The 56838-nt window shown below is 74.3% G+C and carries 50 protein-coding genes and 2 pseudogenes (1 of these 52 only partly in view); 34 read left to right on the top strand and 18 right to left on the bottom strand.

Annotated features, from left to right (window positions below; genetic code table 11):
- From ABT015_RS26505 to ABT015_RS26495, 3 genes are all read left to right on the top strand, one after another.
- On the top strand, window positions 1–163 hold the final stretch of the coding sequence (locus tag ABT015_RS26505; RefSeq protein WP_350883239.1) for a DUF6153 family protein. It extends 248 nt beyond the left edge of the window; only the last 163 of its 411 coding nucleotides appear in the window; its start codon lies off the left edge, out of view; its stop codon occupies window positions 161–163.
- A gap of 98 nt (window positions 164–261) precedes the next feature.
- Window positions 262–1857 carry a multicopper oxidase family protein gene (locus ABT015_RS26500; protein WP_350883237.1) on the top strand — a complete coding sequence of 532 codons (1596 nt, stop codon included), beginning with the start codon at window positions 262–264 and terminating at the stop codon, window positions 1855–1857.
- A gap of 248 nt (window positions 1858–2105) precedes the next feature.
- Window positions 2106–4109, top strand: a complete 2004-nt coding sequence (locus tag ABT015_RS26495; protein WP_350883235.1) for an APC family permease — start codon at window positions 2106–2108, stop codon at window positions 4107–4109.
- A gap of 75 nt (window positions 4110–4184) precedes the next feature.
- Here the strand turns inward: ABT015_RS26495 and ABT015_RS26490 are convergent, their stop codons facing one another.
- Window positions 4185–4844, bottom strand: coding sequence for a transglycosylase family protein (locus tag ABT015_RS26490; protein WP_350883233.1), 660 nt, complete (start codon window positions 4842–4844; stop codon window positions 4185–4187).
- 243 nt (window positions 4845–5087) lie between these two features.
- Here ABT015_RS26490 and ABT015_RS26485 point away from each other — a divergent pair, with 243 nt between their 5' ends.
- Window positions 5088–5939, top strand: coding sequence for an S-methyl-5'-thioadenosine phosphorylase (locus tag ABT015_RS26485; protein ID WP_350883231.1), 852 nt, complete (start codon window positions 5088–5090; stop codon window positions 5937–5939).
- On the opposite strand, the gene ABT015_RS26480 is transcribed toward ABT015_RS26485, so the two are convergent.
- Complete coding sequence (locus ABT015_RS26480) at window positions 5914–6336, bottom strand: hypothetical protein (RefSeq protein WP_350883229.1); 423 nt, start codon at window positions 6334–6336, stop codon at window positions 5914–5916. The two genes, ABT015_RS26485 and ABT015_RS26480, sit on opposite strands and share 26 nt — an antisense overlap.
- Complete coding sequence (locus tag ABT015_RS26475) at window positions 6336–7439, bottom strand: molybdopterin-dependent oxidoreductase (RefSeq protein ID WP_350883227.1); 1104 nt, start codon at window positions 7437–7439, stop codon at window positions 6336–6338. The genes ABT015_RS26480 and ABT015_RS26475 overlap by 1 nt, the downstream gene beginning before the upstream one ends.
- Before the next feature lie 113 nt (window positions 7440–7552).
- On the opposite strand from ABT015_RS26475, the gene ABT015_RS26470 reads away from it, so the two are divergent.
- Window positions 7553–8968 (top strand): glycosyltransferase 87 family protein, encoded by a 1416-nt coding sequence (locus ABT015_RS26470; RefSeq protein WP_350883225.1) that lies wholly within the window; start codon window positions 7553–7555, stop codon window positions 8966–8968.
- On the opposite strand, the gene ABT015_RS26465 is transcribed toward ABT015_RS26470, so the two are convergent.
- The 3 genes and pseudogenes from ABT015_RS26465 to ABT015_RS26455 all read right to left on the bottom strand — a co-directional run bounded on the left by ABT015_RS26465 (window position 8889) and on the right by ABT015_RS26455 (window position 12480).
- Window positions 8889–11303, bottom strand: coding sequence for a HelD family protein (locus ABT015_RS26465; RefSeq protein WP_350883222.1), 2415 nt, complete (start codon window positions 11301–11303; stop codon window positions 8889–8891). The genes ABT015_RS26470 and ABT015_RS26465 overlap by 80 nt on opposite strands.
- Window positions 11304–11393: 90 nt before the next feature.
- Window positions 11394–11639: pseudogene (locus ABT015_RS26460) on the bottom strand (glycosyltransferase); the annotation flags it as partial.
- Between the two features lie 376 nt (window positions 11640–12015).
- On the bottom strand, window positions 12016–12480 hold the full coding sequence (locus ABT015_RS26455) for a hypothetical protein (RefSeq protein ID WP_350883220.1): 465 nt from the start codon (window positions 12478–12480) through the stop codon (window positions 12016–12018).
- Between the two features lie 254 nt (window positions 12481–12734).
- On the opposite strand from ABT015_RS26455, the gene ABT015_RS26450 reads away from it, so the two are divergent.
- From ABT015_RS26450 to ABT015_RS26435, 4 genes are all read left to right on the top strand, one after another.
- Window positions 12735–13457, top strand: a complete 723-nt coding sequence (locus ABT015_RS26450; RefSeq protein WP_350883308.1) for a molybdopterin-dependent oxidoreductase — start codon at window positions 12735–12737, stop codon at window positions 13455–13457.
- Window positions 13441–14049, top strand: a complete 609-nt coding sequence (locus ABT015_RS26445; protein WP_350883218.1) for a cytochrome b/b6 domain-containing protein — start codon at window positions 13441–13443, stop codon at window positions 14047–14049. Before ABT015_RS26450 ends, ABT015_RS26445 begins: the two co-directional genes overlap by 17 nt.
- Before the next feature lie 329 nt (window positions 14050–14378).
- Complete coding sequence (locus ABT015_RS26440; RefSeq protein WP_350883216.1) at window positions 14379–15842, top strand: amidase; 1464 nt, start codon at window positions 14379–14381, stop codon at window positions 15840–15842.
- On the top strand, window positions 15839–17113 hold the full coding sequence (locus ABT015_RS26435) for an MFS transporter (protein WP_350883214.1): 1275 nt from the start codon (window positions 15839–15841) through the stop codon (window positions 17111–17113). Before ABT015_RS26440 ends, ABT015_RS26435 begins: the two co-directional genes overlap by 4 nt.
- A 132-nt stretch (window positions 17114–17245) precedes the next feature.
- On the opposite strand, the gene ABT015_RS26430 is transcribed toward ABT015_RS26435, so the two are convergent.
- The 3 genes and pseudogenes from ABT015_RS26430 to ABT015_RS26420 form a co-directional block, all read right to left on the bottom strand.
- Window positions 17246–17902 (bottom strand): class I SAM-dependent methyltransferase, encoded by a 657-nt coding sequence (locus ABT015_RS26430; RefSeq protein WP_350883212.1) that lies wholly within the window; start codon window positions 17900–17902, stop codon window positions 17246–17248.
- Window positions 17899–18426, bottom strand: coding sequence for a TIGR04282 family arsenosugar biosynthesis glycosyltransferase (locus tag ABT015_RS26425; protein WP_350883306.1), 528 nt, complete (start codon window positions 18424–18426; stop codon window positions 17899–17901). The genes ABT015_RS26430 and ABT015_RS26425 overlap by 4 nt, the downstream gene beginning before the upstream one ends.
- A gap of 99 nt (window positions 18427–18525) precedes the next feature.
- A pseudogene (locus ABT015_RS26420) lies at window positions 18526–19239 on the bottom strand (glycosyltransferase family 2 protein); the annotation flags it as partial.
- Between the two features lie 254 nt (window positions 19240–19493).
- Here ABT015_RS26420 and ABT015_RS26415 point away from each other — a divergent pair.
- Together ABT015_RS26415 and ABT015_RS26410 are read left to right on the top strand one after the other, a co-directional pair.
- On the top strand, window positions 19494–20291 hold the full coding sequence (locus tag ABT015_RS26415; protein WP_350883304.1) for a response regulator transcription factor: 798 nt from the start codon (window positions 19494–19496) through the stop codon (window positions 20289–20291).
- Window positions 20288–21460, top strand: coding sequence for a sensor histidine kinase (locus tag ABT015_RS26410; protein ID WP_350883210.1), 1173 nt, complete (start codon window positions 20288–20290; stop codon window positions 21458–21460). Before ABT015_RS26415 ends, ABT015_RS26410 begins: the two co-directional genes overlap by 4 nt.
- Window positions 21461–21526: 66 nt before the next feature.
- Here ABT015_RS26410 and ABT015_RS26405 read toward each other — a convergent pair whose 3' ends face one another.
- Both ABT015_RS26405 and ABT015_RS26400 read right to left on the bottom strand, forming a co-directional pair.
- Entirely contained in the window at window positions 21527–23068 is a 1542-nt protein-coding gene (locus ABT015_RS26405; RefSeq protein ID WP_350883208.1) for an AMP-binding protein, read from the bottom strand.
- A gap of 39 nt (window positions 23069–23107) precedes the next feature.
- Window positions 23108–24226: an NAD-dependent epimerase/dehydratase family protein gene (locus ABT015_RS26400; RefSeq protein ID WP_350883206.1), complete on the bottom strand. Its 1119-nt coding sequence runs from the start codon at window positions 24224–24226 to the stop codon at window positions 23108–23110.
- A 253-nt stretch (window positions 24227–24479) separates the two neighbouring features.
- Here ABT015_RS26400 and ABT015_RS26395 point away from each other — a divergent pair, with 253 nt between their 5' ends.
- The 4 genes from ABT015_RS26395 to ABT015_RS26380 all read left to right on the top strand — a co-directional run bounded on the left by ABT015_RS26395 (window position 24480) and on the right by ABT015_RS26380 (window position 28110).
- On the top strand, window positions 24480–26114 hold the full coding sequence (locus ABT015_RS26395) for a purple acid phosphatase family protein (RefSeq protein WP_350883204.1): 1635 nt from the start codon (window positions 24480–24482) through the stop codon (window positions 26112–26114).
- Window positions 26115–26434: 320 nt separating this feature from the next.
- The gene (locus tag ABT015_RS26390; protein WP_350883202.1) at window positions 26435–26902 is read left to right on the top strand and encodes a hypothetical protein; all 468 of its coding nucleotides are present in this window, start codon (window positions 26435–26437) and stop codon (window positions 26900–26902) included.
- Entirely contained in the window at window positions 26902–27339 is a 438-nt protein-coding gene (locus tag ABT015_RS26385; protein ID WP_350883200.1) for a cupredoxin domain-containing protein, read from the top strand. The genes ABT015_RS26390 and ABT015_RS26385 overlap by 1 nt, the downstream gene beginning before the upstream one ends.
- A gap of 141 nt (window positions 27340–27480) precedes the next feature.
- Window positions 27481–28110, top strand: coding sequence for a hypothetical protein (locus ABT015_RS26380; RefSeq protein ID WP_350883198.1), 630 nt, complete (start codon window positions 27481–27483; stop codon window positions 28108–28110).
- Between the two features lie 11 nt (window positions 28111–28121).
- On the opposite strand, the gene ABT015_RS26375 is transcribed toward ABT015_RS26380, so the two are convergent.
- Window positions 28122–28574, bottom strand: coding sequence for a hypothetical protein (locus ABT015_RS26375; RefSeq protein WP_350883196.1), 453 nt, complete (start codon window positions 28572–28574; stop codon window positions 28122–28124).
- Between the two features lie 505 nt (window positions 28575–29079).
- Here ABT015_RS26375 and ABT015_RS26370 point away from each other — a divergent pair.
- The 4 genes from ABT015_RS26370 to ABT015_RS26355 all read left to right on the top strand — a co-directional run bounded on the left by ABT015_RS26370 (window position 29080) and on the right by ABT015_RS26355 (window position 35459).
- On the top strand, window positions 29080–29979 hold the full coding sequence (locus tag ABT015_RS26370; protein WP_350883194.1) for an FAD binding domain-containing protein: 900 nt from the start codon (window positions 29080–29082) through the stop codon (window positions 29977–29979).
- Window positions 29976–32711: a molybdopterin-dependent oxidoreductase gene (locus tag ABT015_RS26365; protein ID WP_350883192.1), complete on the top strand. Its 2736-nt coding sequence runs from the start codon at window positions 29976–29978 to the stop codon at window positions 32709–32711. The genes ABT015_RS26370 and ABT015_RS26365 overlap by 4 nt, the downstream gene beginning before the upstream one ends.
- Window positions 32712–32771: 60 nt before the next feature.
- Entirely contained in the window at window positions 32772–33959 is a 1188-nt protein-coding gene (locus ABT015_RS26360) for an alpha/beta hydrolase (RefSeq protein ID WP_350883190.1), read from the top strand.
- Between the two features lie 156 nt (window positions 33960–34115).
- Entirely contained in the window at window positions 34116–35459 is a 1344-nt protein-coding gene (locus ABT015_RS26355; protein WP_350883188.1) for an ABC transporter ATP-binding protein, read from the top strand.
- A 36-nt stretch (window positions 35460–35495) separates the two neighbouring features.
- Here the strand turns inward: ABT015_RS26355 and ABT015_RS26350 are convergent, their stop codons facing one another.
- Both ABT015_RS26350 and kdpB read right to left on the bottom strand, forming a co-directional pair.
- Complete coding sequence (locus ABT015_RS26350; RefSeq protein WP_350883186.1) at window positions 35496–35984, bottom strand: universal stress protein; 489 nt, start codon at window positions 35982–35984, stop codon at window positions 35496–35498.
- Window positions 35985–36153: 169 nt separating this feature from the next.
- On the bottom strand, window positions 36154–38412 hold the full coding sequence (kdpB, locus tag ABT015_RS26345) for a potassium-transporting ATPase subunit KdpB (protein ID WP_350883184.1): 2259 nt from the start codon (window positions 38410–38412) through the stop codon (window positions 36154–36156).
- A 379-nt stretch (window positions 38413–38791) separates the two neighbouring features.
- Here kdpB and ABT015_RS26340 point away from each other — a divergent pair, with 379 nt between their 5' ends.
- From ABT015_RS26340 to ABT015_RS26330, 3 genes are all read left to right on the top strand, one after another.
- Window positions 38792–38995 (top strand): hypothetical protein, encoded by a 204-nt coding sequence (locus tag ABT015_RS26340; RefSeq protein WP_350883182.1) that lies wholly within the window; start codon window positions 38792–38794, stop codon window positions 38993–38995.
- Between the two features lie 50 nt (window positions 38996–39045).
- Window positions 39046–40437 (top strand): diaminopimelate decarboxylase, encoded by a 1392-nt coding sequence (gene lysA, locus ABT015_RS26335; protein WP_350883180.1) that lies wholly within the window; start codon window positions 39046–39048, stop codon window positions 40435–40437.
- 257 nt (window positions 40438–40694) lie between these two features.
- Window positions 40695–41291, top strand: coding sequence for an isochorismatase family protein (locus ABT015_RS26330; RefSeq protein ID WP_350883178.1), 597 nt, complete (start codon window positions 40695–40697; stop codon window positions 41289–41291).
- A gap of 46 nt (window positions 41292–41337) precedes the next feature.
- On the opposite strand, the gene ABT015_RS26325 is transcribed toward ABT015_RS26330, so the two are convergent.
- Window positions 41338–41547 (bottom strand): DUF397 domain-containing protein, encoded by a 210-nt coding sequence (locus ABT015_RS26325; protein ID WP_350883176.1) that lies wholly within the window; start codon window positions 41545–41547, stop codon window positions 41338–41340.
- A complete protein-coding gene (locus ABT015_RS26320; RefSeq protein WP_350883174.1) occupies window positions 41534–42421 on the bottom strand; it encodes a helix-turn-helix domain-containing protein in 888 nt (295 codons plus the stop codon). Before ABT015_RS26320 ends, ABT015_RS26325 begins: the two co-directional genes overlap by 14 nt.
- 274 nt (window positions 42422–42695) lie before the next feature.
- Between ABT015_RS26320 and ABT015_RS26315 the strand changes: the two genes are divergently transcribed.
- The 9 genes from ABT015_RS26315 (at window position 42696) to ABT015_RS26275 (ending at window position 51475) form a co-directional block, all read left to right on the top strand.
- The gene (locus ABT015_RS26315) at window positions 42696–42845 is read left to right on the top strand and encodes a hypothetical protein (protein ID WP_350883172.1); all 150 of its coding nucleotides are present in this window, start codon (window positions 42696–42698) and stop codon (window positions 42843–42845) included.
- Between the two features lie 20 nt (window positions 42846–42865).
- A complete protein-coding gene (locus ABT015_RS26310; RefSeq protein ID WP_350883170.1) occupies window positions 42866–43120 on the top strand; it encodes a hypothetical protein in 255 nt (84 codons plus the stop codon).
- Window positions 43121–43301: 181 nt separating this feature from the next.
- Window positions 43302–44036, top strand: a complete 735-nt coding sequence (locus ABT015_RS26305; RefSeq protein ID WP_350883168.1) for a hypothetical protein — start codon at window positions 43302–43304, stop codon at window positions 44034–44036.
- 20 nt (window positions 44037–44056) lie between these two features.
- A complete protein-coding gene (locus tag ABT015_RS26300; protein ID WP_350883166.1) occupies window positions 44057–45283 on the top strand; it encodes a radical SAM protein in 1227 nt (408 codons plus the stop codon).
- 220 nt (window positions 45284–45503) lie between these two features.
- Window positions 45504–46847 (top strand): ABC transporter substrate-binding protein, encoded by a 1344-nt coding sequence (locus ABT015_RS26295; RefSeq protein WP_350883163.1) that lies wholly within the window; start codon window positions 45504–45506, stop codon window positions 46845–46847.
- On the top strand, window positions 46844–47764 hold the full coding sequence (locus ABT015_RS26290; RefSeq protein ID WP_350883161.1) for a carbohydrate ABC transporter permease: 921 nt from the start codon (window positions 46844–46846) through the stop codon (window positions 47762–47764). The genes ABT015_RS26295 and ABT015_RS26290 overlap by 4 nt, the downstream gene beginning before the upstream one ends.
- Window positions 47765–47835: 71 nt before the next feature.
- The gene (locus tag ABT015_RS26285) at window positions 47836–48666 is read left to right on the top strand and encodes a carbohydrate ABC transporter permease (protein WP_350883159.1); all 831 of its coding nucleotides are present in this window, start codon (window positions 47836–47838) and stop codon (window positions 48664–48666) included.
- 2 nt (window positions 48667–48668) lie between these two features.
- Window positions 48669–50390, top strand: a complete 1722-nt coding sequence (locus ABT015_RS26280; RefSeq protein ID WP_350883157.1) for a glycoside hydrolase family 36 protein — start codon at window positions 48669–48671, stop codon at window positions 50388–50390.
- Window positions 50391–50434: 44 nt separating this feature from the next.
- The gene (locus tag ABT015_RS26275) at window positions 50435–51475 is read left to right on the top strand and encodes a LacI family DNA-binding transcriptional regulator (protein WP_350883155.1); all 1041 of its coding nucleotides are present in this window, start codon (window positions 50435–50437) and stop codon (window positions 51473–51475) included.
- An 8-nt stretch (window positions 51476–51483) separates the two neighbouring features.
- Here ABT015_RS26275 and ABT015_RS26270 read toward each other — a convergent pair whose 3' ends face one another.
- Window positions 51484–52308, bottom strand: a complete 825-nt coding sequence (locus tag ABT015_RS26270) for a DeoR/GlpR family DNA-binding transcription regulator (RefSeq protein WP_350883152.1) — start codon at window positions 52306–52308, stop codon at window positions 51484–51486.
- 168 nt (window positions 52309–52476) lie between these two features.
- Between ABT015_RS26270 and galT the strand changes: the two genes are divergently transcribed.
- Window positions 52477–53577, top strand: coding sequence for a galactose-1-phosphate uridylyltransferase (gene galT / locus ABT015_RS26265; protein ID WP_350883150.1), 1101 nt, complete (start codon window positions 52477–52479; stop codon window positions 53575–53577).
- Window positions 53574–54752: a galactokinase gene (galK, locus tag ABT015_RS26260; RefSeq protein WP_350883147.1), complete on the top strand. Its 1179-nt coding sequence runs from the start codon at window positions 53574–53576 to the stop codon at window positions 54750–54752. Before galT ends, galK begins: the two co-directional genes overlap by 4 nt.
- Window positions 54753–54847: 95 nt before the next feature.
- On the opposite strand, the gene ABT015_RS26255 is transcribed toward galK, so the two are convergent.
- Window positions 54848–55753, bottom strand: a complete 906-nt coding sequence (locus ABT015_RS26255; protein WP_350883145.1) for an NADPH-dependent F420 reductase — start codon at window positions 55751–55753, stop codon at window positions 54848–54850.
- A 4-nt stretch (window positions 55754–55757) separates the two neighbouring features.
- On the opposite strand from ABT015_RS26255, the gene ABT015_RS26250 reads away from it, so the two are divergent.
- Window positions 55758–56597 (top strand): helix-turn-helix domain-containing protein, encoded by an 840-nt coding sequence (locus ABT015_RS26250; protein WP_350883143.1) that lies wholly within the window; start codon window positions 55758–55760, stop codon window positions 56595–56597.
- Window positions 56598–56838: the final 241 nt, after the last annotated feature.

Here is a 56838-nt window from a genome sequence, read left to right as displayed (position 1 = left end):
CGCCGGATGGACGTTGCTGCTCCTTGTCGCAGGCCCCCTGCTGCGGCACAGCGGTGACGCCGCCGCCGAGGTGAGGGCCCGGCTGCTGCGGGCCGTTCGCGCGTTGCCGCCGCCCGGGGGCGGCCGGATCCTCCTCGCCCGGTTGTCGGTGCTGCGTCAGTAGGCGTACGCCGGCCGCCCCGTGGCCGCGCTCCGGCGCGGGCGGGACGGCCGTCGCGACGTCCTGCTCACCCACACCCACCGCACGAGGTGCACTCCGTCATGCGCACACCCACCCGTCGTACCGTGCTCGGCGCGGCGCTCGCCGCCGCCGGCACCGGTCTGCTCGCCGCCTGTTCCGCCGATCCGATGAAGGGCATGGACCACGGGGGCGCCGCCCCCACCACCCCGGGCGGCTTCGTCGCGCCGGGCGGCCCCGAGGTCGCCGCCGCCGAGGCGCGGCGCGGGCCCGGGCCGGAGCGCAAGGTCGCGCTCACCGCCACCGAGACGACGCTCGACCTGGGCGGCCGTACCGTCCGCAGCTGGGCGTACGGTGACCGCCTGCCCGGCCAGGAGGTGCGCGCCACGGTCGGCGAGACGCTCGCCGTCAGTCTCGCCAACCACCTGCCGCAGCCCACCTCGTTGCACTGGCACGGCCTCGCGCTGCGCAACGACATGGACGGCGTGCCCGGGCTCACCCAGGACGCGGTGCGGGCGGGCGCCGGCTTCGAGTACCGCTTCGCGCTCGCCCACCCGGGGACGTACTGGTTCCACCCGCACTCCGGCGTCCAGCAGGACCGCGGCCTGTACGCGCCGCTGATCATCGAGGACCCGAGGGAGCCGCTGCGCTACGACAAGGAGTGGGTCGTCGTCCTGGACGACTGGGTGGACGGGGTCGACGGCAGCACCCCGGACGCCGTGCTCGCCGAACTCGCCCGGGGCATGGGCGGGATGGACCACGCGGGGATGGACCACCCGGCGACGGGCGGCCACGACATGGCAGCCATGGGCGGCACCCCGAGTGCCGCACCGGACCCCGCCGCCACCGGCCCGTCCCGGATGCTGATGGGTGCCCGCAGCGCGCTGCTCGGCGGCGACGCGGGCGACGTCGGCTACCCGTTCCACCTGGCCAACGGCCGGCTCGCCACCGCGCCCGAGACCTTCACCGCCAAGCCCGGCGACCGGGTCCGGATCCGGCTGATCAACGCGGGCGGCGACACCGCCTACCGGGTCGCGCTGGGCGGCCACGAGCTGACCGTCACCCACACCGACGGCTTCCCGGTCGAGCAGGCCACCACCCAGGCGCTGCTGCTCGGCATGGGCGAGCGCTACGACGTGCTGGTGACCGTCCAGGACGGCGTGTTCCCGCTGACCGCGCTCGCCGAGGGCAAGAACGCCTCCGCACTCGCCCTGCTGCGCAGCGGCGGCGGCGCCGCGCCGGACGCCTCGGTGCGCCCGGCGGAGCTGGACGGCAGGCTGCTCGGCGCGGCCCGGCTCAAGGCCGACCCGAGCGTGCGACTGCCCGCCAGGGCGCCGGACCGGACGGTGCGGCTGGAGCTCACCGGCGGCATGGCGAAGGCCGACTGGGCGTTCAACGGCCGCCGGTACGACCCGGCGCAGCGCCACCCGGTGGCGGCGGGGGAGCGGGTGCGGCTGGAGTTCCGCAACACCACGAGCATGTGGCACCCCGTCCACCTGCACGGCCACACCTTCGCGCTGCCCGGTGACGGGCCCCGCAAGGACACCGCGGTCGTGCTGCCGGGCGCGACGCTCGCCGTCGACTTCGACGCCGACAACCCGGGCCTGTGGATGGTGCACTGCCACAACGTCTACCACGCGGAGACGGGCATGATGACCGTCCTCGGTTACCGGGCCTGACCTTCGCGGCACGCGGCGTCGGGGCGGGGGAACGGCCCTGCCCCGGCGCCGTCCTGCCGTCGCTCGGAGCCCCGTCGCGGGCGCACTGTCACCGGCCGCACCACCGGCCGCACCACCCGCCGCGACCTGCGGAGCAATGACGTTTTCTTAACGCGGGGCGATGACGCGTCCTTAACGCCGGTCGCATAGCCTGTCGCACTGCCGTCGCCCGACGGCGCTTTTACGGGGTCTTTAACAAGAGGTGCAAGGTGGTTTCGTCGGGTTCGACGGAGGCGGCGACGGCGGAGCCGTCGTCGGCGCGAATACGGTTGCGGGGCTGGCTGCTGGAGGGCGTGTCGGCGGACGGGCCGGCCACGGGGGAGGCCGGTCAGGACGGTTCGCAGGGCGGCGCGCAGGCGGGGGACTCCGGCGCGCACAAGGGCCAGCGCTGGTGGCGGGTGATGTGCCTGACCGGCCTGGACTACTTCTCCACGCTCGGCTACCAGCCGGGCATCGCCGCCCTGGCCGCGGGGGTGCTGTCGCCGATCGCGACGATCGTGCTGGTGGTCGTCACCCTGCTGGGCGCGCTGCCGGTCTACCGGCGGGTCGCGCAGGAGAGCCCGCGGGGTGAGGGCTCGATCGCGATGCTGGAGCGGCTGCTGTCGTTCTGGAAGGGCAAGCTGTTCGTCCTGGCGCTGCTCGGTTTCGCGGCGACGGACTTCCTCATCACGATCACCCTGTCGGCCGCCGACGCGAGCGCGCACCTGGTGGAGAACCCGCACCTGACCGGCGTCCTCGGCGGCAAGCAGGTGCTGATCACGCTGATCCTGGTCGCGCTGCTCGGCGCGGTGTTCCTGAAGGGCTTCAGCGAGGCGATCGGCCTGGCGGTGGCCCTGGTCGGGGTCTACCTGGCGCTGAACGTGGTCGTGGTGGCCGTCGGCATCTGGAAGATCATCGAGGCGCCGCACGTGGTCACGGACTGGACCACTGCGCTGACCGCCCAGCACGGCAACCCGGTGATCATGGTGGGTGTGGCGCTGGTGGTCTTCCCGAAGCTGGCGCTCGGCCTGTCCGGCTTCGAGACCGGCGTCGCCGTGATGCCGCACATCGAGGGGGACCCGGACGACACCGAGGAGAAGCCCACCGGCCGGATCCGCGGCACCCGCAAGCTGCTCACCACGGCCGCCGTGATCATGAGCTGCTTCCTGATCACCACCAGCTTCATCACCACCCTGCTGATCCCGGCCGACCAGTTCAAGCCCGGCGGCGACGCGAACGGCCGCGCCCTCGCCTACCTGGCCCACGAGTACCTGGGCGGCACCTTCGGCAGCGTCTACGACCTGTCCACCATCGCCATCCTCTGGTTCGCCGGCGCCTCCGCCATGGCGGGCATGCTCAACCTGCTGCCGCGCTACCTGCCCCGCTACGGCATGGCCCCGCACTGGGCCCGCGCGGTGCGGCCGATGGTGATCGTGCTGACCCTGATCGGCTTCCTGGTCACCTGGCTGTTCGACGCCAACGTGGACGCCCAGGGCGGCGCGTACGCGACCGGCGTGCTGGTGCTGATCAGTTCGGCGGCCATCGCCGTCACCATCGCCGCGCACAAGGCGAAGCAGCGGGGCTGGACCACCGCCTTCGCGATCATCGCGGCGATCTTCCTGTACACCACCGTGCTGAACTGCATGGAGCGGCCGGACGGTCTGAAGATCGGCGCCTGCTTCATCGCCGGCATCATCCTGGTGTCGCTGCTCTCCCGGCTGCGCCGCGCCTTCGAGCTGCGCGTCACCGATGTGGTGCTGGACGACGTGGCGGAACGTTTCGTCAGGGACTACGCGCACCGCCCGCTGCGGCTGATCGCCAACGAGCCGACCCACCGCGACGTCGCCGAGTACCGCGACAAGATCCGCCAGATCCGCGCCGACAACGACATCCCCGGTGAGGACGACCTGGTCTTCGTCGAGGTGACCGTCCGGGACGCCTCCGACTTCGAGACCGTGCTGACCGTGCGCGGCGAGGTGCTGCACGGCCGCTACCGGGTGCTGACGCTGGAGAGCTCCAGCATCCCGAACGCGATCGCCGCGTTGGCCCTCACCATCCGGGACCGCACCGGGCAGCAGCCGCACCTCTACTTCGAGTGGACCGAGGGCAACCCCTTCGCCCAGTTCCTGCGGTTCTTCCTGTTCGGCCAGGGCGAGGTGGCCCCGGTCACCCGCGAGGTGCTGCGCGAGGCCGAGCCCGACCGCAGCCGCCGCCCGCGCGTCCACGTCGGCTGACGCTCCGCCGCACCACGTCGTCGGCCCGCCCGGTCGCACAGGACCGGGCGGGCCGACGGTTTTCCGGGGGCCGGGTCAGGACGGCAGGCGCAGCACCGTGCCCGGCAGGATCAAGTCCGGGTCGTCGCCGATGGCGGCGCGGTTGAGCGCGTAGAGGGCGGGCCAGCCGCCGGGCACGCGCAGGGTCTCGGCGACGTCGCCCAGGGTGTCGCCCTCGCGGACCGTCCACCCGCCGTCGCCGGCCTCGACGCCGGCCCGGTCGCTGCTGCTGTCAGCGGAGGGCGCGGGCGAGGGTGAGGGCGCGGGCGCGGGTGGCGGCGGAGGCAGCGCGGCGCCGCGCTCGCGCTCGTGGCCCCGGGTGGCGCGGGCGCCGCAGGCGGGCCAGGGGGAGAGGCCGCGCCGCCCGGCGAGGTGCTGGGCCACCGCGATCTGTTCCTCGCGGCTGGCGAGGTCGGGGCGCGGGGCGTAGGCGAGGCCGCCGTTCTCGCGCCAGGTGGGGGTGTCGAACTGGAGGCCGCCGAAGTAGCCGTTGCCGGTGTTGACGTGCCAGTTGCCGCCGCTCTCGCAGGCGGCCACGCCCTCCCAGTCGTACCTCCCGCCGTCGTACCCCCCGCCGGGGTCGGTGCCCGGGCCGCGGCCCGGGGGAGCGGCCTGGGCCGCGGGAGCGGTGAGGGCCACGGCGAGCGCGCACAGGGCGGCGGGGACGAGGCGGCGAAGACGAACGGTGGGAGGCATCGGCGGCTCTCAGCTTCGGGAACAGGGCGCGCACCGCCCGGAGGCGGCGCACACCAACCGATGCACGCCGGGTGGGGCGCGCCGCCGCCGACACGTCCGGCAAGTCACCCGCTCGGCCGCCCCGGACCACCCTGCCGGCCCGCGGCCATCCGGCCCCGCCCGGCGTCCCGGAACCGTAAGGACCGGTGCCGCCGCGCGGACCCTAGAGTGGCCGGGACGCCTCCCCGAGGAAGGGTACGAACGATGACGATCGATCAGGGAACCGGTGCTCCACACGCCGAACTGGGCGTGATCGGCGGCTCAGGGCTCTACGCGCTGCTCGACGACGTGACCGAACTGCACGTCGACACGCCGTACGGGCCGCCCAGCGACGCGCTGTTCCTGGGCGAGGTGGCCGGCCGCCGGGTCGCCTTCCTCCCCCGGCACGGGCGCGGCCACGGCCTGCCGCCGCACCGGATCGACTACCGGGCCAACCTGTGGGCGCTGCACTCCCTGGGCGTGCGCCAGGTGCTCGGACCGTGCGCCGTCGGCGGGCTGCGCCCGGAGTACGGGCCCGGCACGCTCCTGGTGCCCGACCAGTTCGTCGACCGCACCTCCGGCCGGGTGCAGACCTACTACGACGGCCTGCCGCTGCCCGGCGGGGCGCGGCCCGAGGTGGTGCACGTCTCGATGGCCGACCCGTACTGCCCGGACGGGCGGCGCGCCGCCCTGGACGCCGCCCGGGGCGCGGCCTGGGAGCCGGTGGACGGCGGCACCCTGGTGGTGATCGAGGGCCCGCGCTTCTCCACCCGCGCCGAGTCCCGCTGGTTCACCGCGAACGGCTGGTCGGTGGTCGGCATGACCGGCCACCCGGAGGCCGTCCTCGCCCGCGAACTCGGCCTCTGCTACACCTCGTTGGCGCTGGTCACCGACCTCGACGCGGGCGTGGAGAGCGGCGAGGGCGTCACCCACGCCGAGGTGCTGGAGGTCTTCGCCGGAAACGTCGACCGGCTGCGCACGGTGCTGTTCAAGGCGCTGGAGAGCCTGCCCGCCGCCCGGGACTGCGTCTGCTCGCACGCCCTGGACGGGCTCACGACGGGTCTGCCGGGCGTCTGACCCGCGGGCGCCGCCGCCACCACCGGACGAGTGCGAACAGCAGCACCGGCCCGGCGGTGGTGGCCAGCACCAGCAGCCAGTTGCGCAGGTACGGCAGCGGCAGGAGGGAGGAGTTGCCGTGGTTCTCGCCGTCCCGCAGCACCGCCGGCAGCCCGATCGCGCTCACCGCCGCCGCGACGACCAGCCAGCCGCGCAACGCCCAGTCGCGCGCCAGTCGCGCGCCCACCAGGCAGAGCAGCGGCACCCACAGCCCGTCGTGCAGCAGCACCCCGCCCACGGCCCAGACCAGCACGTCGAACGGGGCGGTGATGTAGGAGTCGGTGAGCAGGCCCGACAGGCCGAAGCCGATCAGGGCGAGCCCGCCGAGCAGCAGTACCGTACGCAGCCACCGGGGCATCAGATCACCTCCAGGCGCGCGACCCACTTGGTCTGCAGCACCCCCGGCCGGTTGGGCGCGATGATCCGCGCCGGGAAGCCGTGGTCCGCCGTCAGCACCTCGCCGTTGATCCGCAGGGCGAGCAGGGTGAGCGGGTCGACGGCGTACTCGGCGGGCATCCGCATCTCGCGGTACGGGCCGTCCGCCTCCAGCGAGGTGATCAGCAGGCCCGAGCCGGCCGGGGCGCCCGCCCGGACCAGCAGATCGGCCACCCGCACCCCGGTCCAGCGCGCCGAGAAGCTCCACCCCTCCACGCAGGCGATCGGCAACTCCACGTCGTACTGCGGGAGTCGGTTCAGCTCGGCGAGGGAGAGCCGGTACGGCTGCGGGCCGTCCACCCGGAGCCGCCAGTCGGCCGGCACGGTGACCGTCCCGGCCTGCGCGGCGGTCCGGTTGACCGGCAGCCCCTGCGGGCCCAGATCGGGGCGGCGCGGGGCCAGCAGGACCAGCCGGCGCAGGAAGGGGACGGTCTGCCCGGCTGTGGTGAGCGTGACCACGCCCACCGCGGCCGTCACGGCGGCCAGGAACGCCCGCCGCTGCGGCAGCCCGGCCGCCGGGCGGCGCCAGTGCCGCGCGATCAGCGGGCCCTTGGCCGCGAGGTGGACGAGCAGGCCGCCGGTGGCCAGCCAGGCCAGCCAGAAGTGCGTCTGGCGGAACGGGAACGGCCACGGATACCACTGCAGGGTGTCGAACAGCCCGGTGAACAGCTCCAGCAGCATCGCCGCGACCAGCACGAAGATCCCCAGCCGCTCCAGCGCGTGCGCCACGCCGCGCACCGGCGGCCACGCGAACAGCTGCGGGTAGACCGTCCACAGCTTCGCCCCCAGCAACGGGAAGGCCGCCAGGCCGCTGATCACGTGCAGCCCCTGGGTCACCCGGTAGCCGTTCACCGGGCGGCTCGACAGATACGGCGTCAGCCAGTCGGGCGGGTCCTGGAGGGCGTGGCTGATCAGCCCGGTCAGGAAGCACACCAGCAGCGCGGCGCCCAGCCAGCGGCCGAGCGCCACGGCGGTGCGCGGCTCGTGCAGCGCCGAGCGGAATCGCGGAAGGAGGTTCGGGGTCACCCGTCCATGGAACCGCCTGGCCCCGGTTTCGCCGCGGCGCGACGTGCTTACGGAATCCGAACGGCGCCACGCCGCTGCGGCCGCGCGCCGCCGCCCGGTGGCAGGGTGGGCGGGTGCCCAACCGCCCTCCGCGCATCCGCTCCCGGCTCACCCGCGTGCTGCCCTGCCTGCTCGCGCTGGCCGCCCTGACCGTCGCGCTCGCCCTCACCGTCACCGGCGGCGGCACGCTCGGCCACCGCGCACCGCTGTACGCCTGGTACGCCGTCGACGCCGCCCTGTACGCCCTCGCCCTGCTGGCGCTGCGCCAGGTGAGTGACCGTCAGATCGTGCCGCTGGTCCTGGCCGGGAGTATCGCCGTCGCCGCCGTCGGCCTGCTCGCCCCGCCGCGCACCAGCGACGACGCCTACCGCTACGTCTGGGACGGCCGCGTCCAGGCCGCCGGCACCTCCCCGTACGCGCACACCCCGGACGACCCGGCGCTCGCCCGGCTGCGCACCCCCGACCTGTGGCCGGCCGGCGGCGCCTGCGACGGCTGGGACGAGCGGCGCACCGCCGCCGGCGACTGCACCCGCGTCAACCGGCCCGCCGTGCACACCATCTACCCGCCGGTCGCGGAGGCCTGGTTCCTCGCCCTGCACCCCTTCGGGGGAGGAGTGCGCGGGATGCAGGCCGCCGGCGCCCTGCTCGCGGTGGCGACCACGGGGGCGCTGCTCGTGATCGGGCGGGGCGGCCGGCGGGCCGCACTGTGGGGGTGGTGCCCCGGCGTGGCGGTGTGGTCGGTCAACGACGCGCACGTGGACACCCTCGGTGCGCTGCTGCTGGTCGTGGGCCTCGGCTGCGCGGCCCGGCGGAAGGCGACGCGGGCCGGCGCGCTGCTCGGCGCGGCCGTGGCGGTCAAGCTGATCCCCGCACTGGCCCTGCCGGGCGCGCTGGCCCGTCGGCGCCCGCGCGAGAGCGCCCTGCTGCTGGGCGCCTCGCTCGGCGCGTTCGCCCTGGCCTACCTGCCCTACCTCGCCGCCTCCGGCACCGGCGTGCTCGGCTACCTGCCCGGCTACCTGAAGGAGGAGGGGTACGAGCAGGGGCACCTCGACCGCTTCGGCCTGCTCGCCCTCCTCCTGCCGGACGCCCTGCTGCCGTGGGCCGCCGGGGCGGTCCTGGCCGCCGTCGCCCTGTGGGTGCTCCGGCGCGGCGACCCCGCCCGCCCCTGGGACGGCGCCCTGTTCGTCACCGGCACGGCCCTGCTCCTCGCCGCGCCCGCCTACCCCTGGTACGGCCTACTGGTGGTGGCCCTGGTCGGCCTCACCGGCCGCTGGGAGTGGCTCGCCGTCCCGGCCGCCGGGCAGTACCTCTACCTGGCGGGCGGAGCCGCTGCCCAACAGGCCGCCTACGGCGCCGCGTTGGCGTGCGTCGCGGTCGGCGTCCTGGTGCGCGGGAGAACGGCCGCCGACCTCAGCGGGGCTCCAGCCCCTGGAGCATCTCCGGCAGGTCCCGGCTGTGCAGCACCCCGAGGGACTTCGTCGCCCGGGTGAGGGCGACGTAGAGGTCGTTCACGCCGTGGGCGTGCGCCGCGAGGATCTCGGCCGGCTCCACGACCAGGACGGCGTCGAACTCAAGGCCCTTGGACTGCGCGGCCGTCAGCAGGACGGCCGGCGAATCCAGCGACGCCGGGCCGTCGTTGACCGAGACGCCTGCCAACCCGGCGATCCTGTCGAGCAGTTCGGCCGGGGCGTCCGGGGCGTGGATGACCGCCAGCCGGCCGCCGTCCAGCGCCGCGAGCTCCCGCTCGACGGCGCCGCGCAGCGCCGCCGCCCGGCCGTCCGCGGGGATCCGCAGGCTCCACGGGCGGGTTCCGCCGCTGCGCACCGCGGTGGGGGCGGCGAGCGAGGGGTCGAGCGCCCGCAGGACGCCTTCGGTGACCTGCATGATCTCGGCCGGGGTGCGGTAGTTGATGGTGAGTTCCACCGTGCGCCAGCGCCCCGCCGTGTACGTGTCGAGGGCCTGGCCCCAGGAGCTCAGCCCGGCCGGCGCGCCGGTCTGCGCCAGGTCGCCGACGATCGTCATGGAACGGCCGGGGCAGCGGCGGGCCAGCATCCGCCAGGCCATCGGGGACAGCTCCTGGGCCTCGTCCACGATCACGTGCCCGTAGCCCCAGGTCCGGTCCTCGGCCGCGCGCTCGGCCAGCGGCCGGAGCGACTCCTCGCCGCGGTACTGGCGGGCCAGCATCTTCGCGTCCATCTCGACCAGCCCCACGCCGAAGTCGTCGAGGACGATCTTGGCGAACTCCAGCTCAGCCGCCTCGGCGGCGGCCTCGGCCCGGCGGGCGACGGCGGCGCCCGGCAGCGGGCCGAGCAGTTCGGCGACCTCGTCGAGCAGCGGTACGTCGTCGGTGGTCCAGATGGTCCGGGCGGTCGCGGTGGGCACGGCCTCCTCGGCCTCCTCGGCGGCGGACTCCCGTTCCGGGTCCGGCAGTTCGCGCAGGAGTGCGGTGCGTTCGGCCTCGGTGAAGTCCGGCATGGCGCTCGCCAGCAGCTCCGGGGAGCCGAACAGGCTCGTGAGCACCTGCTCCGGGTTCAGCAGCGGCCACAGCTTCTGGGCCACGGCCTGGAACTCGGGTTCGTGGACGAGCGCGTCGGCGAGGTCCGCCACGGCGTCCAGGTCCATGTCCTTCTCCTGGTCCCGGGCGATCCGCAGGGCCAGCTCGGAGGAGAGCCGCTCCACCAGATCGGCCCGGGCCGCGTTGTGCGGCCTGCCGCTCCGGTGCGCGGCGGCGTGGGCCCGCTCGCAGAGCGCCCGGTCGATCCGGAGCTGCTCGTTGTAGGGCGAGGTCCTGCCCACGGTGATGGTCCACGACTCCTCCGGCAGTTGCCGCAGGCCCTCCAGCGCGGCGGTGAGGACCTGTGCCATCCGGGCGTCGCCCTTGACGGCGGCCGCCTCGGGCGTCTCGGTGCCGGTCCCGGTCACCCCCGGGTAGAGCGTGCCGATGCTGCTCAGCACGACCTCGCTCTCGCCGAGCGCGGGAAGCACCTCGTCGATGTAGCGCAGGAACGTGGTGTTCGGCCCGATGACCAGCACACCGTGCTTGGCCAGCCGGTCGCGGTGGGTGTAGAGCAGGTACGCGGCGCGGTGCAGGGCGACGACGGTCTTGCCGGTGCCCGGGCCGCCCTGGACGACCAGGACGCCGCCGAGCGCGTCGCGGATGACGCGGTCCTGCTCGGCCTGGATGGTGGAGACGATGTCGCCCATCCGCCCCGTCCGGGCCGCTGTCAGCGAGGCGAGCAGAGCGCCCTCCCCGCTGAGCTCGGCGTTGCTGCGGCCCGCGTGGGCGCCCACGCCGAAGGCGTCGTCGTCGAAGTCGACGACGGTCCGGCCCTTGGTCCGCAGGTGCCGTCGCGCCACCACACCGCCCGGTGCGGCGGGCGTCGCCCGGTAGAACGGCTCCGCGGCCGCCGCCCGCCAGTCGGTGAGCAGCGGCTCGTGGTCGTCGTCCGACAGGGCGATCCGGCCGATGTACTGCCGCTCGCCGTCGGCGTCGTTGATCCGGCCGAAGCACAGCCCGTACTCGGCGGCGTGCAGCGCGGCCAGCCGGCGGGTGTGGTGGATCTCCATGGTGTCGCGCTCCAGGAGGGCCTGGATCGTCCCGCCCTTGTCCTGGAGGTGGACCTCGCGCAGCCGGGCGGCCGCGAGCGCGCGCTGGGCTTCGAGCCGCTCGTACAGCCTGCCGACGTACGCGTTCTCCGCCCGCAGTTCGCCGGACCGCCAGTCGTCGGCGGGTGAATTCGGTTCGGGCGAGGAGGACTCGGGCGAGCGGGATTCGGGCGAGGAGGATTCGGATGAGGAGGATGAGGAGGACGAGATGGGGGACAAACCTGGCTCCAGGTGTTCTGAGCTTTTCGATTCCGCAGGCGGTCGGCCGGGAAATCGGGGGTGGCGGCGGGTGGAATTATCCGGCACGCCTCAGCGGCCGGCCGCGTCGAGCAGCAGTTGTGCGGCCGGCGCCGCGCCATCGGTGCGGATCATGGTGGCCGCGGCGGTCGCCCACACCCGGGTCTCGGGGGAGAGGGCCGTCCTGAGCGCGGCCGACAGGGACTCGGTGGTCGGGGTCGGCCCGTCGAGTGCCACGCCGATGCCCGGCTCGGCCACCCGGCCGAACAGCGCCTGCTGGTCGACCTCGCCGACGACGAGGCAACCGCCCCGGTCGTCCCGCAGTCGCGCCGCGAGCCCCACCAGCGGTTCGACATCCCCGCGGGACCCGTACGTCGACAACAGCACACGCATTCTCGCGACCCCAAATTTCCGCGGATTCCGGTTCAGGTCGACGATTGTGCGGCACGACCAGGGCCTTGCCGCAAGGCCCCCCGTACGTTATAAGTTGGAAGTGGCCGGGAGTGGTTTTTCCTCCTGTGCCTTTTTTCTCGCCCGCTGCGGGCGGACTTCTTCTCTGCTGGTGAAGCGGTGTGTGCGGCGCGCGCCGCATGTGCTGCGTGTGCGGAGTGTTCGGCCCGGAATGACGACGTGACGGCGTGACGACGCGGGCGGGGCCCGACCGGAGTTCCGGTCGGGCCCCGCCGGGTGTGGGTCAGGCCTTGATGGTGAGCCAGGCGCCGAGACCGTTGCAGCCACGGGCGTCGTAGCTGGTGCTGCGGTAGCCGGCCGGGATCGGCGAGTAGGGGCAGGTCCAGATGCCGTTGCGGACCAGTTCGTGGAACCAGGCGCCGACGCCGCTGCACCCCTGGGGGTTGTAGTTGGTCAGGACGTAGCCGGAGACGATCGGCGAGCCGGAGCAGGTCCACAGGCGGTTCTGGGCGGGTGCCTGGAACCAGGCACCATGGTTGTTGCAGCCGCTGGAGTTGAACATGGTGATGACGTAACCGTCCGGGACGGGCGTTCCGGGGCAGGTCCACCCGCCTACCGAGGCGGTTGCCGCGGGGGCGGCGGCGGTGGCGGTTCCGGCCGCCGTGCCGGTGAGGGCGGCGGCGAGGAGGGCGACGACGGCCGCCGCTCTTCCCGCGTGGGTCCGCAGCTGACGGAGGATTCTGGTCACGGCGCACCGGTCCGATCGGTAGCCCCGGCGGTCGCGGCCGGCCGGGGAGGGGGAACAGCGGGGATGCGTGGCACCGTAGTGGCGTGGTCGGAGCCGGGGGAATACGGGGTTCGAAAGATCGTCGAACTTGACCGGAAAACGATCTCCCGCCGCTCGTCCGCTCGTCCGCTCGGCCGTGGAGCCTGCGGGCGGAGATGACGAAAGGCTGACGGACCGGTGCCGGGCCTCGCGCCGGCCGGGCTCGGGCTGGTGCAATCGGGGGCGTGGACAGAACAGGCGAAGAGGGTAGGGGAGCCCCGGTGGGGCGGCGGGTGGTGCTCGGGCTGCTCGGGCTCGGGGCCGTCGGGGTGGCGGCGGGGCCGTACCTGCAACGGGCCGAGTCGGGCTTGGCCGAACGGGACCCGAGCGGGCTGAGCGGGCTGCTGCCGGGCAACAACGGATTCCGGTACTACTCGGTGGTGTCGTCCGTCCCGGAGCGGAGCGCGGCGGACTACACGCTCAGCGTGGACGGGATGGTCGAGCGGCCCGCGACGTTCCGCCTACCGGACCTGCGGGCGATGCCGCAGCGGCGGCTCGTGCGGGACGTGCAGTGCGTGACCGGATGGCGGGTGCCGGACACCCCGTTCGAGGGGGTGCCGCTCGCGCACCTGCTGGACGCCGCGGGCGTGCGGCCGGGGGCCGGGGCCGTCCGGTTCAGCTGCTTCGACGGCGCGTACACCGAGAGCCTGACGCTGGCGCAGGCCCGACGGGACGACGTGCTGGTCGCGCTGCGGATGCGGGACAACCCCATCTCCCACACCCACGGCGGCCCGGTGCGGCTGTACGTCGCGCCGATGTACTTCTACAAGTCCGCCAAGTGGCTCTCCGGGATCACCGTGACCGGCTCGGTGGAGCCGGGCTACTGGGAGCGGGACGGGTACGACGTCGACGCCTGGGTCGGCCGGTCGAACGGACGTGACGATGCGCCCACCGGCTGAACTCCTGCTGCGCTTCACCCGGGCCGAGCGCTGGGTGCACCGGACGACCGCCGCGCTGACCGGCGTCTGCCTGGCCACGGCGGCCTGCCTCTACCTCGCCCCGCTCGCCGAACTGGTCGGCAACCGGCGGCTGGTGGTGACGGTGCACGTGTGGTGCGGCCTCGCGCTGCCCGTGCCGCTGCTGCTCGGCCTCGCCTCGCGGGCGCTGCGCGCGGACGCCGCCCGGCTGAGCCGCTTCACCCCGGCGGACTGGGCCTGGCTGCGCGCCGTCCGGCGCCGCGCCCCGGACCGGCCGGCGGGCAAGTTCAACGCCGGGCAGAAGCTCTACGCGCAGTGGACGCTCGGCTCGATGCTGGTGATCGTCGGCACCGGGCTGCTGATGTGGCTGCCCAGTCTCGCTCCGCCCGCCTGGCGGACCGGGGCGACCTTCGTCCACGACTGGCTGGCCGCCGCCATCGCCGTGGTGGTGGTCGGACACGTCCGGCTGGCCTGGCGGGATCCGCAGGCGCGGCTCGGGATGAGGACCGGGCTGGTGGAGCGCCGGTGGGCCGAGCGCGAGCACCCGCAGTGGCGCCCGGTGGGCCGGGAGTAGGCGGCCGGTCGGACGTCTTGTCGTGGCCCGGGGCATGTGGCAGGCTCGGCCGGGACGCCTCGAAGGGTGCCGCCGGGGCACCCCTGACCGTGGGGCCAAGAGGCGGTTGGGCGACAGCCGCACGCGTGGTGCACGACCGGCATCCTGCAAGGCTCCTTGGACCCCGGCGCCAATCTTCCCTCCCTCCCTCGCCGCCCTGTCGATCGCGGGCGGCCCTCCGACTCCGTGGGCAGCCGACACTCAGGTTAGGTATGCCTTGCTTTCGCTCTGACCAGCACTCTAAGGTAACTCCTCAGAGGACCTGAGAACCTGAGGACTTAAGAGTGATCATGACAGAACTCCATGAACTGACCCTGGCCGAACAGGCCGCCGCGATCCGGGAACGGACCGTCTCCCCGGTCGACCTCGTCGACCACTACCTCCGAAGGATCGACCGGCTGAACGGCGCGGTCGGCGCGTACCGCACCGTCGACCACCGGGGCGCGCGACAGGCGGCCGCGGCGGCCGAGGCCCGGCTCGCCGCCGCCGAGGACACCTCGCAGCTGCCGCCGCTGCTCGGAGTGCCGATCTCGGTGAAGGACACCTGGCCGGTGGCCGGACTCCCGTTCACCGGGGGATCGGCCGTCTTCGCCGACCGGATCGCCCCCGCCGACGCCGTCGTGGTCGGTGCCCTGCGGGCCGCGGGCGCCGTCCTGCTCGGCACCACCCTGGCGGCCGAATTCGGCTGCTCCGCCTACACCGAGACGGCCCACGGCACCGCCCGCAGCCCCTACGACCTGGAGCGGGGCGCCGGCGGATCCAGCGGCGGCGCCGCCGCCTCGGTCGCGGCCTGCCTGGCCGCCGGCGCGATGGGCAGCGACGGCGGCGGCTCGATCCGGATCCCCGCCGCCGCCTGCGGGCTCGTCGGCCTCAAGCCGAGCCGCGGCCGGGTCACCCCCGCGCCGGGCACCGACGCGCTCGGCCTGGCCACCGCCGGACCGCTGGCCAGGACCGTGTTCGACACCGCCCTGCTGCTGGACGTGATGGCGCACAGCGCGCCCGGCGACAGCGGCACGCTGCCCGCCGGTCCCGCCGGAACCTTCCAGGCGGGTGCCGAGCGGGCGCCCGGGCGGCTGCGGATCGGCGTCCTGCCCGAGACGGCCGGACAGGACGGGCCGAGCCGGTTCGGCTGTCGCCGCACGGCCGACCTGCTCGCCGACCTGGGCCACCAGGTGGACGAGGCCCCGCCGTTCAGCCCGGCGGAGTACCTGGCCGCCTTCACCGTGGTGTGGGGCGTCCTGGCCGCGTCCGTACCGGTACCGCCCGGACGGGAGGGCGACCTGCTCGCGCTGACCGCCTGGCTGCGGTCCGAGGGGCGTGCCCGCAGCGCCCCGGACCTGCTCGCCGCACACGCCTCGCTCACGGCGACGGCCCGCGAACTCTCCTCCCGCTATGCAGAGTTCGACGTCATCCTGAGCCCGACCACCGACACGCTCGCGCCGCCGGTCGGCTCGCTGGTCGACCAGGACGCCCCCGAACGGACCTTCGCCAGGATGCTCGACTTCACCCCGCGCACCCCGCTGGCCAACATCACCGGGCAGCCGTCGATCAGCCTCCCCCTGCACTGGACGCCCGACGGGCTGCCGGTCGGCATCATGCTGACCGGCCGGCCGCACCAGGAGGCCACCCTGCTCGCCCTCGGCGCCCAGCTGGAGCAGGCCCTGCCGTGGCTCCACCGCACCCCGCAGCCGGTGCTCGACCTGGACGCCGCACACCTGGACGCCGCACCCCAGGTAGAGGAGGGAACCGCGTGAAGCGCGGCCAGCTGGCCTTCCTGACCGGCACCCACGTCGTCAACGACCTCTACCAGGGCGCCGTCCCGGCACTGCTGCCCTTCCTGATGTCCGAGCGGCACTACAGCTACACCGCCGTCTCGGGGATCGCGCTGGCCGCCACCGGCCTGTCCAGCGTGGTCCAGCCGCTCTTCGGCCTGCTCGTCGACCGCCGTCACCGCGGCTGGCTCGTCCCGGCCGGCTTCCTGACCGCCGCCGGGGGCCTCGGCTGCGCCGGGCTCGCCGACAGCTACCTGCTCACCTGGCTCTGCGTGGCCCTCGCCGGGATCGGCGTCGCCGCCTACCACCCGCCCGCCACCAACCAGGCCAGGGCGGCGGGCGGCCAGTCCCAGCAGGCGATGAGCCTGTTCTCCGTCGGCGGCACACTCGGCGCCTCGCTGGCGCCGGCCCTGGTGACGCTGGTGGTCGGCTCGCTCGGCCTGGCCGGCAGCTGGCTGCTCGCCGTCCCCGCGGTGGTGATGGGTGCACTGTGGGCGGCCCAGGGCCCGTGGCTGCGCCGCCGGGGCCACACCCCCGCGCCGCCGCTGGTGACGGCCGGTACGGCCGGGGGCGGGCAGCGCGACGACTGGCGGGCCTTCGGCCGGCTGGTGGTCGCCACGGTCTGCTGGTCGGTGCCCTACGTCACGGTGACCTCGATGCTCGCCCTGCACCTCCAGCGCGACCTGCACACCTCGACGGGCGCGGGGGCCGTGGCCCTCACCTCCCTCACCCTGGCCGGTGCGGCGGGCACCCTGCTCGGCGGGCGGCTGGGCGACCGGTACGGGCGGCTCCTCCCGATCCGGCTGGGCTACCTGCTGGCCGTCCCCGCCCTGGCCGGCGTGGCCTTCGCCCCCACCTTCGCGGCGGCCGAACTCGCCACCGTCGCTTTCGGGTTGGCGATGTTCCTGCCGTTCGCCGCCCAGGTGACGCTGGCCCAGGACTACCTGCCCAACCGGCCCGGCACCGCCAGCGGGCTGACCCTGGGCCTGGCGATGTCGGTGGGTGGGCTGGCCGCCCCACTGCTCGGCCGGATCGCGGACGCGTACGGGCTGCGCACCGTACTGGGATCGGTGCTCGGGGTGCTGCTGGTCGCCCTGGCCTGCGGACTGCGGCTGCGTGACCGGGTGCTGCCGACGGCCGAGTCCGGCCCGCCACCGGGCCCGGAGCCGGAGCCGTCGTCGGAGCCGGAGTCGGAGCCGTCGTCGGCGTCGGTGGGCGCGGCGGCGGAACGGGCTGGTGGGCGGGCCCGCTGAGGGGCTGCGCGGTTGCGGGGCCGCGGGGCCCGTCCTCATGGCAGCGGGACCGGGACACCGTCGTCGCCGGGAACCCGCCGTCGGGTCAGGGCGGTGAGGCCGGGGCCGCCGAGATCAACGGCCCTGTGCGCCTCAGTGCTTGTGCAGGGCGAGGAAGCGGCGGCCGTGCGAGGTCCAGCGCTCCGCCTCGACCAGCCCGGCCGCGGCGCGGGCCCGCCTGAGGGCGGCGGACGTGCCGAGCCGGGCCCAGGGGAAGGCCGGTCCGAGCCGGCCGTCCGGGCCCTCGACCTGGACGGTGACCTGCTCGTCCACCTCCTCGGGCTCCACCTCGACCAGCAACAGCCCGTCCGGCGCGATGAGTTCGGCGCCCCTGTGGAGCAGGGCGTCGGGGTCGCCGCCGATGCCGAGGTTGCCGTCGGCGAGGAGCGCGGCGCCCCAGCGGCCCTCGGCGGGCAGCCGGTCGAAGACCGAGCGGCAGAGCGCCGGGCCGCCCAGTCCGACCGTGCGGGCGACGGCCGCCCTGGTCACGTCGACGCCGAGGGCCGGGACGCCGAGGGCGAGCAGCGCGGCGACCAGCCGCCCGGGGCCGCAGCCGAGGTCGAGGACGGGCGCGGCCCGGCGGGCGCAGCGCCGGAGCAGGCTGTGGTCGGCGCCGGCCGCCGGGGCGCACCAGCGTTCGATGTCCAGCCGCAGGCGGTGGCCGTCCTCGCGGCGCAGCCAGAGCGGGCCGCGCCCGGTGCGGACGGCTTCGGCGAACGGGTCGTCCACCCAGGCGGTGGCGGTCGTCAACTCGCCACCTCCGGCTCCAGGTCGACCGTTGCCAGTTGGGCGGCGAAACGGCTGCCCGGGGCCTCGGCGGCGACGCGCCGGGCGTCCTCGGCGGTGTCCACGTCGGTGAGCGGTGGGAGGTGGTGGATCGTCAAGTCGGCTTCGGTGAGGCGTTCCAGGAGTGCCGCGCCGGTCCTCGCGGTGGACATCGGCACGCCGTGCAGCAGGCGCGCGGCCAGTTCGGCGGTCGGCCGGGCCAGGCCCAGCGCCCAGAAGCCACCGTCGGCCGCCGGGCCGTACCAGGCGTCCGTGCGCGACCGCCGCGCGGCCGACAGTGGCTCGGCCAGCACGGCGGCGCTCAGCTGCGGGGTGTCCATCCCGACCAGCAGCGCCGGGGCGTGCGGGGCCACCCGGGCCGCGTGCGCGAAGGCGGCGGCCAGCCGTTCGTCCAGCCCGCCGCCGGTCTGAGGGACGACCTCCCAGCCGGGCGGCAGCCAGTCGCCCGGTTCGCCGTCCAGGACGAGCACGCGCTGCCCGGCCGGCATCGTGCCCAGGGTGTGCAGGGTGTCGGAGAGGGCGGCCGCGGCCAGGGCGGCGGCCTGTTCGGGGGTGCACGGCGGGGTGAGCCGGGTCTTCACCCGGCCGGGGGCGGGCGATTTGGCGATCACCAGCAGGGTCGGCGGGGGCGCGGCCAGCACGACCCGCATGTCGCGGATCGCCTGGCGGGTGCCGCGCAGGGTGCCGGTGACCTTGGAGCGGCCCGCGCGCGGCAGGTAGTCGACGGGCGTCTCGGTGATCCGCAGCCCGGCGGCCGAGGCGGCGAGCACCATCTCCAGCGGGTAGCCGGACCGGCGGTCGCCGAGCCCCAGGGCCAGCAGCTGTTCGCGGCGGGCGGCCCGCATCGGGCCGAGGTCGTGCAGTGGCGCGCCGGTGCGGGCGCGCAGCCGTCGGGCCAGGACGGTGTTGGCCAGGCGGGCGTGCAGCGGCCACGCCCCGGCGGTGGCCGGGCGGCGGCGGCCCAGCACCAGGTCGGCGGAGCCGGCCAGCACCGGGCCGGTGACCAGGGGGAGCTGGGCGGGATCGAGGGAGCCGTCGCAGTCCAGGAAGCAGACCAGGTCGGCGGTGGCGGCGCGCAGCCCGGCGTGGCAGGCGGCACCGAACCCGCGCCGGGGCTCCTCGACCACCGTCGCGCCGAGCGAGCGGGCGAGGTCGGCGGAGCCGTCCCGGGAGCCGTTGTCGACGACGACGGCCCGCCAGCCGTCCGGGATCCGCGCCAGCACCCAGGGCAGCGCGGCGGCCTCGTCGAGGCAGGGCAGCACGACGTCGACGGGGGAGACGGGGGAGGTGGGTGAGGTCACCCGGCCACGCTAAGTGCGGGACGGCGGGGTGCGGCGGCGGCGCAGCCTTACGGAAGTCGGACGCCCCGGCGGCTGACCCGTCCGGCGGATCCGGCCGGGCCGCATCGGGCTGGGTCGCATCGGGCTGGGCTGGGCTGGTCCGGGTCGGGCGAGGTGCGGGCGGCGGATCTTACGGAACGCGAACGCGGGCCCGCTTCCGTCCGCGTCCGCCGCCGAGGCCTCCTATCCTCGGCGAGGTGAACGACACCTCGCACATCCTGGTGATCGACGACGACCCGACCGTGGCCGAGGTCGTCGCCGGCTACCTCACCCGCGCCGGGCACCACGTGGACCGGGCCGCCGACGGCGCGCTGGGCCTGGACCTCGCCGAGCGCACCCGCCCCGACCTGCTGGTGCTGGACCTCATGCTGCCCGGCCTCGACGGGCTGGAGGTGCTGCGCCGGCTGCGGGCCTCCGCCGGGGGCGCCGCGCTGCCGGTGGTGCTGCTCACCGCCAAGGGCGACGAGGCGGACCGCATCCTCGGCCTGGAGCTGGGCGCGGACGACTACGTCACCAAGCCGTTCAGCCCGCGCGAACTGGTGCTGCGGGTGCAGTCGGTGCTGCGCCGCGCCCGGGCGGGGAGCGGGGCCGCCGACGCGACGGCCGATGGGACGGGCGGCGGGCCGGCCGGCGGGGTGCTGCGCTCGGGGGACGTCACGCTCGACCCGAAGGCCCGCCGCGCCCACCGGGGGGATCGGGAACTCGCCCTCACCCTGCGGGAGTTCGACCTGCTGGCGTTCCTGCTCCGGCACCCCGGCACGGTGTTCTCCCGGCAGAGCCTGATGCGGCGGGTCTGGGGCTGGGACTTCGGCGACCTCTCCACCGTCACCGTCCACGTCCGGCGGCTGCGCGAGAAGATCGAGGACGACCCGGCCGCGCCCGCCCTGATCAGCACCGTCTGGGGCGTCGGGTACCGCTACGACCCGGCTCCCCGGGAACCGGCGCCGCACGATCCGGCTACCCGCGATCCGGCTCACTCCATGCCGCACCACCCGCAGGGCGGTGCGGCGTGAAGGATCTGCTGCTGATCGCCCTGTTCGCCGCCCTCGGCGCGGGCGGGGCCGGCCTGCTCGGCTGGGCGGCGATCCGGCTGCTGCGCCGCCGCTCCGTCGCCCTGTCCCTGTTCTGCGTGGCGGTCGTGACCGTCCTCGCGGTGACCTCCGGGACGTTCGCCGTGGCGCAGGCGATGTTCCTGTCCACCCACGACCTCGGCGTGGTCATCACGGTGCTCGGCATGGCCGCCGTCGTCGCGCTGCTCACCGCCGCGCTGCTCGGCCGTCAGGTGGTGGCCGGCAGCCGGGCGCTGACCGAGGCCGTCCGGACGGTCGGCAGCGACGCCGGGTTCACCGCGCCAGACCATCCGCTCGGCGCGGAACTCGCCGCGCTGAGCGAGGAGTTGGCCGCCACCAGCGCCCGGCTGGCGGAATCCCGGGCGCGCGAGCAGGCCCTGGAGCACTCCCGCCGGGAGCTGGTCGCGTGGATCTCGCACGACCTGCGCACCCCGCTGGCCGGCCTGCGGGCGATGGCCGAGGCGCTGGAGGACGGCGTCGCCGAGGACCCCGACCGCTACCTGGTGCGGATCGGTACCGAGGTCGAACGGCTCACCGGCATGGTGGACGACCTGTTCGAGCTCTCCCGGATCCAGGCGGGCGCGCTCGCCCTCTCGCTCACCCGGGTCTCGGTGTACGACCTGGTGGACGACGCGCTCGCCGGGGCGTACCCGCTGGCCCGGCGGCGCGGCGTCCGGCTGGAGGGGCGGCAGGTGGCCGACGAGCCGGCGGCGGCCGAGCCGGTCGAGGTGGACAGCGGGGAGATCACCCGGGTGCTCGGCAACCTGCTGGTCAACGCGATCCGCTCGACCCCCGCGGACGGCGTGGTGGCCGTCGCCGCCCGGCGGGAGGCCGACGAGGTGGTGCTGTCGGTGACCGACGGCTGCGGCGGCATCCCGGAACAGGACCTGCCCCGGGTGTTCGAGACGGGCTGGCGCGGCGGCTCCGCCCGCACGCCCCGCCGCGACGACGGCCGGGCCGCCGGAGAGCCCGGCGAGAGCGGTGCCGGGCTCGGGCTCGCCATCGTGCGCGGCATCGTCGAGGCGCACGCCGGGCGCGCGGAGGTGCGCAACGTCGCCGGGGGCTGCTGCTTCGAGATCGCCCTGCCCGCGCCGCGCGCCCGGCGGGAATGACGAGACAGGTCCCGGGGGTCCGCCTTTCGAGCGCGCGGCCTGCTCGGCCCGCTGTTCCTGCTCGGTCTACTCGGCCACGGCCTCGCGCAGCCGCTTCTTGTCCGGCTTGCCGACCGACGTCAGCGGGATCTCGTCCACAAGGTGCAGGGCCTCCGGCGCGTAGATCCGCCCCTTGCGGGCAGTGACGAACGCCTGGACGTCCGCCAACTCGGGCTGCTGCCCGGGAGCGGGAACGACGGCGACGTGGACGTGCTCCGCCTCCTGCGCGTCGCGCACGCCGAAGACCGCGCAGCGGGCGATCGCCGGGTGGGTGAGCAGGAGGTCCTCGACCTCGGACGGGTAGACGTGCCCGCCGACCACGATGATCAGGTCCTTGACCCGGTCTGCCAGGTAGAGGTTGCCGTCCGCGTCGAAGTAGCCGACGTCGCCGGTGTTCAGCCAGCCGTCGCGCAGCACCTCGGCGGTCAGGTCGGGCAGCTTCCAGTACCCGGCCATGAGTCCGGCCGATCGGACGTGGACCTCGCCCTGCTCTCCGGTCGGCAGCGCGGTGCCGTCCTCGGCGCGGACCTCCACGTCGACGCCGGGGATGGGCCGGCCGACCGAGACCTGGCCGCCCTGCGCGATCCGGTCGTGCGCCTCCGGGGTGAGGAAGGAGATCAGCTGCGCCTCGGACATCCCGTAGACGCCCGCCAGGACCGGCCCGAACACCTTGAGTGCCTCGCGGATCCGGGTCGGCGAGGCGGCGCAGCCCCCGTACGTGATCTGCCGCAGGCTGGACAGGTCGGTGCGGCCGATCGCCGGGTGGTCGAGCAGCTGGTAGAGCAGCGGCGGCAGCACCCAGAGGCTGGTGATGCGCTCGCGCTCGACGGCGGCCAGGACCTCGCCGGGATCGAAGGTGCGCTGGAGGACCACCGTGCCGCCGTGGTGGAGCGTCAGGTCGGAGAAGATCCCGGCGAGGTGGGCGAGCGAGGTGGCGGCGAGGAAGCGGGGCGCCTCGTCGGCCGTGCCGCCGGAGCCGAACGAGGTGTCGAAGACGCCGCGGTAGGGGCCGTGCAGGCTGAGGATGCCCTTGGGGACCCCGGTGGTGCCGCCGGTGTGGCGGATGCCGAGGTCGTCGTCCGGGCCGATCCGGACGGCGGGCGGCTCGGTGGGGCGGTTCGCGGCGGCGGCGATCACGTCCTCGCCGATCGCGTCCGGTCCGGGGCCGAGGCGGAGCACCGTCGGCACGTCGATCAGGGGCAGCAACTCGGCGGCCTCCGCGTACCGTTCGGCGTCCACGAGGAGGACGGCGGTGTCGACGCTCGCCGCGATCTCGGCCAGGACGGGGGTGCTCATGCCGTCGTAGAGGTTCACCACCCGCGCACCCGCGAGGCCCGCGGCGTAGCGGGCGCTCAGTGCCTCGGCGGTGTTGCCGGTGAGCAGGGTGACGGTGTCCCCGCGGGTGACGCCCCGGGCGATGAGCTCGTGGGCGAGGCGGTAGGTGGCCGTGGCGAAGTCGCCGGCGGTGATCTCGACGCCGTCGGCGGTGACGATGGCCCGCCGGCCCGGGTCGGCGGAGAGGGACCGGAGGATCAAGGCGGGTGCGCTCACGAATTCCTGGTCGTTCATGGCCACTTCTTCCTTGTAGTTTGCAACCATGTTGCAAGGCTAGCTCCATCCTCCGCTCTTCACCGGCGAGTTCCGGCCGACATCGGACGGGCCGTCAGCTGTGGCGTCGGGCCGCGGTGCCGCCGCGAACTCGGCCATCCCGGCGGGGAACGACACTTGCGGGCGCCAGCCGAGTTCGGCGCGCAGCCGGGAGGAGTCGGCGGTGATGTGCCGGACGTCGCCCAGGCGGTACTCGCCGGTCACCAGTGGCGCCGGGCCGCCGTGTGCCGCCGCCAGCGCCCCGGCCAGCTCGCCGATCGTGCGGACCTCGCCGCTGCCCACGTTGTAGGCGCGGGAGCTGCCCGGCGCGCGGGCGGCCAGGGCCTCCAGTGCGGCGAGGTTGGCCGCGGCGACGTCCTCGACGTGGACGAAGTCCCGGCGCTGGCCGCCGTCCTCGAACACCCGGGGGGCCTCGCCCCGGGCCAGCGCCGAGCGGAACAGCGAGGCGACCCCCGCGTACGGGGTGTCGCGCGGCATGTCCGGGCCGTACACGTTGTGGTAGCGGAGCGTCAGGACGGCGCCCTGGCAGGTCCGGGCCCACACGGAGGCCAGGTGCTCCTGGGCGAGCTTGGTGGCCGCGTACACGCTGCGCGGGTCGGCCGGGGCGTCCTCGCCGACCAGGCCGGGGCTCAGGGCGCGGCCGCAGGCCGGGCAGGGCGGCTCGAAGCGCCCGGCCTCCAGGTCGGCCGGGCGGCGCGGGCCCGGGGCGACGTCGCCGTGCGCGGGGCAGCGGTAGCGGCCCTCCCCGTACACCACCATCGAGCCGGCCAGGACGAGGCGGCGGACGCCGTCGCGGGCCATCGCGGCGAGCAGGACGGCCGTGCCGAGGTCGTTGCAGCCCGCGTAGGCGGGGGCGTCGTCGAGGTCCAGCCCGAGGCCGACCATCGCCGCCTGGTGGCAGACCGCGTCCACCCCGGCCAGCGCCCGCCGTACGGCGGCGGCGTCCCGGACGTCCCCCTGCTCGAAGGCCACGCCCCCGGGCAGTTCGGGGGCCCGCCCCGAGCGGTGGACGGCGGGCAGCAGCGCGTCCAGCACCCGTACCCCGTGCCCGGCCGCGACCAGTGCGCGGACCACGGCCGACCCGATGAACCCGGCTCCGCCGGTGACCAGAATCTCCATGCCGCCGACGCTAGCCGCGCGGTGCGGCGGATCGGGCGTGGACGGACCGGCCGTCAGAGACCGGTAATCCTTCCGGCGTAACAGGCGTAACAGGCGTAACAGGCGTGACGGGCGTGACGGGTGTGACGGAGGATCGCCGACCGATCCGATCCGGCGTTCAACTGGCGTTCGCCGGAGGAACCTTCGCCGGTGGCCCGGGCGCCCGGTCCGACTGGGACCCTCCTGGGCGTTTCCCGGAGCCTTGGAGGCGGCAGTGTCACATCCCTCGCGCAGAACGGTCCTTCGGACGGGTACCGCGGCAGGTGCGCTGGCCGCGCTGCCCGCGTCCACCCTCCTCTGGACGCAGCCGGCCCTGGCGGGCACCCCCGGACCGGAACAGATCCACCTCCAGTGGGGCAACGAGCCGTCCCGCGAGATGACCGTCTCCTGGGCGACGGCCGCCACCGTGCGCCGCCCCCGGGTGCGGATCGGCACCCCGCGCGGCGGCGCCGGCCACACGGTGGACGCCGAGACCCGCACCTACGTCGACGGGCTCAACAAGGTCGAGACGTACACCCACCACGTCCGCCTGGACGGCCTGCGGCCCGACACCACGTACGTCTACGAGGTGCTGCACGACGGCTCCGGCCCGGTGCGCGGCACCTTCCGCACCGCGCCCGCGCGCGGCCGGGCCGCGTTCCGCTTCACCAGCTTCGGCGATCTCGGCACCGGCGACAACGCGTTCAGCAAGTCCTCGATCCACGGCGCCGCCGCCGTCCGCCAGGTCGAGCAGTTCACGCCGCTGTTCCACCTGCTCAACGGCGACCTCGCGTACGCCAACAACAACCCGCAGCGCCAGCCGCAGTGCTGGAACGCGTTCATGAACAACCTCGCCAAGTCGGCCGCCAGTCGGCCCTGGATGCCCGCGCCCGGCAACCACGAGGTCGAGGCCGGCGGCGGGGACCTCGGCTACGCCTCCTACCTGACCCGCTTCGAACTGCCCGACAACGGCACCCGCGACTACTGCGGCAACTGGTACGGCTTCCAGGTCGGTTCGGTGCTGTTCGTGAGCCTCGACGGCAACGAGATCGCCGTCGAGGACGACGCCAGCCTCGACCCGGCCACCGGCGAGTCCATCTACCTCAGCGACTACAGCGAGGGCGCCCAACTCCGCTGGCTGGAACGCACCCTGGCACGCGCCCGGCGCGGCCGCGCGGTGGACTGGGTCGTCGTCAACCTGCACCAGTTCGCGATGTCCTCCTCGGCCGCCAGCCACGGCGGTGACATGGGCATCCGCGAGAAGCTGCTGCCGCTGCTCGACCGCTACGGCGTCGACCTCGTCCTGGCCGGGCACGACCACGACTACGAGCGCACCCACCCCGTCCGCGGCACCGAGCCGGGCGGCCTGCTCACCCCGGCCGTCGCCGACGACGACCTGCGCCGGATCGACACCTCGCAGGGCACAGTCCACCTGATCCTCGGCGGCGGCGGCACCGCCGGCCACGACGACGTCTACCTGCCCGCGGACGCGGACGGCGTCCGCCAGGCCTCCGTGCGCACCCAGCGGCTCATCTTCAAGGCCGACCCGGACGCGAAGGAGAAGGCCCACTGGTCCGCGGTCACCGACCCGGACACCGCCTTCCCGTACGGTGTCGCGGTCTTCGACGTCGACCCCGGGGCGCTGCCGGGTGGCCGCACCACCATCACCGTCAGCTACTACCACTCGCCGCCCGCCACCGCCGCGAACCCGTTCCCGACGCCGGTGCTCTTCGACCGCTTCACCCTGTACCGCGACCGCAGCGACGGCTGGGGCGACCGGGACCGGAACGACGACCGCTACGGCGGCCGGAACGGCGACCAGGGCGAGGACGAGAACACCGGCTCCGGGGTCGGCGCCGGGCGCCGGTAACGCCTCGCGTCTTCGAGGGGCCCGTCGCGCGTACCGCGCGGCGGGCCCCTCGTCCGTTCAGGCGGCTCCGGGGAGGGCGGCCGGGCGGGCGCTGGTCCATGCGGGGTGGCTGGTGACGGAGGGTCGTCGTGGCGGAGCGGTCCGGTGGTGACGGTCGGTCGGGCGGCGGGTTGGGCCGTTGGTGACGGCGGCCGCCGCCGTGGCTGGGCTGTCCGTGCGACGGGTGCCCGCGCCGGCGCGCGGGCCACTGGCGGGGCGGTTAGCGTCGGCCGCAACACGGTTTCAGCTATGGGAGGTTGGCAGTGCAGCGGTGGATCATTGTGACGGCCCTCACCACGGCCCTCGGCGGGCTCACGGCACCCGCCCTGGCCGCCGACCCGGCGCCGGCCGCGGCTTCGGCGGGCGCCCCGGCCCGGGTGCGGGACGGGGACTCGGCCCCCACGGGCGTCACTCTCGGTGAGGCCTGGATCGACCCGAAGGTCCCCGGCCGGGTCCGGGTCGACGTCGAGTACGTCTGCGGGGTTGCGGAGGAGGCCCGCTCGCTCACCGTCTCGGTCGAGCAGCGGGACCCGGAGGACACCTCCTCGATGGCCTTCGGCTCCAGCCGGACGGCCGAGGCGGACGTGATCTGCGACGGGACGGCGCGGCAGCGCCAGCTCGTCGTCCAGTCCAAGACGGTCAACTGGATCCCGGGCGCGGACGCCGTCCTGATCGCCACGGTCTCCGACCTCGGCGCCACGCCGCCCGCGTCCTCGGACGCCCGGCGGGTCCCGCTCTTCGGGTCCTGATGCGGTCGCGGGCCCGGGCCGTGGCCGCCGTGCTCCTCGGCGCCGCCCTCGCCGCCTGCTCCGTCCGCGTGGGCGGCCCGGATTCGGGCCCGGACTCGGGATCGACCTCGGGCCCGGGGCCGACCGGGTCCGTTTCGGCGACTCCACCCGCCCCGGCCGCCTCGCCGTCCTCGGCCACCGCTCCCGCCCCGGGGGCGGTGGTCATCAGGGACTTCGTGTTCGAGCCGGCCGACTTCACCGTCCGCCCTGGCGCCGTCGTCACGGTCCGCAACGCCGACACCGTCGACCACACCCTCACCGCCCAGGACCGCGGGTTCGACACCGGCGTCATCGCCCCGGGCGCGTCCGCGACCTTCACCGCGCCGGCCCGGCAGGGGGCCTCCTCGTACCTGTGCAGCCTGCACCACTTCATGCGGGGGATCCTGACGGTGTCCTGAGCCGACCGGTCCGTGGGCCGCGCGGGTGCCGGGTGCGGCCGCTCCTGAATCGCAAGCCCACAGGTGAACGGGGCTGCTGCTATCCGCCGCCATGTTCTACAGTTCTGTAGAACTAGGAGAAACAGCGAACGGGGGCACGGCATGGACAGGCCGCTTCGACTGCCGCAGCAGGATCGGGCCGACTTCGAGACGGAACTGGGGAGGGCGCTGGCCGGGTCGCAGGTGCGGGCGGCCCTGCGGGCGGTGGGGGACGAGGGGCCGGGGGTGGAGCGGTTGCGGCGGAGCGCCCGGGAGAACGCGGAGTTCGTGCTGGCGGCGGCGGCGCCCGAGTACGAGCGGTACGCGGCGCTGCGGGCGGACCAGGACGCGGTCGCGCGGCTGCCGGTGGACGAGCCGGGGCGCCAGCGGGTGTCCGGGTGGTGGGGGGTGCTGGGGGTGATCGTGCCGATCGTCGCCGGGGTGGCCGCCGCGATCTTCCTGCTGCTCGGGTACGCGCTGGGGCTGGCGGACGACGGCGAGGTGCTCGGGCGCGCGCTGGTCGGCGCCGGGTGGGTGGCGGCCGGGGTGGCCGCGGTGAGCCTGCTGGTGGGCGGGCTGGGGCTGCTGGGCGCGGCCTCGCGGCCGAGGGTGGTGGACTCCGGAGGGGAGGTCGGCGTCCTGGGGGAGCTGGGGCTGGCGCGGGACGCCTGGCGGTCGGCGCTGGCGGAGCGCGGCCTGGTGCCGTTCCTGCTGGCGCAGGCGGGCGCGGGGGCGCCCGGCCGGCGCCGCTGACGCCCGCCGGATCAGTCGTGGCGGGTGCGGGCGGCGTCGACGAGGAGGTGGGCGGCGTCGAGCGGGATGCCGAGTCGGCGGGCGATCCACGGGGCCGGTCGGCCGGCCCGGGCGAGCATCCAGGCGGAGTACAACTGGCCCAGCTGCGGGGCCTGGTGGGCGAGGAGGAGCGGGCGTACGGCGTCCATCGGGAAGTCCTCGAGGGCGCGGGCGCTGTACTCGCGGCCGTTGGGGCCGGGCGGGGGTAACGGGAGCGGGCGGCGGGTGTCGAGCCAGCGCCCGAGCAGCACCGCGCCGACCGCCAGGAGGCCGGAGCCGGAGGCGCCGATCAGGATGGCGTTGATGACCGGGCGGTCCTCCTCCTCGGCCATGCCGAGGGCGAGTTCCTCGGCGACGAGGAGGGCGAGGACGGTGAGCAGCACCGCTGCTTCGGCGGGGCGCGGGTAGGGCCGGGACGTCGTCATGGGATACCTCTCCTCGGCGGGGGAGACCGGGGCGGGTGAAGGGGCCGCGGACGGCGGTGGCGGCAGGGCCGACGTGGGTGACTTGACGTCGAAAAAGCCTGACGTGACGTCAGAAAGGCTGGGTGACGGGTGCGTTCACCGTCTCGGCCGTGCTCACCGTCTGCCGGAGGCGGACCGGGGCATGTGGGGGTGGGGGCGGGTGGTGCGGCCCGCACTGCTGCTGTCCATGCGTCTCGCCTCCTTCCGGTCGGGCGCGCCATGCTGGTGCGTTCGTCGACGGGGCAAGGGGGGGTCATCCTCGGACTTCGGGACAGCATAGCCCGGCCCTCACGCCAACTTCGACACCCTTGTCGAAGTTGGCGCAGGTGGGGGAGCCCCGCGGTTGGACGATCGACCAGGTGGGGCCGGGTGCGACTGGTGTGCGGGCCCACTCGTGCCCGGCCGGTCGCCGAGGCTTCAATCGCCGTACCGAAGGAACGGGACCGGCCGGGGGCGATGGAGCGACATGGATCTGAACACGGTGGCCGAGCTGTGCGACGCCCGCCGGGGCGGCACCTGGCGGCCCGGGGACGCCTGGCTCGGCGGCGGGACGTACCTGTTCTCCGAACCGCAGCCGCACATCCGCCGGCTGATCGACCTCGGCCGGATGGGCTGGGAACCGCTCACCCCGACCCCGGACGGCGGCCTGGAGATCGCCGCGACCTGCACGGTCGCCCAGCTCTCCCGCCACCCCAAGCCCGCGGCCTGGGCGGCGGCGCCGCTGTTCGAGCAGTGCTGCCGGGCGTTCCTGGCCTCCTGGAAGATCTGGAACATGGCCACCGTCGGGGGCAACCTGTGCAACGGCCTGCCCGCCGGCCCGATGATCTCGCTGACCGCCGCCCTGGACGGGGTCTGCCTGCTGCGGGCCCCGTCGGGGGAGCAGCGCCGCGTCCCGGTGGCGGAGTTCGTCACCGGCGCCGGCGTCAAGGACCTGCGGCCGGGTGAGCTGCTGCGCTCGATCACCCTGCCGGGCCGGGCGCTGGCGGCCCGGACGGCGTTCCGTCAGGCCTCGCTGTACGGGCTGGGCCGCTCCGGCGCGCTGCTGATCGGCACCCTCGATCCGGTGGACGGTTCGCTGACCATCACGGTGACCGCCGCCACCGTCCGCCCGATCCGGCTCTGGTTCCCGCCGGGGCCGAACGCGGCCGCCGTCGAGGAGGCGGTCCGAGGCGGCATCCGGCCCGAGGAGTACGTCGACGACATCCACGGACTGCCCGCCTGGCGGCGGCACCTGACCTTCCGGTTCGCCGAGCAGATCCGCCGCGAACTGGACCCCGCCCGCCCGGCCCCGCCGGGCACGGCCGGACCGGACCTGGCCGGCCCGGGCTCGGCTGGACCGGACCTGGCCGAGGAGGCCGCCGCATGAGCTTCTCGATCCGCGTCAACGAACGGGACTTCGACACCGAGCCCCGCCCGGGCCAGTGCCTGCGCACCTACCTGCGCGAGCGCGGCTGGTTCGGGGTGAAGAAGGGCTGCGACGCCGGCGACTGCGGCGCCTGCACCGTGCAGGTGGACGGCACCCCGGTGCACAGCTGCCTCTACCCGGCGGCACGCGCCGAGGGGCGGTGCGTCACCACGGTGGAGGGCCTGGCCAAGGACGGCGAACTGCACCCGATGCAGCAGCGGTTCCTGGACGCCCAGGGCTTCCAGTGCGGCTTCTGCACGGCCGGCTTCCTGATGACCACCAGTGCCCTCGACGAGGAGCAACTCGTCGACCTCCCCAGGTCGTTGAAGGGCAACCTGTGCCGCTGCACCGGCTACCGGGCGATCGAGGACGCGATCCGCGGCGTCCGGCACACCGAGGAGCCCGAGGCCGGCCGCGCCGTCGGCCGCAGCCTCGGCGCGCCCGCCGGGCCGCAGGTCGTCACCGGCACCGCCCGGTACACCTTCGACGTGGAGGTGCCGGGGCTGCTGCACCTGAAGCTGCTGCGCTCCCCGCACCCGCACGCCCGGATCGTCACCATCGACACCGCGGCCGCCCTGCGGGTGCCCGGCGTGCACGCGGTGTTCACCCACCACGACGCGCCCGAGCGGCTGTACTCCTCGGCCCGGCACGAGCACCCGACCGAGGACCCGGACGACACCCGGCTGCTGGACGACGTGGTCCGCTTCGTCGGCCAGCGGGTCGCCGCGGTGGTCGCCGACAGTGAGGCCGCCGCCGAGGAGGGCTGCCGCCGGATCGCCGTCGAGTACGAGCAACTCCCGTACGTGCTGGACCCGGAGGAGGCGATGGCGCCCGGCGCACCGGTGCTGCACGCCAAGGGGCCGCAGGCCCGGATCGCCCGGCCGGAGAACAACGTGTGCGGCGAGGTGCACGGCGAGATCGGCAGCGTGGAGCAGGGCTTCGCCGAGGCCGACGCGGTCTACCAGGAGACCTTCCGCACCCAGCGGGTGCAGCACGCCAGCCTGGAGACGCACGGCTGCGTGGTCTCCTTCGAGGAGCGGGAGGACGGTGCCGGCGAGCGGCTGGTGGTGCGCTCCAGCACCCAGGTGCCGTTCCTCACCCGGCGCGCGCTCTGCGCCCTGTTCGACCTGCCGGAGGAGGACGTCCGGGTGGTGGCGGGCCGGGTCGGCGGCGGCTTCGGCGGCAAGCAGGAGATGCTGACCGAGGACATCGCGGTGCTGGCGGCGCTGCGGCTGCGCCGGCCGGTAAAGCTGGAGTTCACCCGGGCCGAGCAGTTCTACGGCGCCACCACCCGGCACCCGTTCACGATCACCGTCAAGGCGGGCGCGAAGGCGGACGGCACGCTCACGGCGCTGAGCTTCCGGGTGGTGTCCGACACCGGCGCGTACGGCAACCACGGCCCGGCGGTGATGTTCCACAGCGTCGGCGAGTCGATGGGCGTCTACCGGGTGCCGCACAAGAAGGTCGAGGCGTACTCGGTGTACACCAACTGCGTGCCGGCCGGCGCCTTCCGGGGCTACGGGCTCGGGCAGGTGACCTTCGCGGTGGAGTCGGCGATGGACGAACTGGCCCGTCGGCTGGGCATCGACCCGCTGGAGTTCCGGGAGCGCAACGTCATCGGCCCCGGCGAGCACCTGCTCAGCCCCGGCGGCGAGGAGGAGGACCTGCACATCGCCAGCTACGGCCTCGACCAGTGCCTGCAAGTCGTCCGTGACGCGCTCGCGAACGACCGCAGCGCGGCGGACGCCCCCGAGGGCTGGCTGGTCGGGCAGGGCTTCGCCATGGCGATGATCGCCACCGGCCCGCCCGGCGGGCACTTCGCCGACGCCGCCGTCGCCCTGCTGGAGGACGGCGGCTACGACGTCGCCGTCGGGACGGCCGAGTTCGGCAACGGCACGACCACCGTGCACCAGCAGATCACCGCGGGCGCGCTCGGCACCACCGTCGACCGGATCGCGATCCGGCAGTCCGACACCGACGTCGTCCGGCACGACACCGGCGCCTTCGGCTCGGCCGGGACGGTGGTCGCGGGCAAGGCGGTGATGCGGGCGGCGAACGCGCTCGCCGAACGGCTGACCGACTTCGCCGCCGAGTACGCGCGGACCCCGCGCAGCCTGGTCCGGCTCGGCGCCGAGGCCGTCGACTGCGACGGGCGCGGCATCCCGCTGAAGGAACTGCACGCGGCGGCGCGCGAACGCGGCGTCGACCTCGTCGGCACCGGGCACTGGGGCGGCTCGCCGCGCTCGGTGGCGTTCAACTCGCAGTGGTTCCGCCTGGCCGTCGACCCGGACACCGGGGAGATCCGGATCCTGCGCAGCGTGCACGGCGCCGACGCCGGGCGGGTGATGAACCCGATGCAGTGCCGCGGGCAGGTCGAGGGCGGGGTCGCCCAGGCGCTCGGCGCGACGCTGTTCGAACGGGTGCTGCTGGACGACCGGGGCGAGGTCACCACGGCCGCCTTCCGTCGCTACCGCCTGCCCGCGTACGCCGACGTGCCGCGCACCGAGGTGCACTTCTCGACCACCTCGGACGCGATCGGCCCGCTCGGCGCCAAGTCGATGAGCGAGAGCCCGTTCAACCCGGTCGCCCCCGCCTTCGCCAACGCCCTGCGCGACGCCACCGGCATCCGCTTCACCGACCCGCCGTTCCTGCGCGACCAGGTCTGGCAGGCGCTCGCCGACCGGCGGGAGTGACGTTCGGTCCCGCCCTGGTTACCCTGGGTCGCGCTGTCGGACGCGCCCCAGGGAGGCCGGATGGGACTCACCAGTCACAAGCTGCTGGCGCTGGTGGCACTGTTCGCGGTGTTCACGGTGCTCGGCACGCTCTGGGTCTGGCCCCGGCTGGCCGTCCGCAGCTGGCCCGCGGTGTTCCTGCGGCTCGGCACGATCGCCGTCACCCAGTTCGCCCTGCTGGCCACCCTCGGGCTCGCCGTCAACGACGACTTCGTGTTCTACAGCAGCTGGTCGGACCTGTTCGGGCGCGACCGCGGGACGGGCGTCATCCAGACGGGCGGCCCGTCCGTCAGCCCGACCGCCGTCCCCTCCGGCACCCCTTCCGGCACCCCCGGCAGCGCCCCGGCCGAGGTGCCCGCCGGGGTGCAGGTGCTCGGCACCGCGGAGATCACCGGCGCGGACGGGGCCGACCGCGACCCGGCCACCATCGGGCGGCTCGACCGGGTCCGGCTGCCCGGCGGCACCACCGGGCTCAGCACCGACGGGTACGTCTACCTGCCTCCGCAGTACTTCCGCCCCGGCGCCGAGACCCGGCACTTCCCGGCCGCCCTGGTGATGACCGGCTTCCCGGGGGACGCCGCCAACCTGGTCACCAAACTGCGCTACCCCGCGTACGAACTCGACCTGCTGCGCCGGGGGACGATGAAGCCGACCGTGCTGGTGCTGGTGCGCCCCTCGCCGTCGATGCCGCGCGACAGCGAGTGCGAGGACGTCCCGAACGGCCCGCAGGCCCAGCGCTACTTCACCACCGACGTGCCGGCCGACCTGCGAGCCTCCTACCGGGTGCTCGACGGCACCGGCTCCCTCGGCGTGATCGGCGACTCCACCGGGGGCTACTGCGCCGTCAAACTCGGCATGGTCCACCCGGAGACCTTCCCGGTGGCGGTCTCGCTGTCCGGTTACTTCAAGGCCGCCGAGGACGCGACCACCGGCGACCTCTTCGGCGGCAGCCGGCAGCGGCGCGACGAGGCCGACCTGAACTGGCGCCTCGCCCACCTGCCGATGCCCGCCCTCGCCGTCCTCCTCGCCGACAGCAAGGAGGACGGCCACGGCTACGCCGACTCCGTGGCCTTCGCCGCGGCCGCCCGCCCGCCGCTGGTGGTCACCCAGGCCACCGTGGAGACCGGCGGGCACAACTTCACCACCTGGACCAGGCTGCTCCCGCCGTCGCTGACCTGGCTGAGCGACCACCTGCGCGACCCGCGGTGACGCCGGCCGCCCCCTGGTGCCGACGGCCGGACGGCGGCCGAGAACGTCGGCGGGGTGGTCACTCCTGAGCCATTGTGTGGCAGGAGGGTTGCCTGGGGGCTCAACTTCAGGGTAGGCAAACCTAAGTGATTCCGATTCGGGGGGAGGACGCGCGCAATGACAGTGACCGAGAACCCGACCGCCCGGGTCGACCGGCTCGCCATCGCCCTCGCGGACGGCACCCCGCTGCTCGCCCCGGTCAGCCTCGACCTGCGCCCCGGGCGCGTGCACGCCGTCACCGGCCCCTCCGGCGCGGGCAAGACCACCCTGCTGCACGCCCTCGCCGGTGCCCTGCCCCCAGGCGCCCGGGCCACCGGACTGGTCACCGTCCTCGGCCAGGACGTCCTCGCCCTCGCCCCCGAAGCGCTGCGCCGGTTGCGCCGTCACCGGCTCGCCTTCCCCGGCGCCCTCTCGGGTGGCCAGCAGCGCCGCGTCGCCCTCGCCCGGGCCCTCGCCCGCCGCCCCGACCTGCTGCTCCTCGACGAACCCGGCGCCGGCCTGGCCCCTGCCCTGCGGGACGAGATCGCCGACCTGCTGCGCGAACTCGCCCGCCGGCACGGCATCGCCGTCGCGCTCGCCAGCCACGACGCCGCCTTCGTCGCCCGCTGCGCCGACGAGGTGCACGTCCTCGCCCCGGCCCGCCCCGGGGCGGGCGGCGACGCCGTCCGGGCCGAGGCCGGCCGTACGTCCGGACCGGTCGCGGCGCGCACCGCCGTCGGGCTGGCCGCGCTCGGCGTCGAAGCCCACGTCGGGTACGGGCGCGGGCGGCGCCGGATCCTCGCCGGGGTCGACCTGCACCTCGCCCCCGGCAGTTGCACCGGCATCATCGGCCCCTCCGGCACGGGCAAGACCACCCTGGTCCGGGTCCTCGCCGGGCTCCACCCGCCCACCGGCGGCACCCTCACCCTGGACGGCGCCCCGCTGGCCGGCTCGCACCACGCCCGCACCCGCGAGCAGCGCCGCCGCGTCCAACTCGTCCCGCAGAACCCGCTCGGCGCGCTCAACCCGGCCCGGACCGTCGGCGCCACCCTCACCCGGCCGCTGCGGCTGCACCACACCACCCCGCACGAGCAGTGCCCCGGCCGGGTCGCCGAACTGCTGGCCGCCGTCGGCCTCCCCGCAGGCCTGGCCGCCCGGCACCCGGCCGAGCTGTCCGGCGGTCAGCGTCAACGCGTCGCCATCGCCCGGGCGTTGGCGGCCGGGCCGGACGTCCTGCTGTGCGACGAGGTGACCTCGGGGCTGGACGCCGAGACGGCCGCGGGCATCATGACCCTGCTGGGTCGGTTGCGGGTCGAGCGCGGGGTGGCGCTGGCGCTGATCAGCCACGACCTGCCGCCGGTGCGCGAACACGCGGACGCGGTGGTGCGGTTGGGGGCGGCGCCGGGGCGGTCCCGGACCAGGGGCCGTGGAGCGGCGGGCCCGGGCGCGATGGCGCCCGCCGGCTCGGCGTGGGTGAGGTGACGCGCCGAGCCGGCGGGCGGGTTCGGGGACGTGCTGTCAGGCACGCCCGAGCAGCGGGAGCGGTGCCCCGGTGCGGGCGGGGAGTTCGAGCCGGGTCAGCAGCGCGGAGGGCGAGACCTCGACCACCCGGCAGCCCGCGCGGTGGCGGCAGTGCCGGGCCACCGAGCCGTGCCGCAGCCGGTCGAACCGGCGGCGGGTGGCGGCGCCGAGGACCAGCAGGTCCTCCGGCCCGGTGACGGCGCCGACCAGGGCCGGCCCGGGCTCGGCCCTGACCACCAGCGGGTGGATGACCAGTCCGGCCGGATAGCCGCCGTAGGCCTGCTCGAAGGCGATGTCCAGCCGCCGTCGGGCGGCGTGCTCCAGTTCGGACAGCGGGCGCAGGCCGTCGCGTTCGCCCGCGTTCCACGCGGCCACCGGCACCAGCACGGCCTCGCTGCGGGCCGCCTCGCCGACGGCGTGGTAGAGGGCGGCCAGACTGCTCAGTGATCCGCTCAGGCCGACGATCACTCGGGTGGTCCCGGTCATGGCCGTTCGCCTCCGTTTCTCCGGTCGGGTACTCCCGGTTCCGTACTCCTTGGTTCGGATGATTCCAGTGAACCCCGGAACCGGGCCGTCCGTACCGCCGCTGATGGCTCCATGACGCCGGTCGCACACTTCTTGACGGCCTTCTGACAGCTCCGTCGCGCCGTGCGCCTCAGCCGAGGCCCGGCACGAACTGGATCAGCAGGTCGATCGCCTTGATGCCGAGGAACGGCAGGATCAGCCCGCCCAGCCCGTACACCCGCAGGTTGCGGCGGAGCAGGTCGGTGGCGGAGGCGGGCTGGTAGCGGACGCCGCGCAGGGCGAGCGGGATCAGGGCGACGATGATCAGTGCGTTGAAGATGATCGCGGAGGCGATCGCCGAGGTCGGGCTGTGCAGTTCCATGATGTTGAGGTGGTGCAGCCCGGGGTAGGCGTTCGCGAACATGGCGGGGATGATCGCGAAGAACTTGGCCACGTCGTTGGTGATCGAGAAGGTGGTCAACGCGCCCCGGGTGATGAGGAGTTGCTTGCCGACCCGGATGATGTCGATCAGCTTCGCCGGGTTGGAGTCGAGGTCGACCATGTTGCCGGCCTCCTTGGCGGCCGGGGTGCCGGAGTTCATCGCGACGCCGACGTCGGCCTGGGCGAGCGCGGGGGCGTCGTTGGTGCCGTCGCCGGTCATCGCGACAATGTTCCCGGCGGCCTGCTCGCGGCGCAGGTGGGCGAGCTTGTCCTCGGGGGTGGCCTCGGCGAGGAAGTCGTCCACCCCGGCCTCGGCGGCGATGGCGCGGGCGGTGAGCGGGTTGTCGCCGGTGACCATGACGGTGCGGATGCCCATCCTGCGCAGCTCGGCGAAGCGCTCGGCGATGCCCTCCTTCACCACGTCCTTGAGTTCGACCACGCCCAGCGCGCGGGCGCCGTGCCGGTCGTGGACGGCTACCAGCAGCGGGGTGCCGCCGGCCTCGGCGATCCGGTCCACCAGCGGCTTGGCCTCCATCGGCATCCGCCCGCCGGAGTCCACCACCCAGCGGGCGACGGCGCCGGCGGCGCCCTTGCGGATCAGGCAGTTCGCCCCGTCGGGCCAGGTCAGGTCGACGCCGCTCATCCGGCTGTGCGCGGTGAACGGGACGGGCCGCTGCTCGCCGAGTTCGCCGGGGGCGCGGGGCGGCACCCAGTACTGGCGGTTCGTCAGTTCGACGAGTGAGCGCCCCTCCGGGGTCTCGTCCGCGACGGAGGCCAACTGGGCTGCCTCGGCGAGCTGTTCGGTGCTCGCACCGGGCAGCGGGTGCAGTGCGACGGCCCGGCGGTTGCCGTGGGTGATGGTGCCGGTCTTGTCGAGCAGCAGCACGTCGACGTCCCCGGCGGCCTCGACGGCCCGGCCGGAGAGGGCGACGACGTTGCGCTGGACCAGCCGGTCCATCCCGGCGATGCCGATCGCGGACAGCAGCGCGCCGATGGTGGTCGGGATGAGCGCGACCATCAGGGCGACCAGCACCACGGTGGTCTGCGGCGCGTGCGCGTAGATCGCCATCGGCTGGAGCGAGACCACCGAGAGCAGGAAGACGATGGTGAGCGAGGCGAGCAGGATGTTGAGCGCGATCTCGTTCGGGGTCTTCTGCCGGTTGGCGCCCTCGACCAGGGCGATCATGCGGTCGACGAAGCTCTGCCCGGGCCGGGAGGTGACCCGGACGACCAGGTGGTCGGAGAGCACCCTGGTGCCGCCGGTGACGCCGGTGCGGTCACCGCCGGACTCGCGGATCACCGGCGCGGACTCCCCGGTGATCGCCGACTCGTCGACGGAGGCCACCCCCTCGACCACCTCGCCGTCCTGCGGCACGACCTCGCCGGCCGGCACCAGCACCACGTCGTGCAGCATCAACTGCTCGGCGGGGATCACCTCGTGGCGGTGGTCGCGGGCGCCGACCCGCCAGTGCAGCAGCCGCCGGGCGGTCGTCCCGGCCTGGGTGCGGCGCAGCGAATCGGCCTGCGCCTTGCCCCGGCTCTCGGCGACGGCCTCGGCGAGGTTGGCGAACAGCACGGTCAGCCAGAGCCAGAAGCCGATCACCCAGGCGAACACGCTCGGGTGGATCACCGCGCTGAGCGTGGTGAGCGCGGAGCCGGTCTCCACCACGAGCATCACCGGGTTGCGCATCATGGTGCGCGGGTGGAGCTTGCGGACGGCGGCGGGCAGGGCCTCGGTGAGCTGGCGGCGGGTGATGAGCCGGCGGCGGCCGCCGTCCGGGCCGGTCGGTCGGTGGCTCGGCCGGTGGCTCGGGTGGTGGCTCGGGTGGTGCTGCGGTTGGTGCGACCGGTCGTCCGGTCGGTCGTGCGGTCGGTCGTGCGGGGGTTGCTCGCGGACGCCCTCCGGGCGGCGGAACCAGTCGGTTCGGGGCGTGGTGGTGTCCGGGGGAGTGAGGGCCGAACGGCGCATCGTCTCGGAAGACCTTCCGGGCCGCCCCGGGCTGCGGGGCAACGGGGCGGCGGACTCGGTGGCGGCGGGGACGGCGGCCAGCCCACCACCGGATCCGCGCCCGCCACGCGCCTCTTGACGCGGGTTTGGCGTGTGGGCGGCCGTCCTTGACGGCTCCCTGACATCCGGACCGGGCGGGCGTTCGGAGGCTCGTACGGACGTTCGGGGGCGCGTTCGGCTGTACGGGTGAGGGCCGGGGCGGCGGATGTCAGGAAGGCGTCAAGGACGCACGGCGGAGCGTAGGCCACGCGTCAAGGCCCGGTGCGATCGGCGTCCGGTGGGCATCCACTGGAACCGAGGGCCGCACCACGGCGGCCCGCCCGAGCCCGAGGAGCCTCCCGTGAGCAGCACGATCGCCACCGCCGTCGACCAGTCGCCGCGCCGCCTGGTCCGCCTGTTGCCTGCCGGCGTCCGGCAGGACCGACAGGAGCGACAGGAGCTTCAGGACAGCCCCGAGCCGCCCGAACCGGCGCCCGCGACCACAGTCGGCCACGACCGCGGCCGCCCGGCGCACTGCCGGATCGCGATGCAGTTCGAGGACTGACCCCGCCCACCGCGTGCCGCAACCCCGCCCCGCCCCGTAGGAGTACCGCCATGACGCAGCTGACCGCCCCGTCCGTCCCCTCCGCCGCCCCCGCACCCTCCACCGGCACCTCCACCGCCCGACCCGGCGCCCCGGCCGTCGACGCGCTCGGCGGCCCCTGGCCGGCCTCGGCGCGGCCCGGCCCCGGCGGCGACGTGCTGGTCGGCGGGGTGGGGCTGGCGGAGGCGGCCGAGCGGTTCGGCACCCCGCTGTACGTCCTGGACGAGGCCGAGGTGCGGGGCCGCGCCCGGGCGTACCGGCGGGCGCTGCCGCACGCCGAGGTGCTGTACGCCGCCAAGGCGTTCCTGTGCAGCGCGATGGCCGACTGGGCGGCCGAGGAGGGCCTGGGCCTGGACGTCTGCTCCTCCGGCGAGCTGTGGCTGGCCGCCTCGGCCGGCTTCCCGGCGCAGCGGATCCTGCTGCACGGCAACGCCAAGTCCCCGGAGGAACTGCGGCTGGCCCGGCGGCTGCGGGTCGGGCGGATCGTGATCGACGGACCGGCGGAGATCGCCCGGCTGGCCGCCCTGGTGGCCGCCGACACCCCGCAGCGGGTACTCGTCCGGGTCGTCCCGGGGATCGCCGCCGGACACCACACGGCGGTCCAGACGGGAGTGGGCGGGCAGAAGTTCGGCTTCCCGATCGAGGGCGGCGACGCGGCCGACGCGATCGCCCGGGTGCTCGACCAGCCCGGGCTCGAACTGGCCGGCCTGCACTGCCACCTGGGCTCGCAGATCACCGAGGTCGAGCCCTACCTCCAGGCGGTGGACGCGCTGGTGCGGCTGCTCGCGGAGATCCGGGAGCAGCACGGCGTGGAACTGCCCGAACTGGACCTCGGCGGCGGCCACGGCATCCGCTACCTGCCGGGGGACGCCGAGTTCGACGTCGCCGACTTCGCCGTCCGGGTGACCGACCGGCTGGCGGTGCGCTGCGCCGAGGCGGGCCTGGAGGTGCCGCGGCTGATCGTCGAGCCCGGCCGCGCGTTGGCCGGCCCGGCCGCCGTCGCCGTGTACCGGGTGCTGTCGGTGAAGCACACCGCGGACGGCCACTGCTTCGCCGCCGTGGACGGCGGGATGAGCGACAACCCGCGCCCGGCGCTGTACGGATCGGCGTACAGCGTCCGCCTGGTGGGCCGCCGCTCGGAGGCGGGCGCGGCCCGGGTGGACGTGGTGGGCCGGCACTGCGAGGCCGGCGACGTGCTGGTCCGCGACGCCGTGCTCCCCGCCGACCTGCGCGCGGGGGACCTGCTGGCCGTCCCGGCGGCCGGGGCGTACCAGTTGTCGATGGCCTCCGGCTACAACCTGGTCGGCCGCCCGGCGGTGGCCGCCGTGAAGGACGGCCGGGCCCGCCTGCTGATCCGCCGGGAGACGGTGGAGGACTTCCGCCTCCGCGAGGTCGGCCGGTAGCCGAACGCCGTCGCGCGAGAGGTCGGCCCCGTCGACTTCTCGCGCGGCTCCTGGCCGGACAGGGCCTCGGGGTTCGGGGTTCGGGGCTCGGGGCTCGACGTGCGGCTCGCGGACCTGGCCTGGCGGCGCGGCCGGGATGCGCCGATCGCCGCGCCGGGGCCCGTCCGGGTGAACGGCAGCCCGGGTTGCTTCGTCCACGCACCTCGAAGGCGTCAAGCTGGCCGCGAAATCCCGTACCCCCGAGGAAAGGCCGGTCGATGGCTCGCGCGCTGATCGTGGTGGATGTGCAGAAGGACTTCTGCGAGGGAGGGAGCGTCCCGGTCGGCGGGGGCGCCGACCGGGCCCGGGCGATCGCCGAGCTGGTCCAGGGCCCGGAGCGGGCGGGCTGGGCGCGGGTGGTCGCGACCCGGGACCACCACATCGACCCGGGCCCGCACTTCTCCGCGCAGCCGGACTTCCGGGAGTCCTTCCCGGTGCACTGCGTGGTCGGCAGCGAGGGCGGCGAGTTCCACCCGTCCTTCGCGCCCGCCGTCGACGCGGGCGCGGTGGACGAGGTGTTCTTCAAGGGCGCGCACTCGGCGTCCAAGAGCGGGTTCGAGGGTTTCGCGGCGGACGGCACCCGGCTCGCCGACTGGCTGCGCGGCCAGGGCGTGGAGGCGGTGGACGTGGTCGGGATCGCCACCGACCACTGCGTGAAGGCGACGGCGCTGGACGCCGTGAAGGCCGGGTTCGCGACCAGGGTGCTGCTGGACTACACGGCGGGCGTGGCCACCGACACCACGGTCACCGCCCTCGGCGAACTCCGGCAGGCGGGCGTGGATCTGACGGGCACGCCGGTCGTGCTGGCCGGATGAGGTTTGCGCGAGAAGTCGGCCTGGCCGACTTCTCGCGCAGGTGTGTTCAGGCGTTCGGGATTTCGCCGCCCTTGAGGGCGGCGACGAACGCCGTCCAGGCGTCGGCCGGGAAGACGAGCGCCGGGCCGCCGGGGTCCTTGGAGTCTCGAACGGGGACGATGCCGTCGCTGAGGATCGCGACCTCAACGCAAGCGGATTGTCCGTTGCTGCGGGTGGACTTGAACCACACCGCTCCTGTCAGATCAACCGTGTCCATAACTTCCTGCCACTTCGGAGATCAGCTGCTTCGACGCCTGCTCACTGAGCGCTGTCTCCCAGATGTTCGTGAACGCGGCGTCGTAGCGTTCCACTTCGTTGGGCTTGTCCAGATACAGGTCGCCGGTGAATCCGTCCGCATAGACGGTCGGCGGCTCCGTCTCGGAACCGTCGCCGTTGAGCGGGAAGCGCAGAATTCCGAACGGGCCTGACAAGACGCCCAGGTGCAGGCCCGCGTCGAACGGGACCACCTTGATGGTGACGTTGGGCAGCTCGCTCACCTCCAGCAGGTGGGCGAGCTGCCCAGCCATGACTTTGCCGCCCCCGACGGGTCGTCGCAGTACCGCCTCGTTGAGTGCGACGTCGAAGACCGGTGGATCGGTGACCCTGGTGAGAAGCACCTGGCGAGCCGAACGGAGATGGACTCGTCGCTCGATCTCGTCGTCGACTTCGTGAGGGTTGTGCGCTCGCATGATCACGCGTGAGTAGTCCTCGGTCTGCAGCAGACCGGGAACCAACTCGCTCTCATACCAAGCGATCTTCGAAGCCGCTTCTTCCAACCCGATGAAGAGGTCGAACCCCTCCGGGATCACATCCCCGTAGGCGTGCCACCAACCCCGAGCTTTGGTCTCCTTCGCCAGCCCCATCAGGGCTTCGGTCAGTTCGGCCGGTGCGCCGTAGACCTTGCACATGGCCTCGACATCGAGGCTTCGCAAGGACGTGTGACCGCTCTCGATGCGCCACATCTTCGCTTCCGACCACTCCAGGCTGCGAGCCGCTGCCCGCACCGTGAGTCGCGATCGGTTGCGCAGATCACGCAGGTACCGCCCGAGTTGCCTGCGCGGCACCGTTGATCCAGTGGGCCCTTCCGGCACGGCCTTCCCCTTCCTGGCTTCCAGTATGAAGCACCGTCAGCGCTCGAAATGAAAGCACCCGTGCGCCCGCTTCGCAATGAAAGTCAACCGAACGAGTTACACCATTCGAATGCCCCAAAATGAAGCCTTGCAGATTGCGGAGCGTTTTGGGCAAACTACGGGCAGTAGTCCGACTGCTCGCCCACAGCGATCTGACGGTCGGCCACCCGGGTATTTCCATGCCTCTTTCTGGCCGACGTCGCCTACTGCGAGCCACACCGGAGGAGGTTCCGCCATGCCCGGAACGTTGGAGAAGTGCTCGTGCCGGCTGCCCCGGCACCGCAAATCCGTTCCCGCCGTCCGGCGGCTGGTCCGTGACCGCCTCGCCGACCGGCCGACTGGCATCGTCCGGGTCGTCCGGGCGCAGATCGGGGGCGTGCGGTGAGCGACGGTCTTCCCTTCTCCGTGACCGTCGAGATCGTGGGCTTCACCGAGCCCACCAGCTTTGCGAGTCTCTTCGATGCCCTTGACGTCCTCCGGGGCGGCCTCGCCGTGCTCCCGCTGGACGCCGACCAGGCCGCTTGCCTGGCCGGTCAGTTCGGGCCCTGGGCCGCCGGGGGGATCGCCCACCGGCTGTACCACTTCGGCGCGGTGGGGGCGGTCGCGTTCGTCGGGCTGGATGCCCATCCGATCTACCTGCGGCGGGCGGCGCCTGAGTGACTGGCCTGGACCGCTTGTGTCGGTCCGTCAGCTGTGATGTGTGAGATATGTGGTGCAAACACGACCATGTGTGGCGGGTCGCTGTTAGGGTGCCCATCTGAACGCCAACTCTCCATGATGTGAGCGGCATTGGAAGAGAGGGCGTCGACTCCACCTCCGTAGCCGACACCCGAGGAAGCGCGTGAGACCCGAAGACGTCCCCCTGCTGTTCCAGGAGCTGGCCCGCGAGTTCGCGGACGTGACCGACATGTCGGTGGCGGCGACCGGCTCGTTGGCCCGAGGCGAGCACCGCACCGGGCCCGCCGGCGACATCGTCTCCAACCTCGACCTGATCCACGTCGTGGCCGACGGGGCCGACGTGCCGGAGGTCCGGGCCGTGCTGGGGCGGACGATGCGGCGGATCTCCGACACGTTCCGGATCGAGACGACGTCCGTCATAGCCAGGCTCCCGGCGTTCCGGCTGGCCGGCCACGCCCACTACCGGATCAGCATGCGGCCCGAGTGGTTCTGCGACGGCCTCGGGCTCGGGCCGGAGGCCTTCGACTATCCCGGCCACGACGAGGACGACCCGCGCGCGGCGCTGGCCTGGATGATGCAGCCCGTCCCCTACTACCTGGCCAAGGCGACCGTCCTGGACCCGACGACCAACCTCGCCAAGGCCCGCAGGGCGGCGATGCGGCTGGCCGACCGGTTCGACCTGGAGGACATGCGCGAGGGCCTCGACGACCTGCCGGGTTCGCTGCGCACCTTGATCGCCAAGCACGACATCGCCCCGCTCGAATCCACCGCCCGCTACCTCGCCGCCCCCACCCACCCCGCCATCGCGCAGCTCGTCCGCGACGCGGTCTTCGTCGAGGGCATGGGCCTGTCGTCCGCCGACTCGATGGTCGTCATGCTGCCGTCCGCCCCGAACTGACCCGTACCGGAGAACACCGAATGCCCACCCGGCAGCACGTGGAGATCCTGCCCCCGCACCCGTTGCGGGCCGGCTACGACCGGGCCCTGGAGCGCGGGTCGATCGCCGACGCGTTCCAACGGCGCCTGGAACCCGCCAACTTCACCCCCGGCTACCTCGGCGCCCTGACCGAGCGGGTCGAACAGGCCCTGGGTCAGGACCCGGGGGACGAGGCCATGCGGTGGCGCCTGGCCTTCCTCCTGCTCCAGAACAACGCCACCGCGGCCGGCGTCGAGCGGGCCGGGGAACTGCTCGCCGGCGCCACCCTCCCGCAGGCCGTCCGCCTGGCCCGGCTCGTGGCCGGGATCCGCGGGAGGGCCGACCAGCCGCGTACCGGCCGCCGCGTCCGGCGGGTCAACTGGTCGATCAACAACCGCTGTCCGATGTCCTGCCAGGGCTGCTACAACCCGTTCGCGGCGGAGCAGATCGACCTCGGCCAGGCCAGGCGGATCGTCGGGAAGCTGGCCGCGCACGGGACCACCGACCTGGTCCTGGCCGGAGGTGACCCGCTGCTGTGGCCGCCGATCTTCGACGTGGTCGACGACGCCGTCGCCAGTGGTCTCAAGGTCGGCCTCGACACCACCGGCTACACGCTCACCGCCGAGAAGCTCTCCCGGCTCCACGGCCTGTCCTCGCTGCGGCTGCCGCTGGACGCCGTCACGCCGGAGGTGCAACGGGCCTTCCGCCGGAGCCCGGACGACAGGCTCCTCGACGCGTTGCTGGAGTCCCTCGCCCTGTGCGACGCCGAGGGCTTCGACCGGGTGCGGGTGCACACCGTGGCGAGTGCCGAGAACCTCCACCAACTGCCGGAGCTGGCGGCGGAGGTGCTGTCCCACCCGTCGGTCGCCCAGTGGGTGATCTTCCAGTGGTGGGGACGGCGGGCCTCGCCGGCCACGGTGCGCAGGCTCGGTGTGGCGGTGGAGGAGGTCCGCGCGGTCGTCGACGGGATCCGGCGCGACCACCCCGGCCGGGAGATCCACCTCGCGGAGAGCAGCGAGCGGGAGCTGCTGAACTGGATGATCCAGTCGAGCGGGCAGGTGGTCACCTTCGGGTCGGGCGCGGAGGAGGAGTTCATCCTGGGCAACCTCCTGTCCGACGAGGTCGAGGAGATCCTGACCCATCCGATCCTGGACTTCGAGGCCATGGCGCGGGGGATCCCGGTCACCCCGGGGACCGTGTTCGGCGCTCCGGACGCGGCCCTGGGATAACAGAACGGTTTCGGAGCCCACCCTCTCCGCGCCCAGGTCTTGACGGCGCGGGGAGGGTGGGCGTTTGCTGTGACCCGCTCGTTCGAACCTGTTTGGTTCTGATCTGTTTTGTGTATTTGAACGTTCAAAACCATTCAAAACCCTTCAAGGCCCCCCTCCCGCCTCACCCACCACCCTTCCTGTTTCAACCCTTCCTCGCCACCCCTCAGAGAGGAATGCAATGTCACACCTTTCCCGTCGTGATCTGCTCCGAGCCTCAGGAGCGGGCCTGCTGGCCCTGACCGCCGGCGGCACGCTCGCAGCCTGCGGCGACTCCGGCTCCGGGGGCGCCTCGGGCGGGGACGCCGACACCGGCAACATCACCGTCTGGTCCTGGGCCACGGCCGCCGAAGCCCTGCGCGGGATCGTCCCGGCCTTCCAGAAGGACAACCCGGGGATCACGGTCGACGTCCAGGACATCGGCGAACCGGCCATCTGGGACAAGATCACCGTCGGCCTGGCGGCCGGCGGCCAGGGTCTCGGCGACGTGCTGCACATCGGCTGCGACTACCTGCCCGGATACCAGGAGAAGTTCCCCGGCGGCCTGGCCGACCTCTCCGCGCTCGGCGCCGACGCGCACAAGGACAAGTTCGCCAAGGGCCTGTGGCCCGTCGTCAGCGGCAAGGACGGCCACGCCTACGCGCTGCCCTGGGAGGTCAACCCGCTCGGCTTCTTCTACCGCAAGGACTACTTCGACAAGGCGGGCATCGACCCCGAGTCCTTCGCCACCTGGGACGACCTGCTCGCCGTGGCCGACCGTTTCAAGGCCGCCAACCCCGGCGTCGCCCTGATCGGCATCAACAGGGCCGCCAACCCCACCCCCGACCTGGACTTCGTCCAGGGCCTGATGCAGTTGCAGGGCGCCTTCTACTTCGACCTCCAGGGCAGGATCACCGTCGGCTCGGAGCCCGCCGTGCGCGCCCTGACCATCGTCAAGCGGCTGGACGAGGCCGGGCTGATCGGCGACACCCCCGGCGTCCAGAGCTGGCCGCCCGTGATGAAGGCCGGCAAGCTCGCGGTGGCCGCGATGCCCGCCTGGGTCGCGCACTACCTGGAGAAGAAGATCCCCGACCAGAGCGGCAACTGGCGTCTCACCAAGCCCCCGGCGGTCACCCCCGGCGGCAAGCGCACCGCGCTGGTCAACTCCACCCACCTGGCCGTCGCCGCCTCCAGCCCGCGCCGCCGCGCCGCCTGGAAGTTCGTCGAGTACGCGGTCACCCGCCCGGCCTCGGTGAACGCCATGTTCAACGCGGGCGGCGTCTTCCCGGCCCTCACCGAGGCCTACACCGACCCGCTGTACGCCGAACCGAGCGCCTACTACGGCGGGCAGCCGGTGCTCAGGACCTTCGCCGACCTCGCCACCGAGGGCGGCTACCCCACCAACTACTCCGGTGACTACGCCCGCGCCCTCAAGCTCGTCAGCGACGCCCAGGTCAAGGTCCTCCTCAAGGGCGCCGACCCGGCCGCCGTCCTCCAGGACGCCGCCAAGCAGCTCGCCCAGCAGACCGGGCGCGGTACCGCATGAGTGCCGCCAGCCCGCCCGCCGCCCTCGCCGGGAGGTCCGCAGCGCCGCGCCGGTCCCGCCTGCGGCGCGCCGCCGTACCGTACCTGCTGCTGGCCCCCGCCCTGCTGACCTTCGGCGTGTTCAAGGCCTACCCGGTCGTCGAGTCGCTGCTGCTGTCCTTCACCACCGGCTCCGGCGCGGCCACCCGCGACGCCGGCCTCGCCAACTACCGTCGCCTGCTGGACGATCCGCTGTTCTGGACGGCCCTGTCCAACACCGGCGAGATCCTCGTCATTCAGGTCCCGCTGATGCTCGGGCTGGCCCTGCTGATGGCCGTCGGCATCAACTCCGCGCTGGTGCGCTGGCGCACGGTGTGGCGGCTCGGCGTCTTCATGCCCTCCGTCACCGGCCTGGTCGCCACCGGCGTGATCTTCGCCTACCTGCTCAAGACCGACGACGGCGCGGTCAACCGGGTGCTGAACGCCGTCGGCCTGCCCTCCGTCGACTGGCTGGGCCAGCCCGTCTGGGCCCGGATGGCCGTCGTCGTGGTGCTCACCTGGCACTACACCGGATACAACGCCGTCATCTACCTCGCCGGACTCCAGTCCATTCCACGGGAGTTGTACGAGGCCGCGATGGTCGACGGCGCCGGACCGATCCGCCGCTTCACCTCCGTCACCGTCCCTGCGCTGCGCCCGGTGCTGCTGTTCACGGTCGTGCTCTCGACCATCGGCACGCTCCAGCTCTTCGACGAGCCGTACGTGCTGACCGGCGGCGGGCCGGACAACGCCACCCTGACCGTCTCCATGTACCTGTACCAGAACGGCTTCCGGTACTACGACTTCGGCTACGCCTCCGCCGTCGCCTACGCCCTCACCCTGCTCGTGACGGTGCTCGGCGCCGTCCAGATGCGCCTGATGGGAGAGCGCGACAAGTGACCTCCCCAAGCGATACCTCCAAGAGCGATACCCCCCGGAGCGGTACCCCCCGGAGCGAGGCCGCCGGGCGCGTGAACCCCCTCGGGAAGCTGCGCGGCTGGCCGCTGACCTTCCTCCTCGCCGGCGTCACCGGGCTGTCGATCGCCCCCTTCTACTGGCTGGTGGTCTCCTCCACCCGCAAGGACACCGAGGTCTTCGACTGGCCGCCCAAGCTGCTGCCCGGCGGGAGCCTCGGCGAGAACCTGAGCCACCTGGAGCAGAAGATCGGCCTGCTCAGGGTGGTCGGGAACTCCCTGCTGGTGGCGGGGGTCCAGACGCTGGGCGCCCTCGTCGTGGCGCTGCTCGCGGGCTACGCCTTCGCCAAGTTCCGCTTCCGCGGCCGGACCCTGCTGTTCGCGCTGCTGTTCTCCACCCTCGTGGTGCCCGAACAGGTCATGCTGGTGCCGCTGTTCAAGATGATGACGAACTTCGGCCTGCTGGACACCTACCAGGCGCTGATCCTGCCCGGCCTGTGCGTGCCCTTCGCCGTCTTCCTGATGCGGCAGTCGCTGAGCAGCCTGCCGGACGAACTCCTGGACGCCGCCCGGGTCGACGGCGCGGGCGAGTTCCGGGTGCTGTTCAGCGTGGTGGTGCCGGTCATGAGGCCCGTGCTGGCAGCCCTCTCGATCTTCCTCTTCCTCGGCTCCTGGAACCAGTTCGTCTGGCCGCTGATCGCTCTGCGCAGCCCCGGGATGCACACCCTGCCGGTCGCCCTCGCGACCCTGCACGGCAACAAGAGCAACACCGACTACGGCGCGATCCTCTCCGGCACCGCGCTGTCCACCCTGCCGATGATGGTCCTCTTCCTGGTCCTCCAACGGCAGTTCATCTCCGGCCTGCTGGCCGGCGCCACGAAGGGCTGAACATGACCGAGATCTGGGAACCGCACGCCCCCGCCGTCGCCGGCGGCCTGCGTCCGCTCCACGCCGAGGGCCTGGACCTGCGGGTCAGCGGGAACGCGACCGCCCGCGGGGCGGGCGACGGAATCGTCGAGGTGACCGCCGAGGGGGAGGGCGACGTCCGGATCGAGTGGCGGGTGCCGTGCGTGGACGCCACCGCGTTCTGGACACCCGAGCCGCGCGGCACCGGCCGGCTGCCCGCCGCGTGGAGCGCCCCACGTCGCACCGGCCTGGCCGACGGCGCCCCGATCGCCGCCCTGATCGGCACCGGCGACCTCGCGATCTGCGCCTTCGCCGCCGAGCGCGTCGACGTCCTGACCGGTGCCGGAGTGCTGGAGGAGACCGGCGAGTTCCGCTTCTGGGCCCAGGCCGCCGGCCGGCTGACCGTCCGCATCGACACCTCCCGCCGGCACTTCGCGCGCTGCCTGGCCGACCTCGCCGCCTGGTGGTGGGCGGGCCGCGCGGCCGACATCCCCGCCATCCCCGAGGCCGCCCGCCGCCCCGCCTACTCCACCTGGTACTCGATGCACCAGGACGTCTCGCCGAAGGCCGTCGAGACCCAGGCCGCGCTCGGCAAGGAGCTCGGCATGGACGTCATCATCGTCGACGACGGCTGGATGACCGCCGACCGCACCCGCGGCTACGCGCACTGCGGCGACTGGGAGCCGGTCTCGCTGCCCGACACCGCCGCCCACGTCCAGCGCGTCCACGACCTCGGCGTGCAGTACCTGCTCTGGTACGCGCTGCCGTTCATCGGCAAGGACAGCGCCGCCTTCGAGGCGATCGGCCGCTACGCGCTCGCCGACGCCGCCCATCTGGGCGCGATCGTCGCCGACCCGCGCTACCCCGAGGTCCGCGCGTTCCTGGCGGGCCGGCTCGCCCGCGCCGTCGAGGAGTGGGGCATGGACGGGCTGAAGGTCGACTTCGTCGACTGGTTCGCCCGCGCCGACGCGCCGGAGCCCGGGCCCGAGGCCGACTGCGCCACCGTGGACGAGGGCGTCGAGCGGCTGCTCGCCGCGATCCGCGGCCGGATCACCGCGGTCAAGCCGGGGGCGATGATCGAGCACCGCCAGCCGTACGTCAGCCCCGGAATGTGGCCGTACGTCACCATGGTCCGCGCCACCGACTGCCCGCTCAGCCCGCAGGAGAACCGGCAGCGCACCATCGACGTGCGGCTCGCCGCCGGGCCCGTCCCGGTCCACGCCGACATGCTGATGTGGCACCCGGCCGAGCCGCCCGAGCAGATCGCCTGCCACCTGATCAACGTGCTGTTCTCGGTGCCGCAGGTCTCCGTGGACCTCGCGGCGCAGAGCCCGGGGCAGCGCGCGGCGATCGCCTTCTGGCTCGGCGTCTTCCGCGAGCACGTCGCCACCCTGCAGCTCGGCGAACTGCGCCCGGCCCGGCCGGACCTCGGCTACCCGATGGTCACCGCCGTCGGGGGCGGCACCGTCGCGGTGGCCCGCTACGCCGCGCTGCCGGTGGACGTCTCCGGTGCGCACTGGCGCACCCTGCTGGTCGCCAACGCCGACGCCGACCCGGACGTCCGGCTCACCGGCGGCGACGGGACGGCCGAGGCCACCGTGCAGGACGCCCGAGGGCGTATCGTCCGGCGGGGCGAGGTCGAGCTCGGCCGGGCGGGCGGCATCTCCGTGCCGCGCGGCGGGCTGCTGACCCTGCGCCGTCCGTAGAACCGAGCACCCGTCAGAGCCGAGCAGCCGTCCTGGAGCCTCCGATGCCCGAGGGAACACCCCGACCGCGCCGCGGCGCCACCACCATCGAGGAGGTGGCCCGCGCGGCCGGGGTGTCCCGGCAGACCGTCTCCAACGCGCTCAACGCGCCCCAGCGGGTCCGCCCGGACACGCTGGCCCGGGTGGCCGCGGCGATCCGCGAACTCGGCTACCAGCCCGACCAGTCGGCGCGCTCGCTGCGCAGCGGCGCCCGGCGCACCCTCGGCTACCTCGCCCCGGTGGACGACCCGTTCGACCCCAACCCGCTGATGGCCGGCTTCCTGGAGGCGCTGGTCGACGCGGCGGGGGCGTGGGGGCAGCGGGTGCTGCTGTTCCGCCCGGGGCGGGGTGCGGCCGAGGGGGCGGCCGGCCCGCCGGCGGCCATCGACGAACTGGTGGCGGCCCGCCAGGTCGACGGACTGGTGCTGGCGGACGTGCTGGACGACGACCCCCGGATCGGGCACGTCGTCCGGACCGGCCTTCCGTTCGTCACCTTCGGACGGACCGGCCCGGGGCAGCCCCAGCACTGGGTCGACATCGCCAACGACACGGCGATGGCCGTGGTCGTGCGGCACCTGGCGGCGCTCGGCCACCGCCGGATCGGGTACGTCGGCCGCGCCGAGGACCTGCCGTGGATGGCCGCCCGGCGGGCGGGCTTCCTCGCCGAGGCGGCCCGGCTGGGCCTGTCCGCGGTGACGGCGGCGCGGCCGGACGTCGCGGCCGTGCGGGAGCTGCTGCGCGGGCCCGAGCGGCCGACGGCCTTCGCGGCGGGCAGCGACCTGCTGGCGCTGGACGTCTACGAGGCCGTCCGGGCGGAGGGACTGGCGGTCGACCCGGCGGGGGTGGCGGTCACCGGCTTCCACGACACACCGCTCTGCCGCCACCTGCACCCCGCGCTGACCTCGGTGCGGCTCCCGCTGCGGGCGATCGCCGCCGCCCTGGTGGAGCGGCTGCTCGGCCAGGTACGGGGGGAGGCGCCGCCGGCGGGAGGGCTGGAGCTGGCCGCCGAGCTGGTGGTGCGGGCGAGTTCCCGGACGAGTCCGTAGCGGGCCCGTCAGGCCGGGTTGCCCTGCTCCCCGGTCGGGGCGACGATCAGCTCGCCGACCAACCGGGCTGCCGCCGCCCGGTGTTCGGCCGCCAGCGCGTCGTCGGTGACCAGCACGTCCAGTTGTTCCAGCGTGGCGAAGGAGGCCAGGCCGACCGCGTTCCACTTGGTGTGGTCGGCCACCACGACGACCCGGCGGGCGGACTGGAGGAAGGTCCGGTTGGTCTCCGCCTCGGCCAGGTTCGGGGTGGTCAGGCCGGCCTCGGCCGAGAGGCCGTGGCAGCCCATGACCAGCACGTTGACGTGCAGCGAGCGGATCGCCTGGTCGGCGACCGGCCCGACCAGCGCGTCGGAGGGCGTGCGGACGCCGCCGGTGCGGATCACCGTCGCGGTGGCGGGGGTGCCGTCCTCGTCGGGTTCCTCCAGCAGCTCCGCGATCCGCAGCGAGTTGGTGACGACGGTGAGGCCCTCGACGGCGCGCAGCTGCCGGGCGACGGCGAAGGTGGTCGTCCCGGCGGCCAGCCCGACCGCCGAGCCGGGCGGCACCAGGGCGGCGGCGGCCCGGGCGATGGCCTCCTTGGCGGGCAGCTGCCAGTTGGCCTTGGTCTCGAACCCGGGCTCGCCGCTGGCCGCCGCCTCCATGCGCACCGCCCCGCCGTGCACCTTGTGCACCAGCCCGCGGCGGGCCAGCGCGTCCAGGTCGCGGCGGATGGTCATGTCGGACACCCCGAGGTCCCGGACCAGTTCGGTCACCCGGACGCCGCCGCGCGCGCGGACCCGCTCCAGGATCAGCACGCGGCGCTGTCCGGCGAGCGGTTGGGCGCTGTCAGCCATCGGGGGTGCTCCTCGGGTCGGGGTGGTCCGCGTGACCGTTCGCCCGGCAGGCCGTCCGGCGGGCCGCGGTCACCGCCATCATGGCAGGCGCGGACCCCTTCCGGACAGCCAGGCCTGATGGATAATGTTGGATATTGTTGTTTCGTGTCGGATAGAGGGAAGAAGGCCATGGCCGGGACCCTGACCCAGCCCACCGCCAAGACCGCGACCACGCTCGCGGACGGGCGACAGCTGATCTACTACGACAGCGGCGCGGCCGTCCACCGGGACGCCGTCGACCGGCGCCCGCTCGACCCGCCCGCCCACGGCTCCGAGGTCCGGCTCGACCCGGCCACCGGGGCCTGGGTCACCGTCGCCGCGCACCGCCAGGCCCGCACCTACCAGCCCCCCGCCGAGGAGTGCCCGCTCTGCCCCTCCCGGGACGGCCGGCACAGCGAGATCCCCGCCGACGACTACCAGGTGGCCGTCTTCGAGAACCGCTTCCCCTCGCTGGCCGGCCCCCCGGCGGCGCTGGAAGGCGTCGGCGGACTGCGGGTCAGCGGCCCCGGCGCCGGGCGCTGCGAGGTGGTCTGCTTCACCGCCGACCACGACGCCTCCTTCGCCGACCTCGACGAGCGGCGGGCCCGCCTCGTCCTCGACGCCTGGACCGACCGCACCGCCGAACTCGCCGCCCTCCCCGGCGTCCGGCAGGTCTACTGCTTCGAGAACCGGGGCGCCGAGATCGGCGTCACCCTCGCCCACCCGCACGGCCAGATCTACGCCTTCCCCTTCACCACCCCGCGCACCGCCCGGATGGCCGCGCGCGCGGCCGAACACCGCGCCGCCACCGGCCGCAGCCTCTTCGACGACCTGCTCGCCGCCGAACGCGCCGACGGCGCCCGGGTGGTGCTCGCCGGCGAGCACTGGACGGCCTTCGTCCCCTTCGCCGCCCGCTGGCCGTACGAGGTGCACCTCTACCCGCACCGCCGGGTCGCCGACCTGACCGGCCTCGACGAGCCGCAACGTGCCGAATTCCCGCGCCTCTACCTGGAGTTGCTGCGCCGTTTCGACCGCCTCTTCGGCGCCGGCCGCACCCCTTACATCTCCGCCTGGCACCAGGCGCCCGCCGGCCAGGAGGACGAACTCGCCCTCCACCTGGAGCTGTTCACCATCCGGCGCGCCGCCGACAAGCTCAAGTTCCTGGCCGGGGTGGAATCCGGCATGGACGCCTTCGTCAACGACGTCACCCCCGAGGACGCGGCCCGCCGGCTGCGGGAGGCAGCCCTGTGACCACGCCCGCGAACACGCCCGTGAAGACTCCGGTGGACACCCCCGTGCTCTCCTTCGAAGAGCTCCACGGCCACGCCCCCGAGGGGGAGTGGGCCGCCCCCGGCCGGGTCAACCTGATCGGCGAACACACCGACTACAACCTCGGGTTCGTGCTGCCGATCGCCCTCCCGCAGGCCGTCCGCGCCCAGGCCCGGCGCCGCGACGACGGCCGGCTGCGGCTCTGGTCCGCCCAGGGCGACGGGGTGGTCGCCGACCTGGCCGTCGCGGACCTGGCCCCGGGCTCGGTGACCGGTTGGGCGGCCTTCCCGGCCGCCGTGGTGTGGGCGCTGCGCGAGGCCGGGCACCCCGTCGGCGGCGCCGATTTCCGGCTGGAGAGCGACGTGCCCAGGGGGGCCGGGCTGTCCTCCTCGGCCGCCCTGGAATGCGTCGTCGCGATCGCGTACGACGACCTGTACGGGCTGGGGCTGTCCGCCCCCGAACTCGCCCTGATCGCCCAGCGGGCCGAGAACGACTTCGTCGGCGTCCCCTGCGGGATCATGGACCAGATGGCCTCGATGTGCTGCCGCCCGGGCGCCGCCCTGCACCTCGACAGCCGGGACCTGGCGATGCGGCAGGTGCCGCTGGACCTCGCCGGCGCCGGCCTCGCCCTGCTGGTCCTCGACACCCGGGTCAAGCACGATCTCGGCGACGGCGCCTACGCCGCCCTGCGGGCCGGCTGCGAACGGGCGGCCGCGCTGCTCGGGCTGCCCGCGCTGCGCGAGCTGACGCCCGCCGCCCTGCCGACCGCGCTGCCCCGACTCCCGGAGGAGCTGAGGCCGCTGGTGCGCCACGTGGTCACCGAGAACGAGCGCGTCACGGCCGCCGTCGCCCACCTGGACGCCGGCCGGCCCGCCGCGCTCGGCCCGATCCTCACCGCCGGCCACGCCTCGCTGCGCGACGACTACCGGGTCTCCTGCCCCGAGACGGACCTCGCCGTCGAGGCCGCCCTCGCCGCCGGCGCCCACGGCGCGCGGATGACCGGCGGCGGCTTCGGCGGCTCGGTGATCGCCCTCGTCGACGCACCGGCCGCCGACACCGTCGCCGCCGCCGTCACCACCGCGTTCCGCGCGGCCGGCTACGCGGCCCCGCGCACCCTCACCGCCGTCCCGGCCGAGGGGGCCCGCCGCACGGGCTGACCGGGCCCGTCGAGGTCGGCTCGGCGCGGGTCACGGCTTCCGGGGGTCACACCTTCCCGGGGGTCACACCTTCGCGGGTTCGGGCCTTCCCGGGGTCACGCCTTGTGGTCCGCCGGGCGCTCCGGAGAAGCCTCCGCGAGCGCCCGGGTGACCGCCTCCACCCCGGCGCGCAGCCCGTACACCGGCGTGCCCGGCTGCTGGCGCCAGGACTCGTCGATCCCGCCCGCGTCCACGGTGTCGAAGCCCAGCTCGTCGATCAGCGCCCGGACCACGCGCTTGGCCGCCTCGTCGTCCGCCGCCACCGGCACGGCGATCCGCTCAGGGTCGCCCTCCGGGCGCGGCCGCTCCAGCAGGTCCTGCGCGTAGGTGCCGTTGAACGCCTTCACCACGGGGTGGCCGAGGTGCCGCTCCGTCCACCGGCTCTCGGTCAGCCCGTCGTCCTCGATCGCGTCGATCCGGCCGTCGCGCTGCTGCGGGTAGTAGTTGCCGGTGTCGATCACCGCCGCGCCCGCGGCCGCGCCGTCCAGCAGCCCGGCCGGCAGGTCCGGCACGTTCTTCAGCGGCACCGTCACCACCACGACCTGGGCCCCGCGCGCCGCCTCGGTGGCCGGCACGGCCGTCGCGCCCGTCTCCTCGGCCAGGGCGGCCAGCGACTGGGGACCGCGCGAGTTGGCCACCGAGACGTCGTGCCCGAGCGCCGTCAGCCGTCGGGTCAGGTTGCCGCCGATGTTGCCCGCACCGATGATGCCGATCTTCATGTCAGACCCCTGTTCGCGAGTGTCACACGTCTGTCGTCCTGCCCCAACCACCCGGTGGCGCCGTCGATTCCCGGTGCAGGGTGGTTCTTCCGGACCCAGGGCCGGGCCGAGCCTGGCCCCGGTTCCGCGGCCGTCGGGAGAGTGGGGGCCATGACCGAGCCCGCGACCGGCCGCGCCCCGGTGCCGGCCGTGCCTGGTCCCGGCAGGGCCAGGCACGGCCGCCCGCCTCCGGGTGAGAATCATCCCCATGAACCCGACCAGTGCCCTGAGCGAGTTCCTCCGCACCCGCCGCGCCCGGCTGCGGCCCGAGGACGTCGACCTGCCCGACTACGGCGGCCGCCGCCGGGTCGCCGGGCTCCGCCGCGAGGAGCTCGCCCACCTCGCCGGGGTCAGCGTCGACTACTACACCCGCCTCGAACAGGGCCGCGTCGGCAACCCCTCCGAAGCCGTCCTCGACGCCGTCGCCCGCGCCCTGCAACTCGCCCCCGACGAGTCCGGCCACCTCCACCGCCTCGCCCGCCCCACCCGCCGCGCGCCCCGCCGCCGCACCGCCCCGCAGCAGCCCCGCCCCTCCCTGCTGCGGCTGCTCGACCAGCTCGACCACGTCCCGGCCCTGGTGATGGGCCACCGGATGGACGTCCTGGCCTGGAACCGCGCCGCCGTCGCGCTGTTCGGCGACTACGGCGCCCTGCCGGTCGAGGAGCGCAACATCGCCCGCGGCACCTTCCTCGACCCGGCCTCGCGCGAGCTCTACGGCGACTGGACGGCCTGCGCCCGCGAGAACGTCGCCTTCCTCCACCTGGAGGCGGGCCGCCGCCCCCACGACCCCCTCCTCGCCGAACTCGTCGGCCGACTCTGCGTCCACAGCGAGGAGTTCCGCCACCTCTGGGCCGAACACCCGGTCGCCGACAAGACCTCCGGCCGCAAGCTCTTCCACCACCCCATCGCAGGCCCCCTCGACCTCGCCTACGACACGCTCCGCCCCGCCGACGACCCGGACCAGGCGCTCGTCACCTACACCGCCGACCCGCACACCCCGTCGGACGACGCCCTGCGCCTCCTGCTCTCCTGGTCGGCGAGCCGCTGAGCGGCCCGCTCCAACGGCCGTCCGCCTGAAGGGCGCGAGAAAGAGGACCGGTCGTAGGCCCTCGCGGGGGTCGAGGGCCTACGACCGGGGTTCAGGGGCGGGCAGGTATCAGTCGAGATCGTCGCCGAAGTCGGGGCGGACGCCCATGGCGAACTGGATCTCGTCGTTGCTGGTGCCCGCGGCGACCATCGGCCAGACCATGGCGTCCTGGTGGACGATGAAGTCGATGACGACCGGGCGG

Source organism: Kitasatospora sp. NPDC094016 (assembly GCF_040304045.1).
In the GTDB taxonomy this organism is placed as follows: domain Bacteria; phylum Actinomycetota; class Actinomycetes; order Streptomycetales; family Streptomycetaceae; genus Kitasatospora.
Note: the sequence above shows the minus strand (reverse complement) of the source record. Positions and strands in the feature narration are given on the sequence as shown.

Coding starts and splice junctions, on each gene's coding strand:
- ABT015_RS26500 (WP_350883237.1), top strand. CDS start 262: ATGCGCACACCCACCCGTCGTACCGTGCTCGGCGCGGCGCTCGCCGCC.
- ABT015_RS26490 (WP_350883233.1), bottom strand. CDS start 4,844: ATGCCTCCCACCGTTCGTCTTCGCCGCCTCGTCCCCGCCGCCCTGTGC.
- ABT015_RS26485 (WP_350883231.1), top strand. CDS start 5,088: ATGACGATCGATCAGGGAACCGGTGCTCCACACGCCGAACTGGGCGTG.
- ABT015_RS26480 (WP_350883229.1), bottom strand. CDS start 6,336: ATGCCCCGGTGGCTGCGTACGGTACTGCTGCTCGGCGGGCTCGCCCTG.
- ABT015_RS26445 (WP_350883218.1), top strand. CDS start 13,441: ATGCGCCCACCGGCTGAACTCCTGCTGCGCTTCACCCGGGCCGAGCGC.
- ABT015_RS26440 (WP_350883216.1), top strand. CDS start 14,379: ATGACAGAACTCCATGAACTGACCCTGGCCGAACAGGCCGCCGCGATC.
- ABT015_RS26425 (WP_350883306.1), bottom strand. CDS start 18,426: ATGCCGGCCGGGCAGCGCGTGCTCGTCCTGGACGGCGAACCGGGCGAC.
- ABT015_RS26405 (WP_350883208.1), bottom strand. CDS start 23,068: ATGAACGACCAGGAATTCGTGAGCGCACCCGCCTTGATCCTCCGGTCC.
- ABT015_RS26400 (WP_350883206.1), bottom strand. CDS start 24,226: ATGGAGATTCTGGTCACCGGCGGAGCCGGGTTCATCGGGTCGGCCGTG.
- ABT015_RS26385 (WP_350883200.1), top strand. CDS start 26,902: ATGCGGTCGCGGGCCCGGGCCGTGGCCGCCGTGCTCCTCGGCGCCGCC.
- ABT015_RS26380 (WP_350883198.1), top strand. CDS start 27,481: ATGGACAGGCCGCTTCGACTGCCGCAGCAGGATCGGGCCGACTTCGAG.
- ABT015_RS26375 (WP_350883196.1), bottom strand. CDS start 28,574: ATGACGACGTCCCGGCCCTACCCGCGCCCCGCCGAAGCAGCGGTGCTG.
- ABT015_RS26370 (WP_350883194.1), top strand. CDS start 29,080: ATGGATCTGAACACGGTGGCCGAGCTGTGCGACGCCCGCCGGGGCGGC.
- ABT015_RS26365 (WP_350883192.1), top strand. CDS start 29,976: ATGAGCTTCTCGATCCGCGTCAACGAACGGGACTTCGACACCGAGCCC.
- ABT015_RS26360 (WP_350883190.1), top strand. CDS start 32,772: ATGGGACTCACCAGTCACAAGCTGCTGGCGCTGGTGGCACTGTTCGCG.
- ABT015_RS26355 (WP_350883188.1), top strand. CDS start 34,116: ATGACAGTGACCGAGAACCCGACCGCCCGGGTCGACCGGCTCGCCATC.
- ABT015_RS26350 (WP_350883186.1), bottom strand. CDS start 35,984: ATGACCGGGACCACCCGAGTGATCGTCGGCCTGAGCGGATCACTGAGC.
- kdpB (WP_350883184.1), bottom strand. CDS start 38,412: ATGCGCCGTTCGGCCCTCACTCCCCCGGACACCACCACGCCCCGAACC.
- lysA (WP_350883180.1), top strand. CDS start 39,046: ATGACGCAGCTGACCGCCCCGTCCGTCCCCTCCGCCGCCCCCGCACCC.
- ABT015_RS26330 (WP_350883178.1), top strand. CDS start 40,695: ATGGCTCGCGCGCTGATCGTGGTGGATGTGCAGAAGGACTTCTGCGAG.
- ABT015_RS26325 (WP_350883176.1), bottom strand. CDS start 41,547: ATGGACACGGTTGATCTGACAGGAGCGGTGTGGTTCAAGTCCACCCGC.
- ABT015_RS26315 (WP_350883172.1), top strand. CDS start 42,696: ATGCCCGGAACGTTGGAGAAGTGCTCGTGCCGGCTGCCCCGGCACCGC.
- ABT015_RS26300 (WP_350883166.1), top strand. CDS start 44,057: ATGCCCACCCGGCAGCACGTGGAGATCCTGCCCCCGCACCCGTTGCGG.
- ABT015_RS26295 (WP_350883163.1), top strand. CDS start 45,504: ATGTCACACCTTTCCCGTCGTGATCTGCTCCGAGCCTCAGGAGCGGGC.
- ABT015_RS26290 (WP_350883161.1), top strand. CDS start 46,844: ATGAGTGCCGCCAGCCCGCCCGCCGCCCTCGCCGGGAGGTCCGCAGCG.
- ABT015_RS26280 (WP_350883157.1), top strand. CDS start 48,669: ATGACCGAGATCTGGGAACCGCACGCCCCCGCCGTCGCCGGCGGCCTG.
- ABT015_RS26275 (WP_350883155.1), top strand. CDS start 50,435: ATGCCCGAGGGAACACCCCGACCGCGCCGCGGCGCCACCACCATCGAG.
- ABT015_RS26270 (WP_350883152.1), bottom strand. CDS start 52,308: ATGGCTGACAGCGCCCAACCGCTCGCCGGACAGCGCCGCGTGCTGATC.
- galT (WP_350883150.1), top strand. CDS start 52,477: ATGGCCGGGACCCTGACCCAGCCCACCGCCAAGACCGCGACCACGCTC.
- ABT015_RS26255 (WP_350883145.1), bottom strand. CDS start 55,753: ATGATTCTCACCCGGAGGCGGGCGGCCGTGCCTGGCCCTGCCGGGACC.
- ABT015_RS26250 (WP_350883143.1), top strand. CDS start 55,758: ATGAACCCGACCAGTGCCCTGAGCGAGTTCCTCCGCACCCGCCGCGCC.